Here is a 57,304-nt window from a genome sequence, read left to right as displayed (position 1 = left end):
CGGCACCCTGCTGACTGCCATGGAGAACCAGGACGAGTTCCGCAAGATCGCCAACGAATTCGGCGCCACCACCGGTCGTCCCCGTGACGTCGGCTACTTCGATGCCGTTGCCACCAAGAACGGTGTCGAGCTGCAGGCTGCGACCGAAGTCGCCCTGACCAAGCTGGACTGCCTGACCGGTCTGCCGGATCTGAAGATCTGCGTGGCCTACGAAGGTGCTCACACCGAGAACCCGATTTGGCCGCAAACCGCTGCCCTGAAGCCGGTTTACGAGCAGATGGAAAGCTGGAGCGAAGACATCACCGGCTGCCGCACCTTCGAAGAGCTGCCCAAAGCAGCCCAGCAGTACGTACTGCGTATCGAAGAGCTGCTGGGCGTACCGGTTCCGATGGTCTCCGTCGGCCCGGGCCGTGACGAGATGATCCTGCGTTAATCCGCGCGATCAACTGTCAGCACAGTGAACAACCGGCATCCATGATGCCGGTTTTTTATGGCTGCGATTTACCCTCTCGCCATAAAAAAAACTAAAATGCTCAATTAACTCACTAATCGACAGCACATTGAGTCTTTCTGCAACAACATCCTGCGCCACCCTCGCTAAAGTGAACCCGTTACCACACGAGGAGTCACCCGATGAAATTGCTCAAACACAGTGCCCTGTTGCCACTACTCTGCCTGACGGCCATGCCAGCCTTTGCCATGACCCTGAAGAGCAGCGATATCCACGAAGGCCAGCTGATGGACAAAGCCTTCAGCTTCAACGGCTTTGGCTGCAGCGGCGACAACCGTTCACCCCAGCTGAGCTGGCAGGATCTGCCGGCCGGCACCAAAGGCGTTGCCATCACCGCCTACGACCCCGATGCCCCCACCGGCAGCGGCTGGTGGCACTGGCTGGTGGTGAACCTGCCGGCCACCCAGAGCGAGCTCGCCAACAATGTCTCCGGCAAGCTCAAGCAGGGGCTGGAGCTGAAAACCGACTTCGGCAGCCAGGGCTACGGCGGCCCCTGCCCGCCCGCTGGCCACGGCATGCATCGCTATCAGTTCACCGCCTGGGCCCTGCCCCAGAATCTGGAGGTAAAAGCAGACACCCCGCCAGCCATGGTAGGCTACATGCTCAACAGCATGGCCCTTGGTAAGGCTACTCTGACCGCCACTTTCGTCACCCCCTAGGAGCAACCGGATGAGCACGCCCCTGCTGCAACAGCACCACTATCTCGGGATCCGCCAGCAGCCGCTGCACCGGGTGCTCATCTATGCGCCGACCATCATCTGGGTCAAACAGGGCAGGAAGCTGCTCTGGTGGCAGGAGCGACGTCTCTCGTTTGGCAAGGAGAGCTGGCTGCTGATCCCGGCGGGTCACCAGCTCACCTTCGTCAACCAGCCGGAGCAGGAGAAGTTTCGCTCCCATGTCCTTACCCTGCTGACGCCGCCCCCCGCCGGGTGGCTGCCCGATAGGCCCTCCGACACTCAGGCGATGGCAAATCCCGCGATAAAGGTAACGGCAAACCTCGCCTACTGCTTCGAGATGGTCTGTACCATGACTGAGCGGGGGCTGAGCGAGGCAACCCAGACCGAGCTGCTGCGGGCCTTCTATGCGGAGTTGAGGGCTGCTGGCGCTCTTCATCTGCTCTTTCCCGCCAGCACCATGACCCTCGGCGAGCGGCTGGCCCGTTACCTCGGCGTTGAGCCCGGTGCCGATCACACGCTGGAAACTGTTGCCCCTCACTTCTCGATGAGCCGCGCCTCGCTGGTTCGCAAACTGACAGCCGAAGGGCGCACCTTCCGTCACCTGCTGGCTCAGGTACGGATGAGCCATGCACTCACCTTGTTGCAGCAATCACTCTCCCTGCAAGAGGTAGCCATCGCCTGCGGTTATGACTCCCTCAGCCGCTTTGCAGCCCGCTTCAAACAGGAGTTCGGCCTGACCCCTTACCAATACCTGCAAACCTGCCCTGCCGTACGACTCGGTAACACAAAGTAAAATATTACTAAATAAGTCCATTATGTAACCTGATGTAACTAGGTGATCATGCTCACATTGCCACCTCTTCAGAATGTGATCTCGCGCCAACGCTCCCTTTTCCCTTGCCATACAATGGCCACCGAAAACCTTTTCACTAAAAATAAGCGTAAAAAACCTTCCTCTTAACCTACATAAACGGAATTGGAGCGAGAAATGTTTCGTAAAACTTTACTCTCGGTAGCCCTCGGCACCGCCCTGTTTGGACTGACTGCCTGCAACGATAACCAGACAGAGAGCAGCACCGTCGCCAAACCGGAGCAGGCCATCCAGTACAAGGACGTGATCGACCGCCAGGGAACACCGACCCAATTCCGCGACTTTGACAGCTACTCCAACCTCAAATACAACCCGCTGCTCGATCTGGGCGCCTGGCACGGCTTCCTGCTGCCAGCCAGCGACAAGGAGTGGGGGGGATTCACCGGCCCCATGGTCATCTCGGAGGAGTACAGCCTCTTCTTTGCAAGCGAACTGGACAAGCTCACCCTGAGCGATGCGAGCGGTCGGGCTTTCCCGCTCACCAGCGCCAGCAAGCAAGAGGTGTACGCCATTCCAGGTGCGTTGGTGCAACGCTTCGAGTTCGAGCCCTTCACGCTGGAGCTGGAGCTGCGCTACGGCGATCCCCGCACAGCTCTGATCCGCACTCGCCTGCAAAACCACACCGATTCCCCGCTCACCCTCAACCTCAACTGGCAGGGGGAGCTGCTCAATCAGTGGGACGCCAAGAAGACGATCGCCGAGCAGTATCCTGACTGGACCCGCACCATCAGCCAGAACAAGCAGGGGGTTGAGTTCCAGTTCGGCAAGCTGCGCAGTACCTGGAACATCATGCAGAGCGGCAGCGCTCGCTACCGCATCGAACGTACCCTGCCAAGCCGCACCACCATCGACGAAAAAGCACTGGGCTACCAAAGCGAAGCCACCATACAGCTGGCGGCCAAGGGGAGTGAGGATATCTATACCCTGCAGAGTTACCTCCACTCCACTGAGGATGCCAACCGCCACCAGCAGAGCCGTCAGGCCTTGCTGGCCGACCCGGCGACCTACTTCGCCGACTCCATCCGCCGCTGGGAAGGCTATCTTGCCAGGGGCCTCTCCAATCAGGGGATCCCGGAATCGGAACGACGCATAGCGGTCAAGGCGATGGAGACCCTCAACGGCAACTGGCGATCCCCGGCTGGCGCCATCCTGCACGACGGGGTGACCCCTTCCAATACCGCTCGCTGGTTCGACGGCGTCTGGGCTTGGGACAGCTGGAAGCACGCCTACGCCATGGCTCACTTCAACCCGGAAGTGGCCAAAAACAACGTACGCGCCATGTATGACTACCAGATCCAGGCCAATGACCCGGTTCGTCCGCAGGATGCCGGCATGGTGATAGACGCCGTCTTCTACAACAAGCAATCGGATCGCGGTGGCGATGGCGGCAACTGGAACGAGCGCGACACCAAACCGCCCCTCTCAGCCTGGGCCATCTGGGAGATCTACAGCACCACCAAGGACAAGGCATTCATTGCCGAGATGTATCCCAAACTGCAGGCCTATCACGACTGGTGGTACCGCGCACGTGACAACAACCGCAACGGCATCATCGAATATGGTGCTACCAAGCACGTCGAACATAACGACGAGTACGGCAATATCACCTTCAAGGTGCAGTATGCCAACGGCGTGCCGGGGGGCATCTCACTCTCAGGTTGCAGTAACGAGGGAGATAACTGGTATGGCTGCACCGGCATGGCGCTCTACCAGCAGGTGTTGAGTGTTGGCGGCTACAGCGATATGGATATCGGTGCCCAACACGGCGCCGGTTGGGAGTCCGGTATGGACAACGCCGCCCGCTTCGGCTTTATCGAGCCGGATCAGCTCAAGCGATATGCCGACAAGACCTATGGCGGCGATATCGCCAAGGCACGCAAGGACTGGAACGTATTCTTCTTTGAAAACCATCAGGACAATGGCGATCTTATCGGCTTCTCCATCGATCAGGAGTCGGTAGAGCTCAACGCCTTCCTCGCCAAAGAGAAACGCATTCTGGCAGATATGGCCGACCTGCTCGGCAAGCCGGGCGATGCGAGCCGCTACCGCGATGGCGCGACCAAGCTCGCCAGCTACATCAACACCTGTATGTTTGATGACGCCTCCGGGTTCTATTACGACCGACAGATCGCTGCTGGTGATGTAGCCGACAGCAACGGCTGTGTCGGCAAGCTGTTGACCGCCCGCGGCCGCGGCCCCGAGGGGTGGAGCCCGCTCTGGGCCGAAGTCGCCGACCAAGAAAAAGCAGCACGAGTGCGCGAAGTGATGCTTAATTCTCAGGAATTCAACACCAAGGTACCGCTCGGCACGGCGGCGCTGACCAACCCGGCTTATGATCCCAACATCTACTGGCGCGGCCGGGTATGGCTGGATCAGTTCTACTTCGGGGTGAAGGGGCTGGAGAACTACGGTTATCGCAGCGATGCCCAGATGCTGGTCAACAAGCTGTTTGCCAACGCCGAAGGGCTGGCTGGCAGCGGCCCCATCCGCGAGAACTACAACCCGGAGAGCGGTGCTATGCAGGGAGCCAGCAACTTCAGCTGGAGTTCGGCCCACCTCTATATGCTCTATCGCAACTTTCTCAAGCCGCAGGAGTAAAGCTGCGCATACGCAAAAGGCCTCCATAGGGAGGCCTTTCTTATGCTTGGCTGACAGGCGGCATTGCTGGGTCAGTGAGTGGTAAGCGGCAGAGAGAGGCGTTTGGCCAGTGCCTGGAAGTTCTGGCTCACTTCGGCCCCGAACAGGGGGTCACCGATGGCACGGTTTTGCCAGTTTTGCTCCAGATGACGCCAGTCATCCTCGGTCAGAGAGTCGCGCAGATGGGGGAAGATGATTCCCTCCTCGTAATTCATGTGCGCCTCCTGCAGCTCAACAAAATGCTCCAGCTTGGCGGTGAACTGGTCGAGCGGGATCACCGCATCCATAAGGATCATCTCGACCATCTCCTTGAGCTCGCCACCTGCCTCCAGCAGCTTGACGTGCTCCTCCTGCAACCGGTTGGCAACCTCCCCCTCTACCACCCGGTATTTCAGGTAGTAGTCATAGATAAGATCTTCCTTGGGATGGTGGTACTTGTCAGAAACCTCCCGCAGATAGTCGATGACGTCGCGCACCAGAAAATAGCTGATGGGCTGCTCAGCGTGAATGGCTGCCAGCTTCTGCTTGAGCAGCTCCAGCAGTCGGGCGATGTTGAGGTGATCCTTGTGCAGACTCGATAACATGGGCACTCCTTGGCGCTGAAATAAGATGTTATTTTCCTGAGTATACGGTCATTTGTCGCCCGAACTTTGCACTCAATCAAGTGGGCGGCAGACAGATTGCCACTCAATGGGACTCTTGCCCTGCTGCTCCAGCAGCTGGTTGGTTTGCGAAAAATGGCCGCAACCGATGAAACCGCGATGGGCGGAGAGGGGGCTGGGATGGGGGGCCGTCAGCACATGATGGCGCTGCCGGTCGATAAAACGCCCCTTCTTCTGGGCATGGGAGCCCCACAACAGGAACACCACCCCGTTGCAGCTGGCATTGATCTGCTCGATAACCCTGTCGGTAAAGATCTCCCAACCCAGATGGGCATGAGAGTGAGCCTGACCGGCCTGCACCGTCAGCACGGTATTGAGCAACAATACCCCCTGCTTGGCCCAGGATTCGAGGAAACCGTGGTTGGGTGTGACGAAACCTGGCAGGTCTCGCTGCATCTCTTTATAGATGTTGACCAGAGAGGGGGGCGTGCGCACGCCGGGCAGAACGGAGAAGCAGAGACCATGCGCCTGGTTGGGGCCGTGGTAGGGATCCTGCCCCAGGATGACGACCTTGATCTGATCCAGCTCGGTCAGTTTGAAGGCATTGAACACATGGGCTGCAGGGGGATAGATTACCTTGCCCGCTTCCCGCTCTGCCCTGACAGTCGCCAGCGTACTCTTGAAATAGTCCTGCTCTTTTTCAGAGCCAATCACATCACTCCAGGTCAGCACCCCGAACTCCTCACTTGATACGGCGAAGGAGTCAGGATAGGGGGGCAGCCCGCAAGACGCAACCGTGACTCACACTTTCCAGAGCCTGGCGAGCCGCCCGGAGCGCTCCAGTTTGTGCAGACCCGCATTGAACAGCAGCATCAGACGACGCGCATCGGGATCCGCCTTGCGCATCAGCAGATAACCGGGTTGAGACCAGATAGGATCGGGCGCGCTGGTCAACGCCAGCGCCCCGGGATGGCGGGATTGCATCTGCTGGAAGAGGGCCTTGGCCACCTGCTCATCCATTACCAGATAGCGAATACGCCCGGCGACGAGCTTCTCAAGGCTCTCCTGATCAGAATCAGACCACTCAAGAGCCAGTTCGGATTGATGGGCGGCAAAACCATCTCCGTAAAAATAGCCGCGGGTCACCCCCACCGGCTCGTGCTTGATCTCCCCGAGATTGACGACCGGCGAACCGGACAAGGTAAAAAGACGGGTCGTGAATTGGCCGAGCGATGCGGAGAGATAGAAGCTCTGTTCACGTTCGCGAGAACGAAACCAGGGCATGGTCACAACATAATCCCCGGCAAGAGTGAGCTTGTAGGCTTCAGCCCAGGGGTAAAAGTGAAAGCTGACGTCAAGCCCCTCGGCGGCAAAGGCTTCGCGCACCACCTGACAGAGGAACCCCTGCTCGGGCAGAGACTCGCTGATATAGGGCGGCCACTCGCCCACGGCAATCCGGACTGTTTCGGCCCGCACCATTCCAGCCACAACCAGGCAGCAGGCCACTATCAGCCAGCGCCATTTTTGCCACCCACTCTTCACCCGTGACACTCCTCTTTATTTTCCATCAAGTGTAGTTCTCTGGAGTCACCCTTCCCTGATACGCACCACAAACACCATAAGGTGTAGTTAAATTACTAGATTTAAAAGATAAAAGATGCATAATTTGGATATCTTACAAAATCAGAAAAATGACCTATTTTTGATTCAACTCAAGAATTTAATCCCATTGAAATGGCGATTTGTCGATTTTTATTGATCTGGATCAATTTTGGTAATATTGCCACCGTGGTATATATGACCCCAACAAAGTAAAGGTGTAAGGCAAGGGCCCTTTAAGTCGTCGATATCCTCGGTAGCTTAAATACATCAGGGTAATTTCCTTACAGTTGGATTCGCGTTCCCATTGAGGAGTCATACCATGATCAAAGGCATTCAAATCACCCAGGCCGCCAACACCGCTCTGCTGAACTCTTTCTGGCTGCTGGACGAAGAGAAGCAACAGGCTCGCTGCATCTGTGTCAAAGGCGATGCCTTTGCTGCCGATCAGGAAGTTCAACTTGCTGATCTGGGTCAGTTCGAATACCGCGAGCTGCCTGTTCAAGCTGAACCTGCCGTTGAAGGTGGCCAGCACCTGAACGTCAACGTGCTGCGTCGTGAAACTCTGGAAGATGCCATCGCCAACCCGGAGAAGTACCCGCAGCTGACCATCCGCGTTTCCGGCTACGCAGTGCGCTTCAACGCCCTGACCCCGGAACAGCAGCGTGACGTTGTTACCCGTACCTTCACCCAGAGCCTGTAATTCACGCTCTGTCATGAAGTGATGGCATCCATGGATGTCACTAAAAAACGGCCCGAGGGCCGTTTTTTTATTGCGTTGCGTTCAGCCTGACAAGCTCCGTTACACCTTTTCGGTTTCCAGAACCCCGCCCTTGCGGCCCAGCACGCCCTCCATTTTCTTCACATCCAGCTGCTTGCAATATTTTGCCACCACCACGGTCGCAACCCCGTTGCCAATCAGGTTGGTCAGCGCCCGCGCTTCCGACATGAAACGGTCTATCCCCAGGATCAGCGCCAGACCGGCCAGCGGCAGGTGGCCAACTGCGGAGATGGTCGCTGCCAGCACAATGAAGCCGCTCCCGGTGACCCCGGCCGCCCCTTTCGAGGAGATAAGCAGCACCACCAGCAGCGTGATCTGATGGAACAGATCGAGCGGGGTGTTGGTCGCCTGAGCGATGAAGATGGCAGCCATGGTCAGATAGATGGAGGTGCCATCCAGGTTGAAGGAGTAACCGGTCGGAATAACCAGCCCTACTACCGATTTCTGGCAACCCAGCTTCTCCATCTTGTCCAGCATGCGCGGCAGAGCTGACTCGGAGGAGGAAGTACCCAGCACGATCAGCAGCTCCTCGCGGATGTAAGAGATGAAACGCAGGATGCTGAAACCGGAGGCTTTGGCGATGCTGCCCAGCACGATAAAGATGAAGAAGAGACAGGTGATATAGAAGCAGGCGATAAGCTGGCCCAGTTGCACCAGAGAGCCCACCCCGTATTTGCCGATGGTAAACGCCATGGCACCGAATGCCCCTACCGGCGCCAGCTTCATGATCATGTTGATGATGCCGAAGATGACGGTGGAGAAGCTCTCGATGACCCCGAAAATAATTTTCCCCTTCTCGCCGATATGGTGCAGGGAGAAGCCAAACAGCACGGCAAAGAGCAGCACCTGCAGGATGTTGCCGCTGGCAAAGGCACCGATCACGCTACCCGGAATGATGTCGAGCAGGAATGGAATGATCCCCTGTGACTTGGCCTGCTCGGCATAGACAGCGATGGCGCTGGCATCCAGTGCGGCAGGATCAACGTTCATGCCGGCCCCCGGCTGCAGCAGGTTCACCACGCACAACCCGATGATCAGGGCGATGGTGCTGACCACCTCGAAATAGACGAGAGCGATGGCACCAGTCTTGCCAACGGCCTTCATGCTCTCCATACCGGCAATCCCTGTTACCACGGTACAGAAGATGACGGGGGCGATAATCATCTTGATCAGTTTGACGAAACCATCGCCAAGGGGTTTCATGTCGGCCCCCAATTGGGGATAGAGGTGGCCAAGACATACCCCGAGGGTTATGGCGAGCAGTACCTGAAAATAGAGGCTGCCCATAATCTTTTTACTCATGCTGCTTCATCCCTTCCGTTGTCGGTGTGTTGTTCTGTTTTATTGGTATGCAGCCCCGATGCATCAGGCAAAAGCGACCCGCAGGAGACGTAACGAATCCTGGATCGGCTGATGCCGTGCTCTGGTGACTGTAGCGCTATCATCTCATGTTAAAAAACGGAGTTAAGCGACACCGATCACGCAACATTAGTAACCATTTATAAATATTTATTCACTGATTATTAATTGATGGGTGGTACGCAATGAGGGGGAAGCAGTCTGACATGAGGGGAAAACAGCGGGGATTGAACCAATGACAAGGCCCCGCATGCGGGGCCTTGTCAGTCTTAACCAGCGTTATGGAGCCAATCAGACAGAGGTATCGAGCGGCTCGAAGCCCTTGACCAGATCGTCGATCGCTTTCATCTGCTTGAGGAAGCCCTCCAGCTTGTCGAGCGGCAGCGCGCTCGGGCCATCGCAGCGGGCAATTTTCGGATCCGGGTGGGATTCGATAAAGAGACCGGCCAGACCAACCGCCATACCGGCACGCGCCAGCTCGGTGACCTGCTCGCGGCGACCGCCGGACGCTGCCCCCAGCGGGTCGCGGCACTGCAGGGAGTGAGTCACGTCGAAGATAACCGGATAGCCACCGGTGCTCTTCTTCATCACCCCCAGACCCAGCATGTCTACCACCAGGTTGTCATAACCGAAGTTGACGCCGCGCTCGCACAGGATCAGGCGATCGTTGCCACACTCCTCGAACTTGTCGGTGATGTTCTTCATCTGGCTGGGGCTCAGGAACTGCGGCTTCTTGATGTTGATGACGTTGCCAGTGCGGGCCATCGCCTCTACCAGATCGGTCTGGCGCGCCAGGAAGGCGGGCAGCTGGATGACATCGACCACCTCGGCGACCGGCTTGGCCTGATGGGGCTCGTGCAGATCGGAGATCACCGGCATGCCGAAAGTCGCTTTCAGCTCCTGGAAAATCTTCATCCCCTCTTCCAGACCCGGGCCACGATAGGAGTGGATGGAGGAGCGGTTCGCCTTGTCCCAGCTCGCCTTGAAGACAAACGGGATGCCCAGCTTGCTGGTCACTTCCACGTACTTCTCGCACACCGCCATCGCCATGTCGCGAGACTCCAGCACATTCATGCCGCCAAACAGCACGAACGGTTTGTCATTGGCAACGTTGATCTCGTTGATCTTGATATTCTTCTGTTCCATCTAAGACATCCTTAATGGAGGGGCTTGGGGGTCAAATCCAGCGCAGCCAGCTGTACTTTCAGCACATCGGCGACCGGATCGTCCGGGCATTGTTCAATAAAGTATTCAAAGTCGTCGGCAGCCTGACGGGGACAATCGAGCTGCTCGTAGATAAAGCCGCGATCCCGCGTCTCCAGCGGATCGCCCGGCTTCATCCGCAGCAACAACTCGCTGCAGCGCAGCGCCTCGGACATGCGGTCTTCCCGCAGCAGAGCGCCCTTGCTGACATTAAGTAGCCGCTCGATGATCTCCCACTGGCCAGAGGGCTGCAGGTAATCCGGGGTCAGGGTCGCCAGATCGCCGAGCGCGCCGCGCAGCAGCAGTTCGATACGGGCCAGGCTCAGCTCATCGCCGGTGAAGGGATCAACATAGACCTCCCCCTCACCGCCGGCAAAGCTCACCAGGAAGTGGCCCGGGAAGCAGATCCCCTCCACATCGAGCCCGAGCTTGCGTCCCAGCTGGATGATGAGGATACCGAGACTGACCGGGATCCCCTTGCGCTGCAGCAACACCTGATTGATGTCGCAATTGTCGGCCGAGAAGTAATCCTGCCAGTCGCCGTAAAACCCGAGGCTCTGATAGAAACCACGCAGCAGTTGCTGGCGAACCTCGTCGCAGGTTCCCTCTTCGATCTGCTCATCCAGCCACTCGTCAAGCAGCTGCAGCTCGCGGATCCCCTGCTCGGCCGAACCATAGATTTCGTCGCTGACCGCCAGGGCCAGCTCGGTCAGCTCATGGGCTTCAAAATCGGTCCATTCGTCTATACGTAACATGCTCTTCATGCCTTAACCGAACAAACTCGCCTGTTTGAGCACTGCCAACTTGGCAATAAAGTAGATCCAGCCGAGCGCCCCCAGAAAAGAGCACCAGCGCACCAGATTGCTTTTGGCCAGCCGCAGCGCCATCGCCGCCAGAAAGACCAATACCAGGATCCCCGTCAGCTTCTCGCTGAGCCAGGGAATGCCGTTATTGAGCGGGTTGAGACCCAGCACCACGCAAAGCAGTATGCCGGAGAGCACCACCAGTCCGTTGAGCAGACCGCTGGTTTTCAGCACGGGTGCGCTGAACGCCCGGCCAGAACCTGCCTGAACCCAGTAAAAACGCAGCATAAACATCAGCACGGCCCCGCCAATCAGGGTGAGATGCAGATGTTTGAGCACAAGATAGCTATTCAATATCAATCCTCGATGCAGAGGCCTCGCCCCTGCCCGTCAAACCGGTAGTTAAGAGATTCAGCAGGTCGGGCACATGCCCAGAGTGACCCGCTCGTTCTCCCCGTAATCGCGCACCGTGGTTACGCTGCGATAGCCCAGATCCTGCAACAGTTGGCGCACCGCCATCCCCTGATCCCAGCCATGTTCCAGCAGCAGCCACCCTTCGCTGTGCAGATGGGCCGGGGCATGGGTCGCAATGTGGCGGATATCCGCCAGTCCCGCTTCGTCCGCCACCAGCGCCGAGCGCGGTTCAAAGCGTACATCACCCTGCTCAAGATGGGGATCGGCGCCATCAATATAGGGGGGATTGGAGACAATCACCGCAAAGCGGGGAGCCTGCTCATCGAGCGGAGCAAACCAGCTGCCGTCACGCACTTCGATAGGCAACCCCAGCGCCGCGCTGTTCTCGCGTGCCAGTGCGGCAGCGTCCGCCATGCGATCCACCGCCCATACATCGAGCTCGGGTCGCTCGGACTTGATGGCCAGCGCGATGGCGCCGGTGCCGGTACCGAGATCCAGCACGGCGCAGGGACCTTGCGGGATCTTCGTCAGCGCCTGCTCCACCAGCACCTCGGTATCGGGGCGCGGGATCAGGGTAGCCGGACTCACTTTCAGCGGCAGCGACCAAAACTCCCGCTCACCAACGAGATGAGCGATGGGCTCGCCGTTGAGACGACGGGCCAGCCACGTCTGCAGGGTGGCCTGCTGGGCGGCATCCAGCTCGCGTTCGGGCCAGGTCATCAGATAGCTGCGCCGGCAGTCAAGCAGATGACAGAGCAGCACATCGGCATCGGCGCGAGGGGACTCCCCCTCTGCCAGTACGGTCATGATATGGGCACGAGCCTGCTGGATCTGCATCAGTGCTGCTCCATATTATGGGCACAACACTTAATGCGAACTTGCCAGTTCTGCATTTGCATCAATTGCTCTCGGCCAGCGAGGCGAGCTGGTCGGCCTGATACTCCTGCACCAGCGGGGTGATAACGCAGTCCAGATCCCCTTCCAAAATTTCGGAGAGGCGGTACAGGGTCAGGTTAATACGGTGCTCGGAGAGACGGCCCTGCGGATAGTTGTAGGTCCGGATGCGCTCGGAACGATCACCGGAGCCCACCAGATTGCGGCGGGTGCTCTGCTCGGCGGCGCGATGGCGCTCATCCTCAGCCGCCTGCAGGCGGGCAGAGAGTACCGACATCGCCTTGGCGCGGTTCTTGTGCTGGGAGCGCTCGTCCTGACACTCCACCACCAGCCCGGTCGGCAGGTGGGTGATGCGAATGGCCGAGTCGGTCTTGTTGACGTGCTGACCACCGGCACCGGAGGCGCGGAAGGTGTCGATCTTCAGATCGGAGGGGTTGATCTCGATCTGCTCGGCTTCCGGCACTTCCGGCAGCACCGCGACGGTACAGGCGGAGGTGTGCACCCGACCCTGAGATTCGGTCTCCGGCACCCGCTGTACCCGGTGACCACCGGATTCAAACTTGAGACGGCCATAGACACGCTCGCCGTCAATCTTGGCGATGACCTCCTTGTAACCGCCATATTCCCCGTCGTTGCAGCTGACGATGGAGACGCGCCAGCCCTGACGCTCGGCAAACCGTGAATACATGCGGAACAGGTCACCGGCAAAGATGGCCGCTTCGTCGCCACCGGCCCCGGCCCGAATCTCCAGATAGCAGTTGTTGTCATCCTTGGGATCCTTGGGCAGCAGCATCACTTGCAGCTCCTGCTCCAGTGCCTCCAGATTGGCCTTGGCCAGCGGCAGCTCCTCCTGCGCCATCTCGCGCAGGTCGGCATCATCCTCTTCCAGCATCATCTGGGTCGTCTCCAGATCATCCTGCGCCTGACGGAAACGCTGGAAGGCGTGAACGATATCTTCCAGCTGGGCATATTCACGGGTCAGGGCGCGATAGCGCTCCTGATCCGAGACCACGTCGGGCTCGCCGAGCATGGCCTGAACTTCTTCGTGGCGCTCGATGAGGCCTTCCAGCTTTCTGATCAGTGACGGATTCATAACTCTTGCAATCTCAAATGGAGGACGGGACCACCAGCATGGTAGCCCCGAAAAATTACTCTTGTGACAACCCCAGTGCCTGCCGCAGACGGGACAGCGCACTCTCGTCGCCCTGGGAGGCCGCCTGGCGCAGTGCCTGGGTCGGCGCATGGATCAACTTGTTGGTGAGGCGATGAGCCATCGCCTTGAGCGCCTGCTCGGCACTCTCGCCCTGGGCCAGTGCCAACAGGGCGCGTTGCAACTCTTCGTCAGCGACCTGCTGGGACTGCTGGCGGTAGTCGCGAATGAGATCGACCGAGCTCTGGCCGCGATACCAGCCCATGAACTCGTCGCGCTCCTCCTGCACGATCACCTCGGCTTGTGCCGCGGCCCGTTTGCGGGTCTCCAGGTTCTGCTCGATGATCCCCTGCAGGTCATCCACCGTGTAGAGGTAGGCGTCGGAGAGCTCATCCACTTCCGCCTCGATGTCGCGCGGTACGGCGATATCGACCAGAAACATCGGCTTGAAGCGGCGGGCCTTGAGGGCACGCTCCACCATCCCCTTGCCGATGATGGGCAGCGGGCTCGCGGTCGAGCTGATGACGATATCCGCCTCATGCAGATAATCGGGGATCTCTTCGAGCGTCATCACCTGGGCGCCAAATTCGGCAGCCAGGGTCTGGGCCCGTTGCAGAGTCCGGTTGGCCACCATCATCTGGGTCACGTTCTGTTCGCGCAGATGGCGGGCCACCAGCTCGATGGTTTCACCAGCACCGACCAAGAGCACCTTGGTCTGGGAGAGATCGGCAAAGATACGGCGGCCAAGGCTGACAGCTGCAAAAGCCACCGACACGGCGCTCGCGCCAATCTCGGTATCGGTACGCACCCGTTTGGCCACCGAGAAGGATTTCTGGAACAGCCGCTCCAGCGCCCCCTTCAACGACTCCGCCTGCTGGGCATGGGCGTAGGATTGCTTGATCTGGCCGAGGATCTGCGGCTCTCCCAGCACCAGCGAGTCAAGCCCGCACGCCACTCGCATAAGGTGGCGCACCGCCTCTTCGTCATGGTGCTGGTAGATGGCGCTGACCAGTTCGGCCGCATCCAGCCCGTGGAACTGCTGCAGCCAGCGCAGCACCTCGCCCTGCTGTTCACCGGCCAGATTGCAGTAGAGCTCGGTCCGGTTGCAGGTGGAGACGATCACCGCCTCGTTGATGCCGGGTTGGTTCACCAGCTCACGCAAGGCGCGATCGATGCAGTCCGGGCCAAAGGCGACCCGCTCCCGCAAGGCGACACTGGCGGTGTTGTGGTTGATTCCGAGGGCAAGCAAACTCATGAGTGGGCGACGATCATTTCATACGCTGGGTGCAAAGGCTGCCAATTGTACGAGAAAGGGTAAGTCTTTAAAAGCAATACGGCCGCCCCGTATACTGTGGCAAATTCCTCTCTCTGGAGCCTTCTCTTGCTGCTACGTATTTTTACCCTCGCCTGCCTGCTGATCCTTGGCGGTTGTGCCACCACCCAGCCCCAGCGGGCCCAGGTGAACTGGGATCAGGAACGAACCCGCCTCGAACAGCTCACCCATTGGGAGCTTTCCGGCAAGATGGCCATCATCACCCCCCAGCAAAAGGGCAGCGCCCGCCTCAACTGGCAGCAGGATGGCGATGATTATCGGCTCAACCTCACCAGCCTGATCGGCACCAGCATTCTCGAGCTCTCCCGCAGCAAGGGCGAAATCACCCTGATCGACAGCGAGGGCAAGCGTCACCAGAGCCAGGATGCCGAAGGGCTTATCTATCAGCTCACCGGCTGGAACATTCCGGTCGCCGGTCTGCCGGAGTGGATCAAGGGGCTACCAGGCGAGGCCGACTTCGAGCTCAACCCCGACAGCAGTCTGGCCCGCGTCCGCGATGGCCAGTGGCAGATCGTCTATGGCGACTACCGGGATCAGGATGGCTACCGCCTGCCCCACCAGCTGACCATGACCGGTCAGGGCAGTCGCCTCAAGCTTCAGATCAACCAATGGACTCTTGCACGCTAATGGCTTCCATACGCTGGCCAGCACCGGCCAAACTCAACCTGTTCCTGCACGTCAATGGCCGTCGTCCGGATGGCTACCACGAGCTGCAAACCCTGTTCATCTTCCTCAACCACGGTGACTGGCTCGAATTCGAGGTGATTCCAGATAGCGACACCCTCACTCTGAGCCCGGCCATTCCGGGCGTACCTGATGAACAGAACCTCATCATCCGTGCTGCCCGCCTGCTGCAAGCAAAGCTGCCGAACCCGCAGGGAGCCCATATCCGGCTGGAGAAGGTGCTACCCATGGGTGGGGGTATCGGTGGCGGTTCGTCCGATGCGGCCACCACGCTGGTAGCGCTTAACCACCTCTGGCAGGCTGGTCTTGACGAAGATGAACTGGCAGCGCTTGGCGTGCAGCTGGGCGCCGATGTGCCGGTCTTTGTCCGTGGCCGGGCGGCCTTTGCCGAAGGGGTTGGCGAGCGGCTGCAACCGGTCGAATTGCCCGAGTCATGGTATCTGGTGCTCAAGCCGGATTGTCATGTGGCAACCGCTGTCGTGTTCCAGGATCCGGACCTGCCCAGAGCCACTCCGAAGATGGCTTTGCACAACCTGATGGAGGGGGAGTGGAAAAACGATTGCGAAGCACTCGTGAAAAAGCGCCACCCCGAGGTTGCCAATGCGCTCGGCTGGTTGCTAGAATACGCGCCGTCAAGAATGACGGGCACAGGAGCCTGCGTCTTTGCTAAGTTTGAAGACGAAGTGACTGCTCGGGAAGTGTTGGCCAGAGTGCCGAAGGGGCTGGATGGGTTTGTCGCCAAGGGCGAGAACATATCACCACTCCTCGCCACTTTGCAACAATTCAAATGATTGGGGTATCGCCAAGCGGTAAGGCAGCGGGTTTTGATCTCGCCATCCCTAGGTTCGAATCCTAGTACCCCAGCCAATTTGATCTGATGGCAGTGACGCGGGCGATGTCGTGCTCGCCCACGTCGCAGGGCTCACCCCCCTTTCTGCCATCCCGATGCGGCTAATCCCTTGCTCGTTGTCTGGCTAAATCGTTTGCCCCAAAACGATAAGGGTCTGATTTCAGACTCCCCCACATACTGGATGCAACCCCGAGGTTTCAAACCGTGCCTGACATGAAGCTGTTTGCTGGTAACGCAACGCCGGAACTAGCCCAGAAGATCGCAGATCGCCTGTTTATCAAACTCGGCAATGCTGCCGTAGGTCGCTTTAGCGACGGCGAGATCAGCGTACAGATCAACGAGAATGTACGTGGTGGCGATATCTTCATCATTCAATCCACCTGTGCCCCGACCAACGACAATTTGATGGAATTGATCGTCATGGTGGATGCACTGCGTCGTGCTTCAGCTGGCCGTATCACTGCCGTAATCCCCTATTTTGGTTATGCCCGTCAGGACCGTCGCGTCCGCTCCGCCCGTGTGCCCATCACCGCCAAGGTTGTCGCTGACTTCCTCTCCAGCGTGGGTGTGGATCGCGTGCTGACCGTTGACCTGCATGCCGAGCAAATCCAGGGCTTCTTCGACGTTCCGGTAGACAACGTATTCGGTAGCCCGGTGCTGCTCGAAGACATGAAGTCCAAGAACCTCGAGTCCCCTGTCGTCGTATCGCCGGACATCGGCGGCGTAGTGCGCGCCCGCGCCATCGCCAAGCTGCTGGACGATACCGACATCGCTATCATCGACAAGCGTCGTCCCCGCCCGAACGTCTCTCAGGTCATGCACCTGATCGGTGACGTTGCCGGCCGCGACTGCATCATCGTTGACGACATGATCGATACCGGCGGCACTCTGTGCAAAGCTGCAGAAGCCCTGAAAGAGCGCGGTGCCAAGCGTGTATTCGCCTACGCTACCCACCCGGTCTTCTCCGGTTCTGCCGTCGAGAACATCAAGAACTCCGTGATCGACGAACTGATCATCACTGACTCCATCCCGCTCACCGCGGAGATGAAGGCAGTTGGCAAAGTCAAACAGCTGACCCTCTCGACTGTTCTGGCCGAAGCCATTCGTCGCATCAGCAACGAAGAGTCCATCTCTGCCATGTTTGAGCATTGATAGATTCAGCAATAACGAAAACCGCCATCAGGCGGTTTTCGTCTTTCTAGACCCCGGCTATATGTACGACCCTGCCTGTGGCAGGTGTTAAGGATTTACCCATGAATGGCTTGCGCCCCCTCCTGCTTGCGACCCTGACCTCCGCCCTCTTCGCCTGTCAGCCTGCCAAAGAAAATCAGCCCTTCGTGCTGACGCTGGCTCACATGAACGATACCCACTCCCAGTTTGACCCGGTCAACGCCGAGCTGAAGGGGCATATCTTTGCAAAGGAGGGAGAGACAGATACCCTCTACACCCGTTTTGGCGGCTACCCGCGGCTGCTGACCATGGCCAAGGCCTATCAGGCCGATGCGCTGGCCCAGAACCACGCCATGCTGCTGCTGCACGGCGGCGATGCCTGGCAGGGCAGCGGCTACTTCAAGCTCAACGAGGGGATGGCCAACGCCGAGCTGCTCAACCAGTTCGGCCTCGATGCCATGGCCCTTGGCAACCACGAATTCGATCTCGACAACCAGAAGCTGGCCCGCTTCATCAAGGGGGTCAACTTCCCGGTGCTGGCCGCCAACCTCGATACCAAGGCCGACCCCGCCCTCAGCAAGGTTGCCAATCTCAAGCCTTTCACTGTCTACGCCTTTGACGGCAACCAGAAGAGCCCGGTCACCGACATCAACAACCTGCCGCAAGGCAAACAGCTGGTCGCTGTCATCGGTCTGGTGCTGGAAGATATGGGCAACATTGCGCCCAACGTCGGCAAGCTGCGCTTTGCCAAAGAGGTTGAATCTGCCCAGGCCACGGTGGATATGCTGCAAGCCAAGGGGATCTACCAGATCGTGGCGCTCACCCACATCGGCAACGAGCGGGATCTGGCGCTGGCCGCCAAGGTAAACGGCATTGATGCCATCGTCGGCGGTCACTCCCACAGCCTGCTCGGCGATTTTCGCAATATCGGCTGGGGCAACACCGGCGAATACGCCAAGCTGGTGACCAACCCGGACGGCATCGGCAAGACCTGCGTGGTGCAGGCTGGCTCCTACGCCCAGGCCATTGGTCTGGCGCAGGTGAGCTTTGATGGTCAGGGTCATGTGACCGACTGTCAGGGCCACAACAGCCTGCTGGCCAGCCGCGACTTTTTCGCTGATGCGGCGCGCAAGCAGCCCCTCGACGAGAACCGCAGCAAGGAGGCGAGCCAGTTTGTCGACAACCAGCCCAATCTGGTGACCGTGGATGAAGATCCCCGCCTGCGCGGCATCATCGACAGCCACTACAAACCGGCGCTGGAGAAGGCCTATGGTCCGGTGATCGGCACCATTCCCGAGCAGTTGCAAAATGCCCGTCGCCCCGGTGACAACGGCAGCGACAACCACGGCTCCGACGTGGCACCGCTGGTTGCCGAAGGGGAGTTCTACTGGGCCAATACCCCAGCTGTTCAGGCCCTGACCGGCGGTCCGGTCGATTTTTCTCTGGTAGCGGTGGGTGGCGTACGCGCCGAGCTGCCGGCCGGCGAGTGGCGCGAGGGGGACAGCGCCCTCACCCTGCTGCCGTTCAAGAACCAGCTCGCGGTGCTGACCCTGACCGGCACCGAGGTGCGTGCCCTGCTGACCGAGACCATCACCGCCACCTTGCCCGCCAGCGCCCATGCCGGCAAGTTCCCCTATGGTGGCCACCTGCGCTACACCTTCCAGGAGACCAGCGCTGGCAAAGCGGGCACTCTGACCCAGTTGCAGCACAAGACGGCGAGCGGCGAGTGGCAGGATCTGGCAGATAGCCAGCGCTATCGCGTGGTGATGAACGCCTACAGCGCCAACGGCAACGACGGCTGGCAGGCACTGGCCAATGCCCAGCGTCAGAAGAGCGAGCGGGTCGACATCGCCAGCGTCAACGGCAAGCTGACCGCCTTCCCGGTGCTCAAAGTGGCACAAAATGGCGAGTTGCTCGGCGCCGTCTATGCCCCGGGCAAATCCCTCGACTGCAAGGCTGCCGGGGTCGATTGCGGCACCGACGCAGCCTCCTTCGTCGAGTATGTGCGCGATGCCCGCTCCACCCTGACCGCGCTGGATGAGGAAATGGTCACCCTGCTGCGCGCCAAATAACCGGGTCATCAGCAAATCGACAGAGAACGGGCCTCTCGCAAGAGGCCCGTTTGTCATCCATTGGCCGCCAAAATCGCTCAAATCCCGCCATAACATGCGCATTGGTTGAGTGATCGCCACTCGGCGGCTAGAATATTGCGTCCTATTGCCCTGGGTAGTGTGCCCATGGCAGCTGCGAGTGAAGACATCAAGCGTGACAAGCCAAATCAAACTGATCGTCGGACTGGGCAATCCCGGCCCGGAATATGCCAAAACCCGCCACAATGCGGGCGCCTGGTATGTGGAGCAACTGGCCCGCTGGCACAATGTCAGCCTGCGCGAAGAGCCCAAGTTCTTCGGCCACACTGCCCGCATTCTGGTTGATGGGCAGGATGTGCGACTGCTCATCCCGAACACCTACATGAACCTCTCCGGCAAGGCGGTCGCCGCTCTGGCGCGTTTTTATCAGATTGAGCCGGAAGCGATTCTGGTGGCCCATGATGAACTGGATCTGCCCCCGGGCATCGCCAAGTTCAAGCAGGGTGGTGGTCACGGCGGCCATAACGGCCTCAAGGACATCATCGCCAAGATGGGCAACAACAATAACTTCTTCCGGCTGCGCCTCGGGATCGGCCATCCCGGAGCCAAGGAGCTGGTCGCCGGCTTCGTGCTGACCAAGGCGCCCAGCAGTGAACAGAACCTGATCGACGCCGCACTGGACGAGTCCCTGCGTGCTACCGACATCCTGTTCAAACAAGATATGACCAAGGCCATGAACCGGCTGCACAGCTTCAAGGCCGAATAAAGCATGACACGGGCCGCCTGCGGGCGAGCCTCACAGCATCCATCAAGTAAGGTAACAATCCATGGGTTTTAAATGCGGTATCGTGGGCCTGCCCAATGTAGGCAAATCCACCCTGTTCAACGCGCTGACCAAGGCCGGTATCGAAGCCGCCAACTTCCCGTTCTGCACCATCGAGCCGAACACAGGTGTAGTACCGATGCCGGACCCGCGCCTCGACCAGCTAGCGGCCATCATCAATCCGCAGCGCGTTGTGCCTACCACCATGGAATTCGTCGACATCGCCGGTCTGGTAGCCGGAGCTTCCAAGGGTGAAGGTCTGGGCAACCAGTTCCTGGCCAACATCCGTGAAACCGAAGCGATCGGCCACGTTGTGCGCTGCTTCGACGACGAAAACATCATCCACGTTGCCGGCAAGGTCTCCCCGGCTGACGACATCGAAGTAATCAACACCGAGCTGGCCCTGTCGGATCTGGACGCCTGCGAGCGCGCAATTCACCGACAGTCCAAGCGCGCCAAGGGCGGCGACAAGGATGCCAAGCTGGAAGTCGAAACCCTGGAGAAGATCAAGGTCGCGCTGGAAAACGGCCAGATGATCCGCGGCATGAAGCTGGACAAGGAAGAGCTGGCCGCTGTCAGCCACCTCAACTTCCTGACCCTCAAACCCACCATGTACATCGCCAACGTGGCGGAAGATGGTTTCGAGAACAACCCCTATCTGGACAAGGTGCGCGAGATTGCTGCTGCCGAGAACGCAGTTGTCGTGGTCGTCTGCTGCGCCATCGAAGCTGACATCGCCGAGCTGGACGACGAAGATCGCGCCGAGTTCATGGCAGACCTTGGCATCGAAGAGCCGGGTCTGAACCGTGTTATCCGCTCCGGCTACCAGCTGCTGAACCTGCAGACCTACTTCACCGCCGGCGTGAAAGAGGTGCGTGCATGGACCATTCCGGTTGGCGCCACTGCCCCGCAAGCGGCTGGCAAGATCCACACCGACTTCGAGAAGGGCTTCATCCGTGCCCAGACCATCGCCTTTGAAGACTTCATCACCTACAAGGGTGAGCAGGGCGCCAAAGAAGCGGGCAAGATGCGCGCCGAAGGCAAGGACTACATCGTCAAAGATGGCGACATCATGAACTTCCTGTTCAACGTCTAATCCTGCGCTGGCCGCAGTTTGCGGCCCGGAACGACAAAAGCCCATCCGGCAACGGATGGGCTTTTTCTTTTGCACATTGCAACGCGGCCTTGCCACTTTACACAAGGCCGTGGCTCAGAGCCGATTGCTAGAGCTTGACCATGATGTGGCGCGGTACCGTGTAATCCTCCAGCGCATAGAGGGAGAGATCCTTGCCGTAACCGGACATCTTCATCCCGCCGTGAGGCATCTCGGTGGCCAGCATGAAGTGGGTGTTGATCCAGGTGCAGCCATACTGGAGTCCCGCCGCCACCTTGTGGGCCAGCCCCAGATCCCGGGTCCAGACCGAAGAGGCGAGGCCATAGTCGGAGTCGTTGGCCCACTGCACTACCTGCTCGGCATCGCTGAAACGGGTCACCGACACCACGGGGCCGAACACTTCGCGGCGCACGATCTCGTCCTCCTGACGGGCCCCCACGATCAGGGTCGGCTCGTAGAAGAAGCCGCTGCCGGGGCGCATCCGCCCGCCGGTAGTCACCTCCATATGGCCGCTGGTGACGGCCCGTTCGACAAAGCTCGCCACCCGATGGCGCTGGCGATCGGAGATAAGCGGCCCCATCTCGACCCCCTCTTCGCGCTGGGTACCCACCTTGATGGAGGAGACGGCATCGGTCAGGGCGGCAACAAAGCGGTCGTGCAACTTGTTCTGCACATAGATGCGGCAGGCAGCGGTGCAATCCTGCCCGGCATTGTAGAAACCGAAGGTGCGAATGCCAGCCACCACCGCATCGAGATCCGCATCGTCAAAGATGATGACCGGCGCCTTGCCACCCAGTTCGAGGTGGGTGCGCTTCATGGTGCGCGCCGCGCTCTGCAGGATCTTCTGGCCGGTGGCGATATCGCCGGTGAGCGACACCATCCGCACCAGCGGATGCTCCACCATCGGCGCACCCACACTCTCGCCACGGCCGCAGATGATGTTGATCACCCCGCGCGGGAAGATCTCGCTGGCAATCTCCGCCAGCAGCAGGGCGCTCAGCGGGGTCTGCTCCGATGGCTTGAGCACCACCGTATTGCCGGCCGCCAGCACAGGGGCAATCTTCCAGGCCGCCATCATCAGCGGATAGTTCCAGGGGGCGATGCTACCCACCACCCCGATGGGATCGCGGCGGATCATGCTGGTGTGGCCGTCGAGGTATTCACCCGCCAGCGGCCCGTGCAGACAGCGGGCCGCTCCGGCAAAGAAGCGGAAGCAGTCCACTACCGCCGGCAACTCGTCACCCAACACGGCTGCATAAGGCTTGCCGCAGTTGAGGGACTCGATGGCTGCGAAGGCCTCTGCCCGTTCCTCGATGGCGGCGGCAAGGCGCAGCAGCAGGTTGCTGCGGGTCGCCGGCGTGGTGTGACGCCAGGTGCCAAAGGCGCGCTGGGCGGCGTTGACGGCGCGGCTCACCTGCTCGAAGGAGGCCTCCGGCAGCTGGACAATCAGCTCACCGGTCGCGGGGTTGAGTACCGGTTCGCTCGGGCCCTCCCCTGTTACAAACTGGCCGTCGATAAGTTGCTGGGTCGAAATGTTCATGAATAACCTTCCTTGGTAATTAGCGCACGGCGTCGTTGCCATCGCGGGTCAGGTAATAGGCAAGCAGGATCGGCACCGTGGTGACGGCGACGATGATAAGGGCAACCACGTTGGTGACCGGGCGATCTCGCGGCCGGATCAGCTCCTGATACATCCAGATGGGCAACGTGGTCTGCTGGCCGGCAGTGAAGGTGGTGACGATCACCTCGTCAAAGCTGAGGGCAAAGGCCAGCATGCCGCCCGCCAGCAGCGCTGTGGCGATGTTGGGCAGGATGACGTAACGCACAGTCTGGAAACCGTCGGCCCCGAGATCCATCGATGCCTCGATGAGCGAGCGGTTGGTACGGCGAAAACGGGCCAGCGCATTGTTGTAGACCACCACCACGCAGAAGGTGGCGTGGCCGATGACGATGGTCCAGAAGCTGAAGGGGATCTCCAGCGCACCGTAGGCCGAACGCAGCGCCAGACCGGTCACTATCCCCGGCAGGGCGATAGGCAGGATCAGCATCAGCGAGACCATCTCCTGACCGAAGAAGCGGCTGCGGGCGATGGCGGCAGCGGCCAGCGTCCCCAACAGCAGGGCAACCAGAGTGGCAAGGCTCGCCACCTCCAGCGAGAGCTGGATGGCGCGCCAGACATCGGGCCGCTCGAAGGTCACCGCAACCCAGTGGAGGGTAAAACCCGGCGGCGGGAACTGGTAACTCTTGCTCTCGGTGGTGAAGGCATAGAGAAAGATAAAGAGGATCGGAAAGTGCAGGAAGGCGAGTCCGCCGTAAGCGGCCACCCGCAGGGTACGACCCGGTTGATCAAAGCGCATCGAAAGCCCCCAGACGTTTTGCCACCATCAGATAGACGGCGATGATGAGGATGGGCACCAGCGAAAAGGCCGCAGCGAAAGGCAGGTTGCCCGCCGTGCCCTGCTGCATGTAGACCACCTGACCGATGTAGAGGGTGGAGTTGCCGATAATGCCCGGGATGATGTAGTCGCCAAGGGTCAGCGAAAAGGTGAAGATGGAACCGGCCACTACCCCCGGCAGCGCCAGCGGCAGCAGCAGGGTACGGAAGGTCTGCCCCGGAGTGGCCCCGAGATCGGCGCTCGCCTCGATGAGGGAGAGAGGGATCCGCTCCACGGCCGCCTGAATGGGCAGGATCATGAAGGGGAGCCAGACATAGACGAAGACGATAAAGGTGCCGATCCGTGAGAATGACAACGAGGGGCCGCCAATCTCCGGCAGACTGAGCAGTGCCTGCAACACCCCGTCCAGCCCCAACTGACCCGCCAGCCAGTTCACCGCCCCCTCCTTGGCAAGGATCAGCTTCCAGGCGTAGACCCGCACCAGATAGCTCGACCAGAGCGGCAACATGATGGCGATATAGAAAAAAGCTCGCTGCCGCCCTCTGGTGTAGCGCGCCATGTAATAGGCAATCGGAAAGGCGATCAGGGCGCAGGCCAGCGTGACCAGCAGAGACATGACCACGGTACGCAGGATCACATCCCGGTTTTCGGGGCGCGCCAGATCGATAAAGTTCTGCCAGGTGAACTCGTGGCGGATCTGGCCGCTGAACTCGTCGAGCCCGAAAAAGGAGTTGGAGAGCAGCATCAGCAGGGAGCCGGCATAGATAAGGCCAAGCCAGATTAGGGGTGGCCCGAGCAGGATCCCCAGCAACAGACCGGAGCGGCCATAAAGCAGGTTCGAGAGGCGCCGACACAGCGGTGCACGGGGAAGCACGGTTGGCATGGTCAGACTCGCACTGTTCATGGGGTCGCTCCCAGAGCATGCACGGCGGGTGCCGCCCAGCTCAGCGAGACCCGCTCTCCGAGCGGCAGGCGTGCCTGTCCCTCGTTGGGGTGGTTGACGATGAGTTCGATATCACTGTCGATGCGCACCCGGTAGCGCACATAGGGGCCGAGATACTCCACCTCGCGCACCTCGCCGGACCAGCCGGGCACACCGGCCGTGGCGAGCCGGATCCGCTCAGGACGCACCATCACCTGACCGCTCTGGCCGGTGAGACGGCGGGCGGCTTCTCCTTCGAACAGGTTGACGCTGCCGACAAAGCGGGCCACGAAGGGGGTCGCTGGCGTGTCGTAAATGGTCTCGGGAGAGGCGACCTGCTCGATGCGACCCTGATTGAAGATGCAGATGCGGTCGCTCATGGAGAGCGCCTCCTGCTGATCGTGGGTCACGAAGATAAAGGTGATGCCGAGCTGGCGCTGCAGCGCCTTGAGTTCGAGCTGCATCTGCTCGCGCAGCTTGAGATCGAGGGCGCCGAGCGGTTCATCCAGCAGCAGCACCCGCGGCTGGTTGATGAGGGCCCGCGCGATGGCGATGCGCTGGCGCTGACCACCGGAGAGCTGACCCGGGCGGCGATCCCCCACCCCGGGCAGGCGCACCAGTTCGAGCATCTCGTCGGCGCGGCGGTGGCGGGTGGCCTTGTCGATCCCCTTGATCATCAGCCCGTAGGCGATGTTGTCCCGCACATTCATGTTGGGAAAGAGGGCGTAATCCTGAAAGACGGTATTGAGTGGGCGCTCGTAGGGTGGACGCGTCGAGCACTCCTCGCCAAAGAGGCGGATGGTGCCACCGGTCGGGTACTCGAACCCGGCCAGCATCCGCAGACAGGTGGTCTTGCCGGAACCGCTCGGCCCCAGCAGGGAGAAGAACTCCCCCGGCGCGATGGCCAGCGACACCTCGTCCACCGCCTTGACGGCGCCATAGTGACGGCTCACCCGTTCAAACTGAACTGCGTGCATGAATTGACTCCAGAGTGAGGGGCCGGCAAGCCGGCCCGGACGTGTCAGCGGCCGCCAAGAATGGCGATGTAATCGGAGACCCAGCGGTAATAAGGGACGCAGGTACCCTGGCTCTTGCACTGGCTGACCGGGGTACGCCAGAAGTGCACCCGGGCGAAGTTGTCAGCCCCGTTGGTCTTGCACCCTTCGGCGCCAAGCAGGGCATTACCCTGACAAGCCGCAGGAACCACAGGCACGGAACCAAACCAGGAGGCGAGATCTCCCTGCAGCTTGTTGTCGAGGGAGTGTTCGAGCCACTGATAGGCACAAACCGGGTGTTTGGCTTCGGCGTGCAGCATGGTGGTATCGGCCCAGCCGGTGACCCCCTCTTTGGGCACCACGGTGGCGACCGGCTGCTTGTCCGCGGCCAGCGTATTGGCCTGGAACGGCCAGGAGCTCGACGCCACCACCCCTTCATTCTTGAAGTCATCGATCTGCACGAAGGCATCGTGCCAATAGCGACCGACCAGCTGCCGTTGCTGACGCAGCAGCTCCAGCGCAGCCTTGTACTGATCCTCGTTCAGCTCATAGGGATCCTTGATCCCCAGCTCCGGCTTGTGCGTCATCAGATAGAGAGCGGCATCGGCGATATAGATGGGGCCATCAAAGGCCTGAATGCGCCCCTTGTTGGGCTTGCCATCGGGCAGAGTCTGGGCTTCGAATACCACGGACCAGGAGTCGGGGGCCTTGGGGAAGACCTTGGTGTTGTACATCAGGACGTTGGAGCCCCACTGGTAGGGCACGCCGTAGTGCTTGCCGTTTACCGTGTGCCAGGGGGCATTTTGCAGACGGGGATCCACCTTGCTCCAGCTGGGGATGCGCGACAGATCGAGGGGTTGCACCTTGCCACCGGCGATGAGACGCAGACTGGCATCTCCCGAGGCGGTCACCAGATCGAAGCCCCCTTCATTCATCAGGGCGACCATCTCGTCCGATGTAGCGGCGGTCTTGACCGTCACCTTGCAGCCGGTAGCCTGCTCGAAACCGGTCACCCAGTCGTAGTTCTTGTCGGTTTCGCCCCGCTCCACGTAGCCGGCCCAGGCGACGATGTCGACCTGTCCCTCCCCTTTCTGCGCTGCGTGCAGCGGCAGGGACGATGCCAGCAATCCGAGACAGAGTGCGGTCAGTCTCATGATGATCTCCTTCTCCAGTAGTGAATTAACATCCTGTTAACGCTTGAGTGAGCGTAGGGGAAGGAGAGAGCAATGAGAATTTCAATTTTCAGGGGCCAAGCTATCAGTAAAAGTGATACCGACGTCGTATGAACCCTACCTGGCCGGCCCAAGCCGGGCGCGCAGCCGCCCCTGCTCCTTGGCTATTTCAATAAACTCGCGCGCCGCCCACGGCAGACGCGAGCCACGTCGCCACACCAGTCCGATATCGATGGCGGGGATCGGCTCCTTGATCTCCCGCGCCTCCACCCGCTCCTGCTCCAGCGACCAGGGGCGATAGGCAAAATCCGGCAGCAGGGCCAGACCAAGATGGCTGGTCACCAGACTGCGCACTGCCTCCACCGAACCGGTGCGCAGCACGATGCGCGGCCGCAGGCCATAACGACGCAGACCAGCCTGAATCACCTGCTCCATCTGGTCGGCAGTGAGGGCGATGAGCGGCTCGTTGGCCAGTTCGGTCAACGAGATGGAGGGCTGGGCGCAGAGGGGGTGATTGACCGGCAGCCAGAGCCGCAGCGGTGAGCGGGTCAGCAGCTCGGTATCAAAAGCCTCATGGCGGATGGTGCGGTTGGTCATCAAGAGCCCTACATCAATCTCGCCATTGACCAACTGGTGCTCGAGAAACGCCTGCTCATCCTCTTTCACTTCGATATGCACAGCCGGAAAGAGGCGGCGAAAGCGGCCAAGGGCATCGGAGAGGTAGTAACCCGCCACCAGACTGGTGACACCTATGGTGAGGCTTCCCTCCTCTTCCCGTGCGGTTCCTTTCAGGGAGTGGGCCGCATCGCTCATGGCGCCGAGGATGCGCCGGGCATGGAGCAGAAACTGGTGGCCCTGAGGGGTGAGCGTCACCCCGCGCGGGCCACGCTCGAACAGGGTAGCGCCTACCCCCTCCTCCAGCTCGCGAATGGCGCCGGTGACAGCGGACTGGGAGATGTGCAGCTCCTGGGCTGCACGGCTGACCGACAGACTGTCGGCAACGGCCACGAAATAGCGGATCTGGCGAAAAGTGAAGTTCATCGGGCGTCCTTGCCTTTGGTGACTCTGCCAAGCTTACCGACTTGACCGGGTTGCGTCAGGGGAAAGAGGGGTGAGACGGCTCGCAAAAATGACGTTCACTCCCGGCTTGTCGGCCAGAAGCCCCTTATATAGAACTCAAATGACAACAATCCATATTGCAATCGGGGAGCGCGGCTACGCTGGCAGCACTCAAAACCGCAAAAAGCGCCTTTGAAAAGCCAATGGCATGCCAAAAATCTCCCTGTTGACCCGTTTATAGCGGCAAATCCCCACAAGACAACGCTGCCGTGAGTGACCATCGAATAAGATATTGATTTAAAAAGTAGCAACTGGACGACATAGAAAGGAGCCAAACACTCTTCTCTCCCAGTGGCAGCCCCCTTTTCTCTCCTCTCTCCCCTATGACAAGGCAACCCTCACGAGCCTCCCTTTTTATCTTTTGCCGTTACACCAAAGCAGGAGATGACGTAAAAAAATGCAGATTGTTGGGCTTTTGCGCAACAGAGACCAATAACTGGCCAAACGCACTCAAATTGAGTTTTTCTGGCAAAAAAATGGTTGACGCCCCAGAGCCAGATACGCATAATTCGGCCCGCACGGTGACGAGGTAACGACTCACCGGAAGCAAGGTTGGCTATGTAGCTCAGTTGGTTAGAGCATCGCACTCATAATGCGGGGGTCACAGGTTCGAATCCCGTCATAGCCACCATACTTAGTTGGGGCATCGCCAAGCGGTAAGGCAGCGGGTTTTGATCTCGCCATACCTAGGTTCGAATCCTAGTGCCCCAGCCATTTTTAAAAGGTGTTTGATAGTTTCTGTCAGGCATCACTGTTGGGGCATCGCCAAGCGGTAAGGCAGCGGGTTTTGATCTCGCCATACCTAGGTTCGAATCCTAGTGCCCCAGCCATTTTTAAAATGGTGTTTGATGGTTTATGTCAGGCATCACTGTTGGGGCATCGCCAAGCGGTAAGGCAGCGGGTTTTGATCTCGCCATACCTAGGTTCGAATCCTAGTGCCCCAGCCATTATTACGTTCTCTTCCACCTTGTGGTTGATAACAAACGGCTATGTAGCTCAGTTGGTTAGAGCATCGCACTCATAATGCGGGGGTCACAGGTTCGAATCCCGTCATAGCCACCATTTTTGAAAAACGTTCCTTCAATCATCTGATTGAAAAGGACATTGTTGGGGCATCGCCAAGCGGTAAGGCAGCGGGTTTTGATCTCGCCATACCTAGGTTCGAATCCTAGTGCCCCAGCCATTATTCTGTTCTCTTCCACTTTGTGGTCGATAACAAAGGCTATGTAGCTCAGTTGGTTAGAGCATCGCACTCATAATGCGGGGGTCACAGGTTCGAATCCCGTCATAGCCACCATCAATTTGCGGAAGTGGCGAAATTGGTAGACGCACCAGATTTAGGTTCTGGCGCCCTAGGCGTGAGAGTTCGAGTCTCTCCTTCCGCACCATTGAACGAAGTACCAAACAGACCAGCTTTATGCTGGTTTTTTTGTATCTGAAATTTGCCTCTTTTTGCCCACTTTCCTGCGGCTCCCCCTCCTCACTCTTCCCGATACGGCTTTCACTTGCCCACAAAAAAGCGGCCCGCAGGCCGCCAGATAAACACCTATTTGCATCGAATGGTCAGAACGGGAAGAACCAGGGAATGGCTACCACGCTCACCGCCATCACCAGCAGGGTGAAGGGGACGCCGATACGGATAAAGTCGGCGAACTTGTAGTTGCCCGGCCCCAGAACCAGGGTATTCACCGGTGACGAGACCGGCGTCATGAAGGCGGCCGAGGCGGCGATGGCGATGGTCATGGCAAACGGATAGGGAGACACCCCCATCTGCTGCGCCGTGCCCAACGCAATCGGCGCCATCAATACCGCCGTCGCCGTGTTGGAGATGAACAAACCGATCACGGCGCAGAGAGCAAACAGGCTGGCCAGCATCACTCGCGGCCCCATCTCCCCCACTGCGCTCATCAATCCGCCCACGATGAGATCCACCCCGCCGGTTTTTTGCAGCGCCAGCGCGAAGGGCAACATGCCGACAATCAGGATCAGGGTTGGCCAGTGGATCGACTTATAGGCGCTCTCCATGTCGATGCAGCGAAACTTGCCCATCAGCAAACAGGCGATTAGCGCGGCAATGACGTTGGGCACCGGGTCGGTCACCATCAGCAGGATCATCACCCCGAGGCAGATAAGGGCGTGAATGGCCTGGCTGCGCGCTGGCGCCATCTCGTCTACCTCGGCCGGCAGCCCCATCAGCAGAAAGTCACGACTGTGGGTTTGCAGCAGCCGGATATGACTCCAGTTGCCCACCACCAGCAGGGTATCCCCCATCTGCAGCGGCTCATCCACCAGCTTGCCACCCATCGTCTCGCCATCCCGGCGCAGCCCCACCACGCTCAAACCGTAGCTGGAGCGGAAGGTCACCTCGCGCACGGTTTTGCCAAGCAGACTCGACTCGGGAATAAGCGACACCTCGGCCATCCCCACCTCCCGCGCCTGATCGGAGAAGTACTCGCCGCGCAGGATCATCGGCTCAAGGCGCGCCTCGCTGCAAAACTCGCGAATGTCGATTTCAGGATCGGACATGTCGATCAGCAGTACATCCCTGGCCTGAAATTCACTGATCCCCGAGACCGGCACCATCACCCGGCGAAACTTGCGCCAGCGCTCTACCCCGATGACGTGGGCGCCATAGCGGGCGCGCAGTTGCAACTCATCCAGGGTATGGCCAATCAGCGGTGAATCAGGCCGCAGCGCCAACCGGCGAGCCCGGCCGGTAAGTCGATAGTCGCGGATAAGATCGCGAAAGGTGCGCCGTCCACTCTGTTTGCCTTTGCCCTCTTCCCCCTCGCCCACCAGGGAGCCACGCACCAGCAGCATGTAGACAATCCCGCACAGCAGGATCAGGGCGCCGAGCGGTGTGAAGCTGAAAAAGGTGAAGCCGTGAATGCCATGGCGCATCAGTTCACTGTTGACCACCATGTTGGGCGGTGTAGCCACCAGCGTCATCATGCCACTGATAAGGCCGGCAAAGCCGAGCGGCATCATCAGGCGACCAGCCGGGATCCCCATACGGTTCGCCACGCTCAGCACCACCGGGATGAAAATGGCCACCACCCCGGTGCTGCTCATCACCGCCCCCAGCGTTGCCACCGCCACCATCAGCAGCACCAGCAGTTTGGTTTCGCTGCTGCCGGCCACCTTCACCAGCGCATCCCCCACCTGATAGGCGATACCGGTGCGCACCAACCCATCCCCGACCACGAACAGGGCGGCAATCAGAATAACGTTGGGATCGCTAAAGCCCGCCAGCGCCTCCGGCAAAGTGAGGGTACCGCTCAGCACAAAGAGGATGATGATCAACAGGGCGACCACGTCCATCCGGACTTTATTGGTCATGAAGAGATAGATGGCACCCGCCAGCAGAGAGAGCACCCAGACAAGCTCGGAATTCAATGAAACCTCCTTTTACAACACGATTCTCCTCCCGGAGAGTGGACTCTATCAGACCACAGCCGTGAGGCTATGGTCTTGTTACATATCAATAAAGTCCGGCCAGCTATCGCACCATAACCCATCAGCGCTTGAATAGGCGGTCATCGGATTGGATTTCTTTGATGTGTGCCAAGCACAGGGGGGACAAAAGTCCTGCCCGGCAGCTGTCGCACCACCTAGAATGGCACCCTCGCACTACCTCCATGCCAAGGATCAGAAAATGAGCATATTCGAGCTGTTCAGCATCAATAACACGCTAGTGACCATACCGCTGGGCGGCGGCTACGCCATGTCGTGGATTGAAGCCATCGGTACCCTGTTCGGGCTGGCCTGCATCTGGTTCGCCAGTCAGGAGAAGACCATCAACTACCTGTTCGGTCTTATCAACGTCACCCTGTTTGCCATCATCTTCTTCCAGATCCAGCTCTACGGGCTGTTGCTGCTGCAGCTGTTCTTCTTCTGCGCCAACGTCTACGGCTGGTACGCCTGGACCCGTCCGGCCAACGATCAGGGGGATACCCTGCAGATCCGCTGGCTCAGCAAATCCAAGCTTATCGTCACTGCCGTGGTGAGCGTGCTGGCCATCGCCCTGCTGACCCGCTATATCGACCCGGTATTCGCGGCGCTGGCGCGTACCTCGGTCGCGTTGCTCAACCTGTTTGGTGCCGGGCTCGCCACTCCCGAGCCTTCCCCTGATGCCTTCCCGTTCTGGGATGCCACCATGACGGTGCTCTCGGTGGTCGCCCAGATCCTGATGACCCGCAAATACGTGGAGAACTGGATCCTCTGGGTGGTCATCAACATCATCAGCATCGGTATCTATGCGGCGCAGGGTGTCTACGCCATGTCGCTCGAATACCTGATCCTGCTCTTTATCGCCGCCAACGGCACCCGCCTCTGGGTGATTGCCGCCAAGCGCCAGCCACAGGGGATATAAGTCATGACGCTGCTACCCCATCTCCAGTGCCGCCCCGATCAGATTGCCGAGCGGGTGGTGCTGTGCGGCGACCCGGCCCGGGTTGATCGCATCGCCAGCCAGCTCGAACAGTGCGAAGTGCTGGGCCAGCACCGGGAGTTTCGTCTCATCAACGGCCGTTATCAGAGAGTGCCGATCACTGTTTGCAGCACCGGCATCGGCGGCGCCTCGGCCATCATAGCGCTGGAGGAGCTGGTGCAGGCGGGTGCCCGCTCGCTTATTCGGGTCGGCTCTGCCGGCGCCCTGCAGCACGACATCGGTCTTGGCGACCTTATCGTGGTGGAAGGGGCGGTACGCAATGAGGGGGCCTCGCAGGCCTATCTGCCCGCCGAGTACCCCGCCTGCGCCGATATCTGGCTGCAGGCCGCCCTGCTCAATCAGGTGGCGGCCAGTGGCCAACCTCATTGGCACGGGCTGGTGCGCTCCCACGACAGCTTCTATCGGGATGACGAGCAGGAGGTGTGCCGCTACTGGCATGCCCGTGGTGTGCTGGGCGCCGATATGGAGACCGCCTCCCTGCTTGCCGTGGGGCGCCTGCGCAAGGTGCGGGTTGCCGCCGTGCTCTGCAACGTGGTGCTGTTCGAGCAGGATGTGCAGGATGGGGTCAATGAGTACGCCAACGCCGAGCAGGCTATGATGAACGGCGAGCGAAACGCCATCGCCGCCGCCCTCCACGCCCTGGTGCAATAACCCGCAAATCGTTAATCACGGCACATTCGACAGGAGGCGGGCTGGTATCCGGCCCGCGCTCTTGCTAGCCTCATGGCCCTCGTCATCGGTGCGACAGGTACGTCATGCAGCAACAGCCCTATCCCCTCGGCCGTTTTCACGCCGAACTCGCCAAACTGGAACCCCGTTTTGCCGCGGCGCTGGAAGCGTGCACCCTGTTTCTGCGTCGCTACCTGCCGGGCGAATCCATCATGCGGCAGGGGGAGCTGAGCGAGCAGCTCTATCTGGTGGGCGCAGGGCGGGTCTCCCTCAATAGCGCCGTCCACTCGGGCCGCATCTTCCAGCTTGGCGAGATTGAGTGTCACAGCCAGATCTTTGGAGAAATGGAGTTCTTCAGCGCCACCCCGGTGCAGTGGAACGTGGTGGCCGAGACCGAACTGGATGCCCGGGTCATCTGTGCTCACAAACTGGCCCAGCGCCTGCTGACCGAGCCCGAGCTGACCCTCTTCTTCGCCGCAGCGCTTGCCAGCGACTATCTCGATACCCTGGAGATCACCACCAGCCGGCTGCTCCACCCCATCGCCTACAACATAGCCTATGAACTGTGGCGAGAGCGCCAGCGAACTCCGATGCTGGGATCGCGCAAGCGGGCCCACGAGGCAGCACGCTTCGGCACCACAGAGCGGGTTTACCGCCGAGCTCTCAAGGAGCTGGTCGAACAGGGCATAGTGGCCGACGGCAGCGACGGTCCCGTTATCGCCGATCTTGCCAGGCTGCGCGCCTATCTCGACCTTTGATTTCGATTCACCCTGTCAGGAGTCACCATGTCTACTCACACCTATCCAGAGTTCACCTTCTTCAGCCGCTTCGTTACCGACATTCAGGCGGGCCGCAAGACCATCACCATCCGCGACGAGAGCGAGGCCAACTGGCAGCCCGGCCAGCGGCTGGCGCTGTTCACCAACCCGGAACACCAGCCCTTTGGCACCATAGAGGTGCTCTCCGTCAATGCAGTGGCCTTCGATGAACTGAACGACGAGCACGCCCGTCAGGAGAACATGACCCTCCCCGAGCTCAAACAGGTGATCCGCGATATCTACCCCGCTCTGCCGCCGCTCTATGTGATTGAATTCCAGCTGCTTGAAGTCTGATTTTGTGAGCTGCCTCAGCTAACGCCGGTTGCGCTCTCTGGCTAAAAGCGCAAAATAACTGTTTTTATATACAGTTGTTGGTGAATTATGGATACACAACTTGAACCGGCGATTGCGGCCATGGTGGCAGAGTTCATCGCTGCAGGCCGCCCCAAGGCGAGCAGCCTGAGCTGGCAGAAGCGGCGTGAAGGCTATCTTGCTTCAGCCATATTGGGTGGTGAACGGGAAGAGGTTGGCGCTGTCGAAGAGTGGCAAAACTGCCATTATTCCGTTCGCCTCTATCAGCCAGCGTCCACCTCAAGTGCAAGCCATCCGGCCCTGATCTACTTTCATGGCGGCTGTTTTGTCAGCGGCGAGTTCGACACTCACGATCGCCAGATGCGGATGCTGTGCAATCGCGCCGAGGCACTGGTGTTCGCGGTACATACCCGCCTTGCCCCTGAACACACCTATCCTGCCGCACACGACGATGCACTGGCTGCTACGCTCGCCATCATGGCCGATGTGGAGAAATGGCATGGGGATCCGGCGCGGGTTGTCCTTGCGGGCGACAGTGCCGGTGGCCACCTCGCCCTCATCACAACATTGCGACTCAAGGATCAAGGAGCCCCCTTGCCTGCAGCCCAACTGCTCATCTACCCGATGCTCGATGCTGCGGGCGACAGTGACAGCTATCGGCAGCTAGGGGATGACTACCTCATCACCCGCGACATGCTGTTAAGCGGTTTTCACGCCTATCTGGGCGAGCTACCCGCCACTCATCCCGAAGCCAGCCCGCTCCACCATCCAGCCCTGTCAGGATTGCCGCCGACCCATATCGTAACGGCGGAATATGATCCGCTGCGCGATGAGGGGGAAGCCCTCTATCGCAAACTACTGCAAGCCGGAGTCACGGCTACCTGTCAGCGGCAACTGGGGGTTATACACGGCTTCTTCCAGTTGGCAGGTGTGAGCCAGGCAGCCCGTCAGACAATTGAGCAGATCGCGATGCTTATCAGGCACCTCTGATTTGGCCTTTGCCGAGCGATGTGTTAATAGTGTCCTCTTTTGAATCATGGAGGTGACCCGAGTGTTTGAGATAGCGAGCCTGAGAGAAGGGATGATGCACGGGGTCGAGCTGTTCCAGCTGCTGCTGGAGATCATCTCCATCGCCTGTGTGGTAATAGGGCTTGGCAAGACCCTCTGGCTGGCGGCGCGGATGGAGGATCACGAACCGGGCTTTCCGCGCATTCGCCTCTGTTTTGGCAGCTGGCTCATTCTGGCGCTAGAGTTCCAGCTCGCCGCTGACATCTTGGCCACCACGGTCGCGCCAAGCAAGGAGGAGCTGATCCGCCTTGCCATCATCGCGGTGATCCGCACCTTCCTGAACTACTTCCTCGGCAAGGAGCTGGAAGCCCAGACCGAACGCCAGCAGGAGCAGCGCAGCGAGCAGGCCAAGGCTGCTCAATAACCAGTATTCCTGCATAGCATCAACGCTAAGTGCCGTGTCATCCCGACCACAGCCGTGGCCTGGGATGGCACCTTTGTGACCCTTCCCGCACTTTTGGCAATCAGCCAACAATGGAACCCTTTTCAAGGTTTCCCCTGCCCTGTCGAGTAGCAGCTCATCTGCGTAAGATAGAAAATCTCCTCCCCCAACCGGCCAAGCTGATGAACCCGCATACCCTCCACACGCCCGATATCGACCTCGATAGCTGTGTCATCTACCAGATCTACCCCATGAGCTTTCAGGACAGCGATGGCGACGGACTGGGCGACATCAACGGCATCCGTCAGCGCCTCGACTATCTGGCCACCCTCGGGGTCGATATGCTCTGGCTCACCCCCATCTATCGCTCCCCCAAGCGGGACAACGGCTATGACGTGGCGGACTACCGCACCATCGACCCCGTCTTCGGCACTCTGGCCGAGATGGAGCTGCTGATAGCCGAAGCGGCCGCCCACGGCATCGGCATCATGATGGATATCGTTGCCAACCACACCTCCACCGAGCACGAGTGGTTTATGAAGGCACTGGCCGGGGATCCCCGTTATCAGGGTTATTACGTATTCCGGGATCAAGCCTTTGTCGATGCTCACCCCATTACCTCGATTTTTGGCGGCAGCGGCTGGCAGTATGTGCCAGCGCTTGATCGCTACTACCTGCACAACTTCGATCCCAGTCAGGCCGATCTGGACTGGGACAACCCGGCGGTGCGTGCCGAAATGGCAGAGGTGATCAACTTCTGGCTGGGCAAAGGGATCAAGGGATTTCGCTTCGATGTGATCGATATGGTGAGCAAGGAGTGGGACCGGCTTGCCATGAGCAATGGCCCGCGCCTGCACGACTATATCCGCGAGCTCAATGCCGCGAGCTTCGGCGGCAAGGGGATCATCACGGTGGGGGAGACCTGGGGGGCCGATCTCGCTCATATGCAACGCTACTCCAGCACGGATGGCAGCGAGTTCAGCATGGTGTTCAACTTCGAGCATCTGGGGCTCGGCAGTGACAAGTGGTCATCCCGCTTTGATCCCCTCGCCTTCAAGCGAGCCATGGCCCGCCACCAGCAAGGGCTGCACGGACGTGGCTGGAACAGCCTGTTTCTCGGCAACCACGACCTGCCTCGCGCCGTCTCCCGCTTTGGCGATGACAGGCCAAAGTGGCGTGAAACCAGCGCCAGGCTGTGGGCCATGGTGTTGCACATGATGCAGGGCACTCCCTTCATCTATCAGGGGGAGGAGCTGGCCATGACCAACCGCCACTGGCAGCCGGACGAGCTGCGCGATGTGGAGGCAATCAACTACCGCGCCAGCCAGTCAGGGCTGGATCCTGCCGAGCTGAGTCGGCGGCTCGATGCCATCGGCCGCGACAATGCCCGTACCCCGATGCAGTGGGATGCAGGTCCCCACGCCGGATTCAGTACGGCCACGCCCTGGATTGCCCTCAACGCCAATCACGTCGAGATAAATGCCGCCGAGCAGCTGGCCCGTCCCGACTCCCCGTTTCACTGCTATCGCCAGCTCATCGCCCTGCGCAAGTCTCACCCTGTCGTTCGCCACGGCGACTTCGAGCTGCTGGATGGGGACGACCCGGAGCGCATCAGCTATCGCCGCCACTGGCAGGATCCGGCCAGCGGAGAGCGGCACACCCTGCTGCTGCTCGCCAATCTCACGGCGAACCCCTTGCCGATGCCCCACTTCGACAAGGTGGCAGACGAGATGCGGTTGCTGCTGGCCAATTACCCAAGCGAACCGATGCAGCTCTTCGCCCCTTATCAGTGCGCCATCTGGCTGCAAGTGGATCAGGGTTAACCCCGTGCTGACGGGCCATGTCAATGGCCCGTCAATCGCCACCCCACCGGCTACTAGCAGAAAATCACGTCCCCACGCAGCGGGATTAAATTAACCACTATTACTGACTTATTAATTGATTATTTATCCCGTTTGATACGCTCTCATTGCCCCTCTTACTATGCCTGCGACCTATCCATTGCCGATGCAACTATCGGCCTTCAAACTGGCATAGCAAAGTGGAAAACAGATGATCACCACAGACGGGAATAACGCAGTCGCCTCGGTGGCGTACCGCACCAGCGAAGTCATCGCCATCTACCCCATCACCCCCAGCTCTGCCATGGCTGAGCAGTCGTCGGCCTGGTCGAGCGAGCGGGGCAAGAACCTGTGGGGGGATGTCCCCCGGGTTGTCGAGATGCAGTCGGAAGGGGGCGCCATCGCCGCCGTCCACGGCGCCCTGCAGACCGGCGCGCTGGCGACCTCGTTTACCTCGTCGCAGGGGTTGCTGCTGATGATCCCCAACCTCTACAAGCTGGCGGGTCAGCTTATCCCCTTTGTGCTGCATGTGGCGGCGCGTACCGTAGCGACCCATGCGCTATCGATCTTTGGCGATCACTCGGATGTGATGGCGGTGCGCCAGACCGGCTGCGCCATGCTCTGTGCCAGCAATGTGCAGGAGGCGCAGGACTTTGCCCTGATCTCCCAGATAGCGAGCCTCAACAGCCGCCTCCCCTTTATCCACTTCTTCGACGGCTTTCGTACCTCTCACGAGATCGCCAAGATAGCGCCGCTCGCTGATGACACCCTGCGCGCCCTGCTGCCCGCAGATGCCATCCGTGCTCATCGTGACCGGGCGCTCACCCCCGACAAACCGGTCATTCGCGGCACCGCCGCCAACCCGGACACCTATTTCCAGTGCCGGGAGGCGAGCAACCCCTGGTATGACGCTGCCTATGGTCATGTGAGCGAGGCGATGCAGGCTTTTGGCAAACAGACCGGCCGCCACTACCGGCCGTTTGAATATGTCGGCCACCCGCAGGCGGAGCGGATTATGGTGCTGATGGGCTCAGCCATCGGCACCTGTGAAGAGGTGATCGAGCGCCTGCTGGCCCAAGGGGAGAAGGTGGGGCTGGTGAAGGTGCGGCTGTTCCGTCCCTTCTCGGCCGGGCACCTGTTGGCCGCGATTCCCGAGAGTGCCCGCGCCATCGCCGTGCTGGATCGCACCAAGGAGCCGGGCGCACAGGCAGAGCCCCTCTATCTCGACGTGATGACGGCGCTGGCCGAAGCGGTCAGCCGGGGCGAGCGGGCAAGCCTGCCGCGGGTCATCGGCGGCCGCTACGGCCTCTCCTCCAAGGAGTTCGGCCCCGCCTGCGCGCTGGCGGTGTTTGCCGAACTGGCGCAAGAGAACCCGCGTCCGCGCTTTACCGTCGGCATCTTCGATGACATCACAGGCCTCTCGCTACCGCTGCCCACGCTGGATTCGCAAAGCCCCATCCACAGCCAGCAACACAAGCTGGAAGCGCTCTTCTACGGCCTTGGCAGCGATGGCACCGTCTCGGCGGCCAAGAACAGCATCAAGATCCTCGGCAACCACACCGACCTCTATCCGCAAGGCTATTTCGTCTACGACTCCAAAAAGGCGGGCGGCCTCACCATCTCTCACCTGCGGGTGGGCGAGCGGCCGCTGCAAGCTGCCTATCTGGTGGAAGAGGCGGACTTTGTCGGCTGCCATCAGTGGCAGTTTGTCGACAAATACCGGATGGCGGAGCGCTTGAAGGCGGGTGGCATCTTCCTGCTCAACACCCCCTACAGCGAAGCGGATATCTGGCAACGCCTCCCCAGCGAGGTGCAGCACGCCCTGCGCGAGAAAGAGGCGCGCTTCTACATCATCAACGCCGCCAAAATTGCCCGCGACTGCCAGCTGGGCAACCGCATCAATACCGTGATGCAGATGGCCTTCTTCCAGCTCAGCGTCATCATTCCCCCCGAGGAGGCGACCAGCCTGCTGAAGCAGGCCATCGCCACCAGCTATGGCAGCAAGGGGCAGACACTGGTCGAGCGCAACTGGCAGGCACTGGAGGCAACCTGCGCTGCCCTGACCCGGGTGCCACTTGGCGAGCTGGATCCCGCCAGCCGCCCGCGCCCGCCGGTGGTTTCGGCCAAGGCCCCCGATTTTGTCCAGACCGTCACCGCCGCCATGCTGGCAGGGCTGGGTGACAGCCTGCCGGTCTCCGCCTTCCCGCCGGATGGCACCTGGCCGGTCGGCACCACCCGCTGGGAGAAGCGCAATATCGCCAAGGAGATCCCCATCTGGGAGGCGGAGCTCTGTACCCAGTGCAACTACTGCGTCGCCGCCTGTCCCCACTCGGCTATTCGCGCCAAGGTGGTGGAAGCAGATGCGCTGGCCGCTGCCCCCGCCACTCTCGATGCGCTGGATGTGAAATCCCGTGACATGCGCGGCCAGCAGTACGTGCTGCAGGTGGCGCCGGAGGATTGCACCGGCTGCAACCTCTGCGTTGAGGTGTGCCCGGCCAAGGATCGCAGCAACCCGGATCGCAAGGCGATCAATATGGCTTCACGGCTCGATCACCTCGACGAGCAGAAAGCCAACTACGACTTCTTCCTCGACCTGCCAGAGCGCAGCGCCGAGCAGCTGGAGCGCATCGACATCCGCACCTCCCAGCTCATCTCGCCGCTGTTTGAATACTCGGGCGCCTGCTCCGGCTGTGGCGAGACTCCCTATATCAAGTTGCTGACCCAGCTCTATGGCGATCGACTGCTGATTGCCAACGCCACCGGCTGCTCGTCCATTTATGGCGGCAACCTGCCTACCACCCCCTACACCACCAACGCCGAGGGGCGCGGGCCGGCCTGGGCCAACTCGCTGTTTGAAGACAACGCCGAGTTCGGACTGGGCTTCCGTCTTACCGTCGATCAGCACAGGGAGCGGGTGCGCCGTCTGCTGGCGAGCCTGGGCGACACCATTCCGGCAGCGCTGCGCGAGGCGCTCGGCGATGCCACTCTGCCGATTTCCGAGCAGCGGGCCCATATCCAGCAGTTGCGAGCGCTGCTGCAGGAGAGCCCGATCCCGGCAGCACAAGAGCTGGCTCGCGATGCAGACTATCTGGTGGAAAAATCGGTCTGGCTCATCGGCGGCGATGGCTGGGCCTACGACATCGGCTTTGGCGGGCTCGACCATGTGCTGAGTCTGGGGGAGAACATCAATGTGCTGGTGCTCGACACCCAGTGCTACTCCAACACCGGCGGCCAGCAGTCGAAGGCAACCCCTCTTGGGGCCATCACCAAGTTTGGCGAGCAGGGCAAGCGTAAGGGGCGCAAGGATCTCGGGGCCAGCGTGATGATGTATGGCCACGTCTATGTGGCGCAGATCTCCCTCGGCGCCCAGATGAACCAGACGGTGAAGGCGATTCAGGAGGCGGAAGCCTACCCGGGCCCCTCACTCATCATTGCCTACAGCCCCTGCGAGGAGCATGGCTACGACATGGCCGAGAGCCACGAGCAGATGAAACAGCTGACCGCCACCGGCTTCTGGCCGCTCTACCGCTTTGATCCGCGCCGCGCTGAAGAGGGCAAACTGCCGCTGGCACTCGACTCGCGGGCACCCAATGCCTCGCTGGCCGAGACCTTGCGCCATGAGCCCCGCTTCCAGCGGCTGGAGCGCCAGCTGCCGGAGGTGGCCAGCCAGCTCTATGAAGAGGCGGAGCAGGAGGCCAACCGCCGCTTCACCTGGCTGAGCCAGCTGGCGGGCAAGGAGGGTCCGGCGCAGGAGTAACCCGCGCATGGCTTGATGGCAGCAGCCACTCTGTTCGCCAAATAACAATCAGGGCTCCCCGCGGGGAGCCCTGATGCTATCTATGGTGAGCCAATGTCGGCGCAGGTCAAATCAGGCGCTGATGGAGGCCAGCTCATGGCGCTTCAACGCCAGCAGGGTGATGAGCAGCGCCAGCGTGGCGATCAGTGCCATACCGATATAGGTCGCGCTGAAGCCCGGGGCCAGCAGATCGGGCGCGAGCCGGCTCAGATCGCCATCGCTGCCGGCTGGCAGGCGGAAGTGGAACAGCATGGAGCAGATGGCCACGCCGACGGCACCACCAAGCTCCCGCCCGAAGTTGAACAGCGACATGCCGATGCCACGATCCTGCCGCGGCAGGGCATTCTGCACCACCACGGAGAGGGCGGGCAGCACCAGACCGAGACCGATGCCGGCAAACCCGAGCGCCAGCCTGACCCAGGCATCGAAGTGGATCTGCCAGAGCGCCACCGCCGCAAGGCCAAAGCCCACCGCAACAAAGCTCTTGTAGTGACCGGTACGACCAATCAGCTTGCCGCCGACAAAAGCCCCGGCGGTGATGCAGATCATGAAGATGACCATGATGGCGCCGCTCTCGCTGGCGCTCATCCCCTTCTGCCACTGCATCTGCAACGGCAGATAAACCAGCACGGCAAACATCAGCAGCTGGGAGAGCATCACCAGCAGCACGCTCACCAGATAGCCGGGCAACCGGGCCAGATGGGCAGGCAATATGGGGTCGTGGGCGCGCCGCTCAATCAGAATGAGCAACAGCAACGCAACGCCCAGCGCCGCCGAGAGCCAGACGGCGGGCAGCGCCGCCTCCGGCGAGAGCAGCAACAGGGTGAGCGTGGTGACGGTAATCAGCAGACCCGCCCCCTTCCAGTCGAAGCGACTGTGGCGGCGCACGTTGAGCTGCTTGAGGTTGCGGTTGATGAGAAAGACTGCCAGCGCCCCGAGCGGCAGATTGATCCAGAAGATCCAGCGCCAGCTGAGCTGCTCGGTGAAGTAGCCGCCGAGCAAGGGGCCGGCGATGCTGGAGACCGCATAGACCGCCGAAATGTAGCCCTGATACTTGCCCACCTCCCGCGGCGGAATGGTGTCGGCAATCACGGTAAACGCGAGGGCAATCAGGCCGCCGCCCCCCAGCCCTTGCAGCACACGCGCTGCCAGCAGGGTCTGCAGATCCTGGGAGAGGGCGCAGGCCACCGAGCCCGCCAGAAACAGGCCGATGCCGATATTGAGCATCCGCACCCGGCCAAAGAGATCGCTCAGCTTGCCGTAGAGAGGCAGCACGGCGGTGGCCGCCAGCAGGTAGGCGGTGACCACCCAGGTGAGGGCGCCACCGGCATGCAGCTCGGCGCCAATCATGGGCAGCGGGGTAGTGACGATGCTTTTTTCCAGTGATCCCAGTGCGATCACCAGCGCCACACTCGAGAAGATGGTTTTCGGGGACATAAGAGGACTCGCTAATCTGATATGCCAAAGGATCCGGCATTGAGCGAATTATTGTCTCACAAATCAGCAAGAGATAGAAAAAGCCACGGCCGGCCATCCTCAACCATGAGGCCGATCCCACAATCCAGGCCCCCAATCTGCTAGCCTGCCCTATTTAGCCAAGGAGTCCCCATGAGCGAGCAGTACCGGTTTGATCACTACGATGCCCTGATTTTCGATATGGATGGCACTCTGGTTGATTCCATGCCCCTCCATCTCGATGCCTGGGAGCTCACCTGCGCCGAATTCGGCATCCCCTTCAAGCGGGAGCAGCTCTACCAGTATGGCGGCATTCCGACTCGCAAGATCATCGCCATGCTGGCCGAGCAGCAGGGACTGGAGGTAGATACCGACGCCTTTGCCCGCCGCAAGATTGCCCTCTACATGGAGCATATCGACAAGGTCAGCGTCTTCCCCCGGATGTGGGAGCTGGTCAGGCACTACCACGGCAAGGTGCCGATGGGGATTGGTACCGGTTCACCGCGCAATCAGGCGGAGTCGATCCTGAAGAGTACCGGTCTCGACGCCTATATCTCAGTGGTGGTGAGCGCCGATGAAGTCATCAACCACAAGCCTCACCCGGACACCTTCTTGCAGGTAGCCGAACAGCTGGGGGCCAATCCGGCCAACTGTCTGGTGTTTGAAGATACCCAGATCGGGCTTGAGGCAGGCAAGGCGGCAGGTATGGATACCGTGCTGGTGCTTGAGGGAGAGTGGCACCCGAGATAACAGGGACATCGCCACCGTGCCAGGGCACAACTGCAATCATTTTCGGGGAGCCTGACAGCTCCCCGACTCGTAACTGGCTGGCGCCTGTTTGCCCGCCCTATTTGCCCGAGAAGGGAGCCGCTGACGCAGGTACTTCAGACACGGTGAGAGTAAAGCTATTGGCATGCAACTCATGCTGCTTCTGATGAGCACACAGCAACTCCAGCGCCTTGCTCGGACTATCCGCAAAGGTGGGCGCAGCAATGGCAGCAAAACCCTGCGCAACCAGATGTCGACGCTCATCGCTATAGCTGGGTGCATTCGCATCGAGATAGGTAAGCGACTGACCTTGCTTGAAAAAGTGATAGTTAGGCATCGATTGGCCCCGCAAAAATAAAGCGTCATTCTACTCCTTTTTGCCCGGTTTCCTGCGTCAATCTGTGGCGTATCGAGTGATCTCGTTCACATTTTTATCAACAATTCGGCCACACCAAACACCAGCGAAACCCATACCCCCTCTCCTCTTAAGTCATTGATAACCGGAGAGAGCACCACCACCCGCGCCAAACAAAACGCCTCCACAGTGGAGGCGTTTTCATCTCGGATAGCGCGGCACAACCCGTGCCGGTCAGCGCCCCTTACATCGCGTTGGTCGATTCGAAGATCTTGTCGGCCGACGCCTCGACGAAGCCCGGATAGAGCACACCATCTGGCTGCGGGTAGCGCAGGGCAAATTCGTAGAAGCAGCTCGGGATGGTACGCACCCCATCGCTGAACGGCACATCCGCCTTGTCGGCCATGGTGGAGGATTGCTCCAGCATGACCTGCGGATCCCCCTTCACCTCGCCACCCACACTGTTGAGGACAAAACCTGCAGCCTTCAGTGCCGCGTTGACCTGCTCGATGGTATCGAAGTCCTTCAACTTGTTGATATTGACCGTGAAGTGGTTGGCACGATAACCCCAGGCGGCCATCCAGGCTGCATACTCGCTCTCCGCCAGCAGGGTCTGGTAGTCGGCGTAAGAGACCTGCCAGGGGGCACCGGCGTAGAGAAATACCGGGGTATCGGTCAGATGCTCGGGCACCTGATCCGCCAGCTTGCGGATGATGGCCTGCGCACCTGCGGAGAGCTCTTCGACCTTCAGCTCGCTGATAAACACCTTGGGAGCATCGGGATCCTTATGCTCGAAGTGTTTGGCATTGAGCTTCTTCGCCTTGAACACATACTCCCCCTTCTGCTCGTAACCCAGCGCCAGAAAGTGGGCGGCCAGCTTCTCCAGCCCCAGTTTGGGCAGGTTGTAGGTCCGAAAGGCGATGTGGTCGTTGATGATGGGCTCACCGCCCCCCAGCAGGGCATGCACTTTAAGGGCGCTCGGCGTCACCTTGATGTAGTTGTCCCACAGATGACTGAACAGGGTGTCGATATCCTTTTGCATCTCTCTTTCCTTTGATTGCGGGTACAGGTTGGGGCACCCGCCGGATGCCCCGTTTTGTTATTGTCAGAAGCTCAGACCGGGAGACAGCTGCTCCGGCATTGCCGCTTTGCTATCCTCGACGGATGCAACAGGATAAGCACAGTAGTCAGCGGCGTAGTAGGCGCTCGCCCTGTGGTTGCCGGAAGCGCCGATACCGCCAAACGGCGCGGCACTGGAGGCACCGGTAATGGGTTTGTTCCAGTTGACGATGCCGGCCCGGATCCGCTTGAAGAAGTGATTCCAGTCCGCCTCCTTGTCACCCAGCAGACCGGCCGAGAGGCCGTAGCGAGTGGCATTGGCCAGATCGATGGCCGCATCGAAATCGTCATAGCGGATGAGCTGCAGCAGCGGGCCGAAGTACTCTTCGTCCGGCAGCGTGCTGACCGCAGTCACGTCGATGATGCCCGGGGAGACAAAGCCGGTGCCCGCTTTCAGGTGCTCAAGCACCTGCAGGCTTTCGCCGCCCAGCTGTTGCAGGTTGGCCTGCGCTTCGACCATGCCAATCGCAGCTTTCTCGCTGATCATCGCCCCCATAAACGGCTGTTCTGCAGCGTCATAGAGGCCGACCTTGATCTTGCCCACCACCTCGACCAGTCGCTTGACCAGCGTATCGCCACGCTCGCCGCGCTCGACAAACAGGCGACGCGAGCAGGTGCAGCGCTGACCGGAGGTGATAAACGCCGACTGGATGATGGCATGGACGGCCCCGTCGATGTCACTCACCTCTTTCACGATCAGCGGGTTGTTGCCACCCATCTCGAGGGCCAGAATTTTGCCCGGCTGACCGGCAAACTGCTGATGGAGGAAATGACCGGTACGGGAGGAGCCGGTAAAGAAGAGGCCATCGATATCGGGGTTGCCCGCCAGCGCCTTGCCGGTCTCGACTTCGCCCTGCACCAGATTGATGACCCCTTTGGGCAGCCCCGCCTCCTGCCACACCTTGAGCATGGCTTCCGCCACCATGGGGGTCAGCTCGGAGGGTTTGAACACCACGGCATTACCCGCGATCAGCGCTGGCACTATGTGGCCGTTGGGCAGATGGCCCGGGAAGTTGTAGGGACCAAAGACCGCCACCACACCGTGGGGCTTGTGACGGACAAACGCCTTGGCGCCCGGCATGGGGTTTTCCACTGTACCGGTGCGCTCGTCATGGGCGCGGATGGAGATGGCGATCTTGCCCTGCATGGCGGCCACTTCGGTGCGGGTCTCCCACAGCGGTTTGCCGGTTTCGCGGGCGATAGTCTGCGCCAACGCCTCCTTATGCTCACCCAGCAGGTCGGCATAGCGACGCACTATGGTCAGGCGATCCTCGAGATCCATATCAGACCAGTGGTAGAAGGCGGCGCGGGCAGCCTTGACGGCCGCATCGACCTGAGCCGCACTGGCGGCAGCGCCCTGCCAGATCACCTCGTTTTTGGCCGGATCCCGTGACTCGAACGGCTTGCCTTCACCGGCAAGCCACTGACCGTCGATAAATTGCACTAACTGGCTCATCCATTCACTCCCTGTCGCTGACAGGCAGCCTCGGCTGCCTGCTTGATAATCAATTTGCTTGTCCTGTCTGCCTCAGTCGAGGTCGACTACCCGCACCATGTCGCCATCCTGCACCTTGAGTGCCGTCGCCATCTTGGGCGGGATGATGGCCTCGTGCTTGTCGAGATCGACCCGGATATTGCCGTAGCAGGCACGGTACTGTTCGAAACGGCTGTTGCAGAGCAGGTGGGTACGGCCACCGATGGGCTCGCCCACCAGCACCCGCAGTTTCTGGCTACGACGCACGCTGCGGATGTTCTTCAACTCGCATTCGACCGCCGGCCCTGCATCGAAAATATCGACATAGCCGCGATTCACGAATCCCTCGTCCTGCAGCATCTTGATGGCCGGACGGGTCTTCTCGTGGGTCTGGCCGATGACGGCGCGCGCCTCCTTGCTCAGCAAGTTGACGTAGATGGGGTACTTGGGCATCAGCTCGGCGATGAAGCGCTTCTTGCCGATCCCGGTAAGGTAGTCGACGGTGGGAAAGTCCATCGAGAAGAAATGGGTCTGCAGCCACTCGTAGAAGGGGCTGTGGCCATTGCCATCCGAGACGCCGCGCATCTCGGCAAAGACGGTTTCGTCAAACAGCTCCGGGTGCTCGGCCATAAACAGGAAGCGGTGCTTGGAGAGCAGGCGGCCGTTGAGCCCCTCGCGGGCACATTCGCGCAGGAACAGGGTGCAAAGTTCGGTATTGCCGGTGTAGTCATTGGAGAGAGTCAGCGTCTCGACCACATTGTAGATACCGAGTTTGGGCGAAGAGTGCACCACCTTGCCGATGTGGTAGTTGTAAAACGGCTGGGAGAGACCAACAGCCGCATCGATGGCGCAGGTCCCGACCATCTCGCCGGTCTCGAGATCCTCGGCTACGAAGAAGTAGAGGCAGTCCCCCTTGCCGGCCGGCTTGTCGGAAAAAGTCTGGGTGGAAGCATCGATCTTGCGCTGCAGCAGCTCATCGTTGACGGGCAACGAGGTCATGCCGGTGCCGGACTCGATGGCGCAGGTCTTGAGCCCGGCAAAATCTTTTTGCTCGATGGGACGGATAACCAACATAAATGACAACTCCCTTTCATTGACGTCAGGTGGGGTCCCGGCTCCTGCCGGGAGGGCTCCCCACCTCAATTTGGATCAGGCGTTAACCACCTGGGCGACCGCTTTCTCGAAGCGGGCCAACCCCTCCTTGATGTCCGCTTCCGGGATCACCAGCGAAGGAGCAAAACGAACCACGTTGGTGCCGGCAACCAGCGCCATCAGCCCCTGATCGATGGAGGCCAGCAGGAAGTCGCGCGAGCGCCCCTTGTACTCTTCGCTCAGGGCTGCGCCCAGCAGCAGCCCCTTGCCGCGGATTTCGCTGAAGCAGTGGTACTTGGCATTGATGGCTTCAAGCCCATCACGGAACAGCTGCTCGCGCTGCTTGATACCCGCCAGCACCTCCGGGGTATTGATTACATCGATCACTGCTTCCGCCACCGCACAGGCCAGCGGGTTGCCACCGTAAGTAGAGCCGTGAGTGCCCACTTTCAGGTAAGAGGCTATTTCGTTGGTAGTCAGCATGGCGCCGATGGGGAAACCGCCACCCAGAGCCTTGGCGCTGGTGAGGATGTCCGGCGTGACGCCAAGCCCCATGTAGGCGTAGAGCTCGCCGGTACGACCGACACCGGACTGTACTTCGTCATAGATGAGCAGGGCATTGTGCTTGTCGCACAGCTCGCGCACCCCTTTGGCAAACTCGTCGGTGGGACGAATGATGCCACCCTCCCCCTGCAGCGGCTCCATCACCACGGCGCAGGTGTTATCGGAGATCACGTCAGCCAGCGCGGCCAGATCGTTGTAGGGGACGTGGGTGATGTCACCGGGCTTGGGCCCGAAACCATCGGAGTAGGCAGCCTGACCGCCGACGCTGACGGTAAAGAAGGTGCGACCGTGGAAGCCCTGATTGAAGGCGATGATCTGGGTCTTCTGCTCGCCAAACTTCTCGATGGCGTAGCGGCGGGCCAGCTTGAGGGCGGCCTCGTTGGCCTCGGCGCCGGAGTTGCAGAAGTAGACCTTGTCGGCAAAGGTGGCGGCGACCAGCTTCTTGGCCAGACGCAGGGCCGGCTCGTTGGTCATCACGTTGGAGAGGTGCCACAGCTTCTCGCCCTGGCTTTTCAGGGCCTCGACCAGCTTGGGATGGCAGTGGCCAAGGCCGTTTACGGCGATGCCCCCGGCAAAGTCGACATACTCGCGACCATCCTGATCCCAGACACGTGATCCTTCGCCACGAACCGGGATGATCTTGGCCGGCGCATAGTTGGGAACCATCACTTCATCAAACACTTCACGTGTCACTGCCAACAACTCTGACATATAGCTCTCCTTCGATTCGGCGACAGAATAATCCACCGCCCAAAAGTTAAATCCGTGTAAACGTGACGGGATTATCACAGAAATAAAGTAAAAAGTCTGTAACAAGAGGGCCTGTAAGGAACAATGTTCGACTGCCCCTGATATTTTAGGCAACCGCATTGCATAACGACTCAGGGGGGCTTGGCAAGAGATAATTTGGGCAGGAGAGGGGGTGAATAAAGTGTCAGAGAAATTTTTTTTGCCTTCTCTCGATATTGAGAAGGTGGTCACAACTTTTTATGAACGGGTCAGAAAATTGGCCAGTAGCAAATGGCCCTGTTCGCTCAAAATACTCTCCGGATGGAACTGCACGCCCTCGATGTTGAGCGTCTTGTGGCGCAGCCCCATGATCTCGTCGAACGAGCCATCTGCATGCTCGCTCCAGGCGGTGATCTCGAAGCAGTCGGGCAGCGTCTCGCGCTCCACTACCAGCGAATGATATCGGGTCACCCGCAAGGGATCCTTGAGACCAAAGAATACCCCTTCGCCGCGATGACGGATGAGGGAGGTCTTGCCGTGCATTACCTGACGCGCGCGAACCACGCGGGCACCAAACGCCTGCGCCAGCGACTGATGACCAAGGCAGACGCCGAGAATGGGCAGCTTGCCAGCGAAATGGGTGATGGCGTCGAGAGAGATACCTGCCTCGTTGGGAGTACAGGGGCCGGGAGAGATAACCAGAAAACGGGGAGATAACTGCTCGATATCGGTCAGCGTCAGTTCATCATTGCGTCTGACCTCTACCTCCTGACCCAGCGCACCAAAATATTGCACCAGATTCCAGGTAAAGGAGTCGTAGTTATCAATTAACAGCAACATGAGATAACCAGCAGCGGAGAATTAACGATCGAGAAAACGACCCTGCTCCATTTCCCGCTCACGCTGACATTCGGCCAGATAGATGGCGGCAGCAATGGCTGCGGTCTTGTGATGCTTGTCGATGGCATTGGAGACCATCAATTGCAGGGTATTGAGGTTTTTCGCCTTGCGAAACTTGCGCAGCCAGTGACCTTTGTCACTCAGCTCTTCAATTGAAATATTCGGTTGAACAGACATGGGTACTCTTGGGGATATATCCCGAGTTGGAATAATAAAATCAAATAAAAATAGGGCTGGGGAAAATAAAGAAAGCCAGGCAAATACCCAGCTCTCTTCTACTACACCTTCCCAGTATGTCAGGCTCGAGGAACGAAGCCGACTACATCATATACGCTGGTCAAAGTTTTTTCAGCCCTTTCACGCGCCTTTTGTGCCCCTTCGGCCAAAATCGCAATCAGATGGGCCTCATCCTGACGCAGCTCATTGAAACGGGCCTGAATCGGCTCCAGCAGTGCGACAACCGCCTCGGCGGTTTCGGTCTTGAGATGACCGTACATCTTGCCTTCAAAATGCTGCTCCAGCTCCGGGATGGAGCGACCGGTCACACCGGACATCAGGGTCAGCAGGTTGGAGACGCCCGGTTTGTTTTCCGGATCGAAACGAACCACGGCCGGATCGTCGGAGTCGGTCACCGCACGCTTGATCTTCTTGACGATCTGCTTGGGATCTTCCAGCAGGCCGATGAAGTTGGCCTCGTTGTCATCCGACTTGGACATCTTCTTGGTCGGATCCTGCAGGCTCATCACTCGCGCCCCTTCGGTCGGAATGAAGGGCTCAGGCATGGTGAACACCTCACCATAGAGGTTGTTGAAACGGGTGCAGATGTCGCGGGTCAGCTCGAGATGCTGCTTCTGGTCGTTGCCGACCGGCACCTGATTGGCCTGATAGAGCAGGATATCGGCCGCCATCAGCACCGGATAACCGAACAGGCCGACGTTGACGTTGTTCTCGAAACGGGCGGACTTGTCTTTGAACTGGGTCATGCGCGACAGCTCACCCATCTGGGTATAGCAGTTGAGGATCCAGCCCAGCTCGGCGTGCTGCGGCACGTGAGACTGGATGAAAACGGTGCTCTTCTTGGGATCGATACCGACCGCCAGATAGAGGGCGGCCGCATCGAGACAGGCCTTGCGCAGGGCAACCGGATCCTGGCGGGTGGTGATGGCATGCAGGTCGACGATGCAGTAGAGGCAGTCGTACTCATCCTGCATGTTGACCCACTGACGCAGTGCGCCCATGTAGTTGCCGATGGTCAGCTGACCGGAGGGCTGCGCCCCGCTCAATACGATTGGTTTGGTCATGAGAGTAGTAATCCTTGTAATTCAGCCAGTCCGGCGACGCGCTTAGCTCAACAGCGCATCGAGCTGGGAAAAGTGTTCGAACACCCAGTCAGGCTGGGAGTCGGCAATGGGGCGGCCATAGTTGTAACCGTAGGTGAGCCCCACCACCTTCATGCCGGCCGCCTTGGCAGCCAGCACATCATTTTCGGAGTCACCCACCATCAGGGTACGAGCCGGACTCACTCCCAGCTCCTGGCAGGCGTGCAGCAAGGGCTCCGGACTCGGCTTCTTGACCGGTACGCAGTTGCCGCCGAGCCAGAGCGCGAAGCAATCGCTGATACCGAGGGCATCAAGAATAGGCGCGACAAAATCGCTCGGCTTGTTGGTGACGATCGCCTGCTTGTAACCCAGGGTTTGCAGGCGGCGTAGACTCCAGGCAACCCCATCATACATGGCCAATCCCTGCAGCAAACAGGCGTTGTAGTGCTGGAAAAAGATCGGACGGGCCTTGGCAAACAGCTCGGGGTCGGCCTCGCGATAGGCAAGGGCCCGCTGGATCAGCTTGTCGGCGCCATTGCCGACCCAGGTACGGATAACCGCTTCATCTGCTTGTTCCAGACCCAGATCAGCCAGCGTCAGATTGACTGCCAGCGCCAGCTGGGCGGCGCTGTCGATCAGGGTGCCGTCCAGATCGAACAGCACCAGGTCAAATGCACGCTCAGCGTTTGACATGAGCCAGCTCCGCACGCATCTGGTCGATCACCGCTTTGTAATCGGGCTTGCCGAAGATGGCAGAACCGGCGACGAACATGTCGGCACCCGCTTCGGCGATTTCACGGATATTGTCGACCTTGACCCCACCATCGATCTCGAGGCGAATGTCACGGCCGCTCTCGTCGATCAGGCGACGCACCTGACGCAGCTTGTCGAGGGTGCCGGGGATGAAGCTCTGGCCACCGAAGCCCGGGTTGACCGACATCAGCAGGATCACGTCCAGCTTGTCCATCACATACTCGAGGCAGGAGAGCGAGGTAGCCGGATTGAGCACCAGACCCGCCTGGCAGCCCATCTCCTTGATCAGGCCCAGAGAACGGTCGACGTGGTCAGACGCTTCCGGATGAAAGGTGATGAGGGAAGCACCCGCCTTGGCAAAATCGGGAATGATGCGATCCACCGGCTTGACCATCAGATGCACGTCGATGGGGGCCTCGATACCAAAGTCACGCAGCGCCTGACAGACCATGGGGCCAATGGTCAGGTTGGGGACATAGTGGTTGTCCATCACGTCGAAGTGAACCACGTCGGCACCGGCAGCCAGTACCTTGGCTACGTCGTCACCCAGACGGGCAAAATCGGCAGAGAGGATCGAGGGGGCAATCAGAAAGTCTTTCATCAGCATCATCCATTGGCAGCCAGGGAGAAAAAGCGGCGCAATTTTAACGTAAATGGCGGGCGAAAACGACTCGAAAGCGGGAGAAATGGGGCAATCCCCTACCCTGCTTCCATTCAAGTCGGCTCGCCAAACAAAAACGGCCCCCGAAGGTGCCGTCTTGTTGCTAGCTCAGCGGCAGCAGCTCGCTGTCGCTGGGGTAGTAGCCCTGCTCAGGTTCGATTCCGGGCGGATAGAGCGCCAGCAACTCGGCTACCTTGTTGCGGGTGCCACCGTTGCGGCTGATGGTGCGTTTGACCAGGATCTCGTCGAGACGGGCGCCGCGATAAAGCTCGCGGGTCAGTTCGATGTCGTGATTGCTGATCAGTACCGGCACGCCCTTATGGGCCGCGGTGTGCCGCGCCAGACGGGCAAGTACCGCCTGATCGTCCAGCGTAAAGCCGCCAGCTGCATAGGTGGTGAAGCTCGCCGTGGTAGAGAGCGGCGCATAGGGAGGATCGCAGTAGATAACCCAATCCTCTTCGGCCCGCTTGATAGCATCAGCGTAGCTTTCGCAGATAAAGGTCGCTTTCTGCGCCTTCTCGGCAAAGGCCCACAGCTCCTTCTCCGGGAAGTAGGGCTTTTTGTAGGAACCAAACGGGACGTTGAAGCCTCCCTTCTTGTTGTAACGGCACAGGCCATTGAAGCCGTGGCGGTTGAGGAAGAGGAACAGCAGGGAGCGCTCGAAGCTGGTATCGGTCTGGTTGAACTGGGTACGCAGCCGGTAGTAGGCAGCCTTGTGGTTATGCTCGGCCACAAACAGCTTGCGCGCTTCGTCGATGAAGTGATCCGGCGTCTCTTTGAGATGGTTATAGAGGGCGATCAGATCCGGATTGATGTCATTGAGCACATAGGCGTCGTAGTCGGTATTGAGGAAGACAGAACCGGCCCCGACGAAAGGCTCCAGCAACACACGCCCGGCTGGCAAACGCTCGGCGATCTCTTCAACCAGGGAGTATTTTCCCCCGGCCCATTTTAAAAAAGCGCGTGTTTTTTTCATGGAAATCCGGTGTGTAAGAAGGCAAGACCCAAAAAGGGGGTCGATTCTACCCCCTTATCCGGTATCAAGGCTATTGCTTCAGCTCTTTTTGTACCTGTGCAAACGACTTGGGCCAGGGCTGCCCTTTCAGCAGCTCGGGGGAGAGTTTTCGAATGGCGCTTTTGGCCTGGCTCAAACCGGCGTAATCCCCCTGCAGAACCACATACCAGGGGCTACCGCGGAACTTGGTCTGATAGACCCACACCTTGCCCGCCAAACCATGCTCGGCAACAAACTGATCCACCGCCTTGGTGTTGCTCGCCCCCATCAACTGGATGCTGTAGTGGTTACGCGGCTTCTTGGTGAGAGTCGCCACGGGCGTGAGCTCCACCTTGGGCGCTGGCGCGGCGGCCGGTTCGCTGCGGGTGGTTGGCGCAGGCGTAGCAGTTTTGCTCGTTGCGGTAACCGGCGCACTGGTCGCTGCTTTGGCAGTGGCCGTGCCAGTCGCGGCAGCACCACTCGCCACCGCCGTGCCTTTGCCGGTCAGCTCGTCAACCACATCGGTCGGCAATGCACCGCTCACCTTGGGCTCGCTCATCAGCTTTTGCACCACCTCGTCAGAGATCACCACCCGGCGCCCCTCGTAGTTGGTGGATTCGGTCGTGACGGTATCGCTGTCGACCGACTTGGGCAGCACCTTGGCCTCCGGTTGCCAATCCTTCACTACGCCAGTAGCACTGCTAGCATCGCCGCTGCCATTATCCTGCGCAGCCTGCTGGCTGCTATCGCCACTGCCGACGGTCAGGGGATCGCCGCCTAAAACCTGGATGGGCAAGGGGGTTGTCTGAGCCGGGTCTTGCATGGCAGGTTTGCTGTCGCTGCTAAACAGCGCAGGCAGCAGATAGCTCATCGCCAGCAGACCACCAGCCACCACCGCGATGACGGTGGCAATCTTCTTGACGGGCAACTCGGCCTGACGCTTCTTGGGCCTTCTGTCGGTCATGATATCCTCCAGTAACTGCATGATGGTGGACGGATGTCCATTCGCCGTAGTAAGGATCTCTTCCACTTTGACCTTGGGCAAGAGGGTCGTCGGGATCTTGAGCTCTTTGGCCTTTTCATACAAGAAGATGCGTTGCTCGGGTGGGCTCAGTGGCGGCACCTCCAGCTCCAGCGCCGGCATGGCTCGCCCTTTGAGCAGAGGCCGCTGGCTGCGACACCAGTGATCACTCCCGGAGACGATGATGGCCAGGCGATGCGGTGCTGCCAGCGTATCATTGTGGCGGCTGATGGCCCACAGCTCACCCAGCAGCTCGGCAGGCAGCTCGTCTGCCCGCTCGATCATCAGCAACAGGGTGGCAGGTTTGCTCCCCTCCAGCATGCGAAAGAAGCTGTCAGCCAGCGCATCCTGCGGGTTGAACAGAGGGCGGGCCACCACTTGAGGCAGCAGCAGTTGACGCACATCCACCATCTTCATGGCAGGAGTGCCTATCAGGCTGACGACGCGTACTTTTTCCGGCAGTTTGCCGAGCAATGACTCGCAGAGGGTACCGCGACCGCTCCCGGGCTTGCCGGAGAGAAAGATAAAAGGGTGATTGAATTCAATCAGATGCAGCAGCCGATCAACCAGCTGCCGCTGGGAAGGAAATTGAAGGAGTTTACTCACGACCTGACTCGATCACCGCCAACAGCTCTGCGTCGGAGACATCTGCAACCACCTGTGCATGACCGATACCGACCGGCAAAACCAGACGCAGCTTGCCTTCCAGTACCTTCTTGTCGCGACGCATATGGCGAATAAAGGCGGCAAAATCCATCTCGGCCGGTGCCTTGATCGGCAAGTTTGCCGCCAGCAGCAGAGCGCGAACGCGAGCAACTTCCAGCTCGGTCATCTCGCCACGGGCCTGAGCCGTCCAGGCCGCCAGCATAATACCTGCCGCTACCGCTTCGCCGTGCAGCCAGTTGCCGTAGCCCTGTTCCGCTTCGATAGCATGACCAAAGGTGTGGCCCAGATTGAGCAGTGCTCGTACGCCATGCTCGGTCTCGTCCTGACCGACCACATCCGCTTTGATCTGGCAGCAGCGCTTGATGGCGTAGGCCAAAGCCGCAGGATCAAGCTGTTGCAGCAGAACCATGTTCTGCTCCAGCCAGCTGAAGAAATCTGCATCCCAAATGATGCCGTACTTGATCACCTCGGCCATCCCTGCAGCAAATTCGCGGGCGGGCAAGGTAGAGAGACACTCGGTATCGATAACAACCTGACGGGGCTGGTAAAAGGCTCCGATCATGTTCTTGCCAAGCGGGTGGTTGACGGCAGTTTTACCGCCAACAGAGGAGTCAACCTGGGAGAGCAGGGTGGTCGGGATCTGGATAAAAGGAATGCCACGTTGATAGCTTGCTGCCGCAAAGCCCACCACATCCCCGATCACACCGCCTCCCAGAGCGATCAGTGTCGTATCGCGCCCATGGTTGGTTTCAAGCAGAGCAGACATGATCTGCTCGAAGGTTGCCAGGTTCTTGTAAGCCTCGCCATCCGGCAGGATCAGGTGCTCGACCTGAAAACCGGAGAGTCGGGAGGTGACCAGCTCAAGATAGAGCGGGGCAACGACCGTGTTGGTCACTATCATTACCCGCTTGCCCTTGATAGCCGATGTCAGCACATCAGCACGCTGCAACAAGCCTGCAGCTATCTCGATGGGATAGCTGCGTTCACCCAATTCAACCTTCAACCGTTCCATGGACGTCCTCTTGTTTACATACCGATCAGCTTGACGATTTGATTGGCAACCACTTTTGCACTCTGCTCATCGGTATGCACAACAAAGTCGGCAACCTCTTCATACAGGGCATTACGCTCTTGTGCCAGGCGCTCAAGCACTTCACGAGCTGGCTCTTCGGTCTGCAGCAGAGGGCGACGCTTGTCGCGTTGTGTACGCGCCAGCTGCTTTTCAATGGTGGTTTCGAGGTAGACCACGATGCCACGAGCAGAGAGTTTATTGCGAGTTTCACGACTCTTGATGGCACCGCCACCGGTCGCCAGCACGATACCCTGCTGTTCGGAGAGCTCGCCGATCACCTTCTCTTCGCGGATCCGAAAACCCTCTTCGCCTTCAACATCGAACACCCAGCTGATATCAGCACCACTGCGGCGCTCAATCTCATGATCTGAGTCGAAAAACTCCATGTGCAGTTGTTCTGCCAGATGTCTACCTATGGTGCTCTTGCCCGCACCCATGGGACCTATCAGGAAAATATTGCGTTTCTCAGCCATGTCTTTTCGTTAGTAATTACAAACTGTACGACCCCGATAAATACTGGATCGGGGTACCTGTGAACCTTATCTTGCGATGGATCAGGTGGGGGATTATCTCAATAGAAATCGGGACTGGCAACCGCAGCCCTTACGCCCCAGCCGTGTCGGGGCGTAAGGTTATATGTGTTTTACCCTCACATGTAAAGCATTCAAAAAGCGTCGGTGACTATCTTGGGTGTCACGAAAATCAGCAGTTCACGCTTTTTGTTCTCACTGGTTGTCTTGCGAAACAAGGCCCCCAATCCGGGAATATCACCCAGTAGCGGCACCTTGGTCACATCGCTCTTGATGGTCTGTTGGTAGATACCGCCGAGCACCAGGGTCTCACCATTGTTCACCAGC

General features: G+C 59.7%; 53 protein-coding genes and 9 tRNA genes (2 of these 62 cut by a window edge). 29 read left to right on the top strand and 33 right to left on the bottom strand.

The features are described 5' to 3' along the window. The 4 genes from AAHA41_RS10390 to ygjK all read left to right on the top strand — a co-directional run. Positions 1–433: the 3' end of an adenylosuccinate synthetase gene (locus tag AAHA41_RS10390; protein WP_033115332.1), read on the top strand. 824 nt of this gene lie to the left of the window's left edge; the window shows 433 of its 1,257 coding nt (coding positions 825–1,257); the start codon falls outside the window, past its left edge; the stop codon is at positions 431–433. A gap of 200 nt (positions 434–633) precedes the next feature. Continuing rightward, complete coding sequence (locus tag AAHA41_RS10385; RefSeq protein ID WP_323070365.1) at positions 634–1,170, top strand: YbhB/YbcL family Raf kinase inhibitor-like protein; 537 nt, start codon at positions 634–636, stop codon at positions 1,168–1,170. 10 nt (positions 1,171–1,180) lie between these two features. Further along, positions 1,181–1,981, top strand: a complete 801-nt coding sequence (locus AAHA41_RS10380; RefSeq protein WP_323070364.1) for an AraC family transcriptional regulator — start codon at positions 1,181–1,183, stop codon at positions 1,979–1,981. 195 nt (positions 1,982–2,176) lie between these two features. After that, entirely contained in the window at positions 2,177–4,657 is a 2,481-nt protein-coding gene (gene ygjK / locus AAHA41_RS10375; RefSeq protein WP_323070363.1) for an alpha-glucosidase, read from the top strand. Between the two features lie 71 nt (positions 4,658–4,728). Here ygjK and AAHA41_RS10370 read toward each other — a convergent pair whose 3' ends face one another. The 3 genes from AAHA41_RS10370 to AAHA41_RS10360 form a co-directional block, all read right to left on the bottom strand. Beyond that, positions 4,729–5,280, bottom strand: coding sequence for a hemerythrin domain-containing protein (locus AAHA41_RS10370; protein WP_323070362.1), 552 nt, complete (start codon positions 5,278–5,280; stop codon positions 4,729–4,731). A 72-nt stretch (positions 5,281–5,352) separates the two neighbouring features. Beyond that, complete coding sequence (ung, locus tag AAHA41_RS10365) at positions 5,353–6,030, bottom strand: uracil-DNA glycosylase (protein ID WP_323070361.1); 678 nt, start codon at positions 6,028–6,030, stop codon at positions 5,353–5,355. Between the two features lie 69 nt (positions 6,031–6,099). Next, the gene (locus tag AAHA41_RS10360) at positions 6,100–6,840 is read right to left on the bottom strand and encodes a transporter substrate-binding domain-containing protein (protein ID WP_323070360.1); all 741 of its coding nucleotides are present in this window, start codon (positions 6,838–6,840) and stop codon (positions 6,100–6,102) included. Between the two features lie 379 nt (positions 6,841–7,219). Here AAHA41_RS10360 and grcA point away from each other — a divergent pair, with 379 nt between their 5' ends. Next, positions 7,220–7,600 carry an autonomous glycyl radical cofactor GrcA gene (gene grcA / locus AAHA41_RS10355; protein ID WP_033115325.1) on the top strand — a complete coding sequence of 127 codons (381 nt, stop codon included), beginning with the start codon at positions 7,220–7,222 and terminating at the stop codon, positions 7,598–7,600. 99 nt (positions 7,601–7,699) lie between these two features. Here the strand turns inward: grcA and AAHA41_RS10350 are convergent, their stop codons facing one another. The 7 genes from AAHA41_RS10350 to hemA form a co-directional block, all read right to left on the bottom strand. Further along, the gene (locus AAHA41_RS10350; protein WP_124241782.1) at positions 7,700–8,980 is read right to left on the bottom strand and encodes a dicarboxylate/amino acid:cation symporter; all 1,281 of its coding nucleotides are present in this window, start codon (positions 8,978–8,980) and stop codon (positions 7,700–7,702) included. A gap of 348 nt (positions 8,981–9,328) precedes the next feature. Continuing rightward, the gene (gene kdsA, locus AAHA41_RS10345) at positions 9,329–10,183 is read right to left on the bottom strand and encodes a 3-deoxy-8-phosphooctulonate synthase (RefSeq protein WP_041210704.1); all 855 of its coding nucleotides are present in this window, start codon (positions 10,181–10,183) and stop codon (positions 9,329–9,331) included. Positions 10,184–10,194: 11 nt separating this feature from the next. Beyond that, positions 10,195–10,995, bottom strand: coding sequence for a tetratricopeptide repeat protein (locus AAHA41_RS10340; RefSeq protein ID WP_033115322.1), 801 nt, complete (start codon positions 10,993–10,995; stop codon positions 10,195–10,197). Positions 10,996–11,007: 12 nt separating this feature from the next. Continuing rightward, a complete protein-coding gene (locus AAHA41_RS10335; protein ID WP_081849396.1) occupies positions 11,008–11,397 on the bottom strand; it encodes a SirB2 family protein in 390 nt (129 codons plus the stop codon). Positions 11,398–11,454: 57 nt separating this feature from the next. Beyond that, positions 11,455–12,294 (bottom strand): peptide chain release factor N(5)-glutamine methyltransferase, encoded by an 840-nt coding sequence (gene prmC / locus AAHA41_RS10330; protein ID WP_323070414.1) that lies wholly within the window; start codon positions 12,292–12,294, stop codon positions 11,455–11,457. Between the two features lie 61 nt (positions 12,295–12,355). Further along, positions 12,356–13,444 carry a peptide chain release factor 1 gene (gene prfA / locus AAHA41_RS10325; RefSeq protein WP_033115320.1) on the bottom strand — a complete coding sequence of 363 codons (1,089 nt, stop codon included), beginning with the start codon at positions 13,442–13,444 and terminating at the stop codon, positions 12,356–12,358. A gap of 55 nt (positions 13,445–13,499) precedes the next feature. Next, complete coding sequence (gene hemA / locus AAHA41_RS10320) at positions 13,500–14,756, bottom strand: glutamyl-tRNA reductase (protein ID WP_041210702.1); 1,257 nt, start codon at positions 14,754–14,756, stop codon at positions 13,500–13,502. A gap of 126 nt (positions 14,757–14,882) precedes the next feature. Here hemA and lolB point away from each other — a divergent pair, with 126 nt between their 5' ends. The 7 genes from lolB (at position 14,883) to ychF (ending at position 21,547) form a co-directional block, all read left to right on the top strand. Then, entirely contained in the window at positions 14,883–15,461 is a 579-nt protein-coding gene (gene lolB, locus AAHA41_RS10315; RefSeq protein ID WP_033115318.1) for a lipoprotein insertase outer membrane protein LolB, read from the top strand. Beyond that, positions 15,461–16,309, top strand: a complete 849-nt coding sequence (gene ispE, locus AAHA41_RS10310; RefSeq protein ID WP_323070413.1) for a 4-(cytidine 5'-diphospho)-2-C-methyl-D-erythritol kinase — start codon at positions 15,461–15,463, stop codon at positions 16,307–16,309. The genes lolB and ispE overlap by 1 nt, the downstream gene beginning before the upstream one ends. 1 nt (position 16,310) lies before the next feature. Continuing rightward, positions 16,311–16,385 (top strand) — tRNA-Gln (locus tag AAHA41_RS10305). A gap of 187 nt (positions 16,386–16,572) precedes the next feature. Continuing rightward, a complete protein-coding gene (locus AAHA41_RS10300) occupies positions 16,573–17,520 on the top strand; it encodes a ribose-phosphate pyrophosphokinase (RefSeq protein WP_005343846.1) in 948 nt (315 codons plus the stop codon). Positions 17,521–17,621: 101 nt separating this feature from the next. Further along, positions 17,622–19,610: a bifunctional metallophosphatase/5'-nucleotidase gene (locus AAHA41_RS10295; protein WP_323070412.1), complete on the top strand. Its 1,989-nt coding sequence runs from the start codon at positions 17,622–17,624 to the stop codon at positions 19,608–19,610. A 193-nt stretch (positions 19,611–19,803) separates the two neighbouring features. Continuing rightward, complete coding sequence (gene pth / locus AAHA41_RS10290) at positions 19,804–20,394, top strand: aminoacyl-tRNA hydrolase (protein ID WP_033115315.1); 591 nt, start codon at positions 19,804–19,806, stop codon at positions 20,392–20,394. Between the two features lie 61 nt (positions 20,395–20,455). Continuing rightward, positions 20,456–21,547, top strand: coding sequence for a redox-regulated ATPase YchF (ychF, locus tag AAHA41_RS10285; protein ID WP_033115314.1), 1,092 nt, complete (start codon positions 20,456–20,458; stop codon positions 21,545–21,547). 127 nt (positions 21,548–21,674) lie between these two features. Here ychF and AAHA41_RS10280 read toward each other — a convergent pair whose 3' ends face one another. The 6 genes from AAHA41_RS10280 to AAHA41_RS10255 form a co-directional block, all read right to left on the bottom strand. Further along, positions 21,675–23,105, bottom strand: a complete 1,431-nt coding sequence (locus AAHA41_RS10280) for a gamma-aminobutyraldehyde dehydrogenase (RefSeq protein WP_042030047.1) — start codon at positions 23,103–23,105, stop codon at positions 21,675–21,677. A gap of 19 nt (positions 23,106–23,124) precedes the next feature. Then, positions 23,125–23,922 (bottom strand): ABC transporter permease, encoded by a 798-nt coding sequence (locus AAHA41_RS10275; RefSeq protein ID WP_033115312.1) that lies wholly within the window; start codon positions 23,920–23,922, stop codon positions 23,125–23,127. Next, positions 23,912–24,865 (bottom strand): ABC transporter permease, encoded by a 954-nt coding sequence (locus AAHA41_RS10270; protein ID WP_323070411.1) that lies wholly within the window; start codon positions 24,863–24,865, stop codon positions 23,912–23,914. Before AAHA41_RS10270 ends, AAHA41_RS10275 begins: the two co-directional genes overlap by 11 nt. Further along, the gene (locus AAHA41_RS10265) at positions 24,862–25,860 is read right to left on the bottom strand and encodes an ABC transporter ATP-binding protein (RefSeq protein ID WP_041210697.1); all 999 of its coding nucleotides are present in this window, start codon (positions 25,858–25,860) and stop codon (positions 24,862–24,864) included. The genes AAHA41_RS10270 and AAHA41_RS10265 overlap by 4 nt, the downstream gene beginning before the upstream one ends. 44 nt (positions 25,861–25,904) lie before the next feature. Continuing rightward, complete coding sequence (locus AAHA41_RS10260; RefSeq protein WP_033115309.1) at positions 25,905–27,032, bottom strand: ABC transporter substrate-binding protein; 1,128 nt, start codon at positions 27,030–27,032, stop codon at positions 25,905–25,907. A gap of 135 nt (positions 27,033–27,167) precedes the next feature. Continuing rightward, on the bottom strand, positions 27,168–28,091 hold the full coding sequence (locus tag AAHA41_RS10255; RefSeq protein WP_033115308.1) for a LysR family transcriptional regulator: 924 nt from the start codon (positions 28,089–28,091) through the stop codon (positions 27,168–27,170). Positions 28,092–28,723: 632 nt separating this feature from the next. Between AAHA41_RS10255 and AAHA41_RS10250 the strand changes: the two genes are divergently transcribed. From AAHA41_RS10250 to AAHA41_RS10215, 8 genes are all read left to right on the top strand, one after another. Further along, positions 28,724–28,800: transfer RNA gene (locus tag AAHA41_RS10250), tRNA-Met, on the top strand. A gap of 8 nt (positions 28,801–28,808) precedes the next feature. Continuing rightward, positions 28,809–28,883, top strand: a tRNA-Gln gene (locus AAHA41_RS10245). 41 nt (positions 28,884–28,924) lie between these two features. Beyond that, positions 28,925–28,999 (top strand) — tRNA-Gln (locus tag AAHA41_RS10240). A 42-nt stretch (positions 29,000–29,041) separates the two neighbouring features. Then, positions 29,042–29,116 (top strand) — tRNA-Gln (locus AAHA41_RS10235). A gap of 38 nt (positions 29,117–29,154) precedes the next feature. After that, positions 29,155–29,231, top strand: a tRNA-Met gene (locus tag AAHA41_RS10230). 46 nt (positions 29,232–29,277) lie between these two features. Then, positions 29,278–29,352 (top strand) — tRNA-Gln (locus tag AAHA41_RS10225). 37 nt (positions 29,353–29,389) lie between these two features. Beyond that, a tRNA-Met gene (locus AAHA41_RS10220) sits at positions 29,390–29,466 on the top strand. Positions 29,467–29,473: 7 nt separating this feature from the next. Next, a tRNA-Leu gene (locus tag AAHA41_RS10215) sits at positions 29,474–29,557 on the top strand. A 175-nt stretch (positions 29,558–29,732) separates the two neighbouring features. Here the strand turns inward: AAHA41_RS10215 and AAHA41_RS10210 are convergent. After that, the gene (locus AAHA41_RS10210; protein ID WP_071913134.1) at positions 29,733–31,565 is read right to left on the bottom strand and encodes an SLC13 family permease; all 1,833 of its coding nucleotides are present in this window, start codon (positions 31,563–31,565) and stop codon (positions 29,733–29,735) included. A 259-nt stretch (positions 31,566–31,824) separates the two neighbouring features. Here AAHA41_RS10210 and pnuC point away from each other — a divergent pair, with 259 nt between their 5' ends. From pnuC to nifJ, 8 genes are all read left to right on the top strand, one after another. Continuing rightward, complete coding sequence (gene pnuC, locus AAHA41_RS10205; protein WP_323070410.1) at positions 31,825–32,541, top strand: nicotinamide riboside transporter PnuC; 717 nt, start codon at positions 31,825–31,827, stop codon at positions 32,539–32,541. Between the two features lie 3 nt (positions 32,542–32,544). Beyond that, a complete protein-coding gene (locus AAHA41_RS10200; RefSeq protein WP_323070409.1) occupies positions 32,545–33,270 on the top strand; it encodes a nucleoside phosphorylase in 726 nt (241 codons plus the stop codon). Between the two features lie 104 nt (positions 33,271–33,374). Beyond that, the gene (locus tag AAHA41_RS10195) at positions 33,375–34,046 is read left to right on the top strand and encodes a Crp/Fnr family transcriptional regulator (protein ID WP_255938427.1); all 672 of its coding nucleotides are present in this window, start codon (positions 33,375–33,377) and stop codon (positions 34,044–34,046) included. Between the two features lie 27 nt (positions 34,047–34,073). Further along, entirely contained in the window at positions 34,074–34,400 is a 327-nt protein-coding gene (yqfB, locus tag AAHA41_RS10190) for a N(4)-acetylcytidine aminohydrolase (RefSeq protein ID WP_323070408.1), read from the top strand. A gap of 87 nt (positions 34,401–34,487) precedes the next feature. After that, positions 34,488–35,408 carry an alpha/beta hydrolase gene (locus tag AAHA41_RS10185; protein WP_323070407.1) on the top strand — a complete coding sequence of 307 codons (921 nt, stop codon included), beginning with the start codon at positions 34,488–34,490 and terminating at the stop codon, positions 35,406–35,408. A gap of 61 nt (positions 35,409–35,469) precedes the next feature. Further along, the gene (locus AAHA41_RS10180) at positions 35,470–35,850 is read left to right on the top strand and encodes a DUF1622 domain-containing protein (protein WP_033115688.1); all 381 of its coding nucleotides are present in this window, start codon (positions 35,470–35,472) and stop codon (positions 35,848–35,850) included. A 200-nt stretch (positions 35,851–36,050) separates the two neighbouring features. After that, a complete protein-coding gene (locus tag AAHA41_RS10175) occupies positions 36,051–37,691 on the top strand; it encodes an alpha-glucosidase (RefSeq protein WP_323070406.1) in 1,641 nt (546 codons plus the stop codon). Between the two features lie 229 nt (positions 37,692–37,920). After that, positions 37,921–41,466 carry a pyruvate:ferredoxin (flavodoxin) oxidoreductase gene (nifJ, locus tag AAHA41_RS10170; protein ID WP_323070405.1) on the top strand — a complete coding sequence of 1,182 codons (3,546 nt, stop codon included), beginning with the start codon at positions 37,921–37,923 and terminating at the stop codon, positions 41,464–41,466. A 111-nt stretch (positions 41,467–41,577) separates the two neighbouring features. Here the strand turns inward: nifJ and AAHA41_RS10165 are convergent, their stop codons facing one another. Next, on the bottom strand, positions 41,578–42,942 hold the full coding sequence (locus AAHA41_RS10165) for an MDR family MFS transporter (RefSeq protein WP_042029753.1): 1,365 nt from the start codon (positions 42,940–42,942) through the stop codon (positions 41,578–41,580). 171 nt (positions 42,943–43,113) lie between these two features. Here AAHA41_RS10165 and AAHA41_RS10160 point away from each other — a divergent pair, with 171 nt between their 5' ends. After that, on the top strand, positions 43,114–43,710 hold the full coding sequence (locus tag AAHA41_RS10160; protein ID WP_323070404.1) for a beta-phosphoglucomutase family hydrolase: 597 nt from the start codon (positions 43,114–43,116) through the stop codon (positions 43,708–43,710). A 97-nt stretch (positions 43,711–43,807) separates the two neighbouring features. On the opposite strand, the gene AAHA41_RS10155 is transcribed toward AAHA41_RS10160, so the two are convergent. From AAHA41_RS10155 to AAHA41_RS10085, 15 genes are all read right to left on the bottom strand, one after another. Next, positions 43,808–44,065: a hypothetical protein gene (locus AAHA41_RS10155; RefSeq protein ID WP_323070403.1), complete on the bottom strand. Its 258-nt coding sequence runs from the start codon at positions 44,063–44,065 to the stop codon at positions 43,808–43,810. A 262-nt stretch (positions 44,066–44,327) separates the two neighbouring features. Then, positions 44,328–45,125 carry a DUF1338 domain-containing protein gene (locus AAHA41_RS10150; protein ID WP_323070402.1) on the bottom strand — a complete coding sequence of 266 codons (798 nt, stop codon included), beginning with the start codon at positions 45,123–45,125 and terminating at the stop codon, positions 44,328–44,330. Positions 45,126–45,188: 63 nt separating this feature from the next. Further along, positions 45,189–46,658 (bottom strand): succinylglutamate-semialdehyde dehydrogenase, encoded by a 1,470-nt coding sequence (astD, locus tag AAHA41_RS10145; RefSeq protein WP_323070401.1) that lies wholly within the window; start codon positions 46,656–46,658, stop codon positions 45,189–45,191. A 72-nt stretch (positions 46,659–46,730) separates the two neighbouring features. Beyond that, a complete protein-coding gene (gene astA, locus AAHA41_RS10140; protein WP_323070400.1) occupies positions 46,731–47,750 on the bottom strand; it encodes an arginine N-succinyltransferase in 1,020 nt (339 codons plus the stop codon). Positions 47,751–47,825: 75 nt separating this feature from the next. Beyond that, positions 47,826–49,043 carry an aspartate aminotransferase family protein gene (locus AAHA41_RS10135; RefSeq protein ID WP_041210025.1) on the bottom strand — a complete coding sequence of 406 codons (1,218 nt, stop codon included), beginning with the start codon at positions 49,041–49,043 and terminating at the stop codon, positions 47,826–47,828. 276 nt (positions 49,044–49,319) lie between these two features. Then, the gene (locus tag AAHA41_RS10130) at positions 49,320–49,901 is read right to left on the bottom strand and encodes an aminodeoxychorismate synthase component II (RefSeq protein ID WP_323070399.1); all 582 of its coding nucleotides are present in this window, start codon (positions 49,899–49,901) and stop codon (positions 49,320–49,322) included. 21 nt (positions 49,902–49,922) lie between these two features. Further along, positions 49,923–50,138: a hypothetical protein gene (locus AAHA41_RS10125; RefSeq protein ID WP_019446358.1), complete on the bottom strand. Its 216-nt coding sequence runs from the start codon at positions 50,136–50,138 to the stop codon at positions 49,923–49,925. Positions 50,139–50,257: 119 nt separating this feature from the next. Continuing rightward, on the bottom strand, positions 50,258–51,262 hold the full coding sequence (gene trpS, locus AAHA41_RS10120) for a tryptophan--tRNA ligase (protein WP_019446357.1): 1,005 nt from the start codon (positions 51,260–51,262) through the stop codon (positions 50,258–50,260). Positions 51,263–51,304: 42 nt separating this feature from the next. Next, positions 51,305–51,973, bottom strand: a complete 669-nt coding sequence (locus tag AAHA41_RS10115) for a phosphoglycolate phosphatase (RefSeq protein ID WP_323070398.1) — start codon at positions 51,971–51,973, stop codon at positions 51,305–51,307. Continuing rightward, complete coding sequence (gene rpe, locus AAHA41_RS10110; protein ID WP_041210023.1) at positions 51,960–52,634, bottom strand: ribulose-phosphate 3-epimerase; 675 nt, start codon at positions 52,632–52,634, stop codon at positions 51,960–51,962. The genes AAHA41_RS10115 and rpe overlap by 14 nt, the downstream gene beginning before the upstream one ends. A gap of 163 nt (positions 52,635–52,797) precedes the next feature. Continuing rightward, positions 52,798–53,670, bottom strand: coding sequence for a Dam family site-specific DNA-(adenine-N6)-methyltransferase (locus AAHA41_RS10105; protein ID WP_033113856.1), 873 nt, complete (start codon positions 53,668–53,670; stop codon positions 52,798–52,800). A gap of 70 nt (positions 53,671–53,740) precedes the next feature. Continuing rightward, complete coding sequence (locus AAHA41_RS10100) at positions 53,741–55,315, bottom strand: AAA family ATPase (RefSeq protein ID WP_323070397.1); 1,575 nt, start codon at positions 55,313–55,315, stop codon at positions 53,741–53,743. Then, positions 55,308–56,387, bottom strand: coding sequence for a 3-dehydroquinate synthase (gene aroB, locus AAHA41_RS10095; RefSeq protein WP_323070396.1), 1,080 nt, complete (start codon positions 56,385–56,387; stop codon positions 55,308–55,310). Before aroB ends, AAHA41_RS10100 begins: the two co-directional genes overlap by 8 nt. A 14-nt stretch (positions 56,388–56,401) precedes the next feature. Next, positions 56,402–56,920, bottom strand: a complete 519-nt coding sequence (gene aroK, locus AAHA41_RS10090) for a shikimate kinase AroK (protein ID WP_033113859.1) — start codon at positions 56,918–56,920, stop codon at positions 56,402–56,404. A gap of 191 nt (positions 56,921–57,111) precedes the next feature. Continuing rightward, positions 57,112–57,304, bottom strand: partial view of a type IV pilus secretin PilQ family protein gene (locus AAHA41_RS10085; protein WP_323070395.1) — the final stretch only. The gene runs 2,018 nt beyond the window's last position; only the last 193 of its 2,211 coding nucleotides appear in the window; its start codon lies off the right edge, out of view — the gene reads right to left on this strand; it ends in the stop codon at positions 57,112–57,114.

This window comes from Aeromonas sp. SER, from assembly GCF_038739615.1.
Lineage (GTDB): Bacteria > Pseudomonadota > Gammaproteobacteria > Enterobacterales > Aeromonadaceae > Aeromonas > Aeromonas jandaei.
Note: the sequence above shows the minus strand (reverse complement) of the source record. Positions and strands in the feature narration are given on the sequence as shown.

Bases quoted from the DNA above. Each gene is read 5' to 3' on its own strand.
- AAHA41_RS10370 (WP_323070362.1), bottom strand. From the start codon at position 5,280: ATGTTATCGAGTCTGCACAAGGATCACCTCAACATCGCCCGACTGCTG.
- AAHA41_RS10195 (WP_255938427.1), top strand. From the start codon at position 33,375: ATGCAGCAACAGCCCTATCCCCTCGGCCGTTTTCACGCCGAACTCGCC.
- AAHA41_RS10135 (WP_041210025.1), bottom strand. From the start codon at position 49,043: ATGTCAGAGTTGTTGGCAGTGACACGTGAAGTGTTTGATGAAGTGATG.
- astA (WP_323070400.1), bottom strand. From the start codon at position 47,750: ATGTTGGTTATCCGTCCCATCGAGCAAAAAGATTTTGCCGGGCTCAAG.
- AAHA41_RS10260 (WP_033115309.1), bottom strand. From the start codon at position 27,032: ATGAGACTGACCGCACTCTGTCTCGGATTGCTGGCATCGTCCCTGCCG.
- AAHA41_RS10380 (WP_323070364.1), top strand. From the start codon at position 1,181: ATGAGCACGCCCCTGCTGCAACAGCACCACTATCTCGGGATCCGCCAG.
- hemA (WP_041210702.1), bottom strand. From the start codon at position 14,756: ATGAGTTTGCTTGCCCTCGGAATCAACCACAACACCGCCAGTGTCGCC.
- AAHA41_RS10150 (WP_323070402.1), bottom strand. From the start codon at position 45,125: ATGCAAAAGGATATCGACACCCTGTTCAGTCATCTGTGGGACAACTAC.
- astD (WP_323070401.1), bottom strand. From the start codon at position 46,658: ATGAGCCAGTTAGTGCAATTTATCGACGGTCAGTGGCTTGCCGGTGAA.
- pnuC (WP_323070410.1), top strand. From the start codon at position 31,825: ATGAGCATATTCGAGCTGTTCAGCATCAATAACACGCTAGTGACCATA.
- ychF (WP_033115314.1), top strand. From the start codon at position 20,456: ATGGGTTTTAAATGCGGTATCGTGGGCCTGCCCAATGTAGGCAAATCC.
- AAHA41_RS10200 (WP_323070409.1), top strand. From the start codon at position 32,545: ATGACGCTGCTACCCCATCTCCAGTGCCGCCCCGATCAGATTGCCGAG.
- AAHA41_RS10155 (WP_323070403.1), bottom strand. From the start codon at position 44,065: ATGCCTAACTATCACTTTTTCAAGCAAGGTCAGTCGCTTACCTATCTC.
- AAHA41_RS10270 (WP_323070411.1), bottom strand. From the start codon at position 24,865: ATGAACAGTGCGAGTCTGACCATGCCAACCGTGCTTCCCCGTGCACCG.
- AAHA41_RS10280 (WP_042030047.1), bottom strand. From the start codon at position 23,105: ATGAACATTTCGACCCAGCAACTTATCGACGGCCAGTTTGTAACAGGG.
- AAHA41_RS10160 (WP_323070404.1), top strand. From the start codon at position 43,114: ATGAGCGAGCAGTACCGGTTTGATCACTACGATGCCCTGATTTTCGAT.
- trpS (WP_019446357.1), bottom strand. From the start codon at position 51,262: ATGACCAAACCAATCGTATTGAGCGGGGCGCAGCCCTCCGGTCAGCTG.
- AAHA41_RS10175 (WP_323070406.1), top strand. From the start codon at position 36,051: ATGAACCCGCATACCCTCCACACGCCCGATATCGACCTCGATAGCTGT.
- aroB (WP_323070396.1), bottom strand. From the start codon at position 56,387: ATGGAACGGTTGAAGGTTGAATTGGGTGAACGCAGCTATCCCATCGAG.
- rpe (WP_041210023.1), bottom strand. From the start codon at position 52,634: ATGAAAGACTTTCTGATTGCCCCCTCGATCCTCTCTGCCGATTTTGCC.
- AAHA41_RS10125 (WP_019446358.1), bottom strand. From the start codon at position 50,138: ATGTCTGTTCAACCGAATATTTCAATTGAAGAGCTGAGTGACAAAGGT.
- ispE (WP_323070413.1), top strand. From the start codon at position 15,461: ATGGCTTCCATACGCTGGCCAGCACCGGCCAAACTCAACCTGTTCCTG.
- AAHA41_RS10295 (WP_323070412.1), top strand. From the start codon at position 17,622: ATGAATGGCTTGCGCCCCCTCCTGCTTGCGACCCTGACCTCCGCCCTC.
- AAHA41_RS10255 (WP_033115308.1), bottom strand. From the start codon at position 28,091: ATGAACTTCACTTTTCGCCAGATCCGCTATTTCGTGGCCGTTGCCGAC.
- ygjK (WP_323070363.1), top strand. From the start codon at position 2,177: ATGTTTCGTAAAACTTTACTCTCGGTAGCCCTCGGCACCGCCCTGTTT.
- prfA (WP_033115320.1), bottom strand. From the start codon at position 13,444: ATGAATCCGTCACTGATCAGAAAGCTGGAAGGCCTCATCGAGCGCCAC.
- yqfB (WP_323070408.1), top strand. From the start codon at position 34,074: ATGTCTACTCACACCTATCCAGAGTTCACCTTCTTCAGCCGCTTCGTT.
- AAHA41_RS10350 (WP_124241782.1), bottom strand. From the start codon at position 8,980: ATGAGTAAAAAGATTATGGGCAGCCTCTATTTTCAGGTACTGCTCGCC.
- prmC (WP_323070414.1), bottom strand. From the start codon at position 12,294: ATGCAGATCCAGCAGGCTCGTGCCCATATCATGACCGTACTGGCAGAG.
- AAHA41_RS10340 (WP_033115322.1), bottom strand. From the start codon at position 10,995: ATGTTACGTATAGACGAATGGACCGATTTTGAAGCCCATGAGCTGACC.
- kdsA (WP_041210704.1), bottom strand. From the start codon at position 10,183: ATGGAACAGAAGAATATCAAGATCAACGAGATCAACGTTGCCAATGAC.
- AAHA41_RS10185 (WP_323070407.1), top strand. From the start codon at position 34,488: ATGGATACACAACTTGAACCGGCGATTGCGGCCATGGTGGCAGAGTTC.
- AAHA41_RS10385 (WP_323070365.1), top strand. From the start codon at position 634: ATGAAATTGCTCAAACACAGTGCCCTGTTGCCACTACTCTGCCTGACG.
- AAHA41_RS10115 (WP_323070398.1), bottom strand. From the start codon at position 51,973: ATGTCAAACGCTGAGCGTGCATTTGACCTGGTGCTGTTCGATCTGGAC.
- AAHA41_RS10265 (WP_041210697.1), bottom strand. From the start codon at position 25,860: ATGCACGCAGTTCAGTTTGAACGGGTGAGCCGTCACTATGGCGCCGTC.
- nifJ (WP_323070405.1), top strand. From the start codon at position 37,921: ATGATCACCACAGACGGGAATAACGCAGTCGCCTCGGTGGCGTACCGC.
- AAHA41_RS10275 (WP_033115312.1), bottom strand. From the start codon at position 23,922: ATGCGCTTTGATCAACCGGGTCGTACCCTGCGGGTGGCCGCTTACGGC.
- AAHA41_RS10130 (WP_323070399.1), bottom strand. From the start codon at position 49,901: ATGTTGCTGTTAATTGATAACTACGACTCCTTTACCTGGAATCTGGTG.
- aroK (WP_033113859.1), bottom strand. From the start codon at position 56,920: ATGGCTGAGAAACGCAATATTTTCCTGATAGGTCCCATGGGTGCGGGC.
- AAHA41_RS10165 (WP_042029753.1), bottom strand. From the start codon at position 42,942: ATGTCCCCGAAAACCATCTTCTCGAGTGTGGCGCTGGTGATCGCACTG.
- AAHA41_RS10105 (WP_033113856.1), bottom strand. From the start codon at position 53,670: ATGAAAAAAACACGCGCTTTTTTAAAATGGGCCGGGGGAAAATACTCC.
- grcA (WP_033115325.1), top strand. From the start codon at position 7,220: ATGATCAAAGGCATTCAAATCACCCAGGCCGCCAACACCGCTCTGCTG.